Source organism: Pseudomonas sp. sp1636, from assembly GCF_030376615.1.
Classification (GTDB): domain Bacteria; phylum Pseudomonadota; class Gammaproteobacteria; order Pseudomonadales; family Pseudomonadaceae; genus Aquipseudomonas.
This window is the reverse complement of record NZ_JARRAB010000003.1, coordinates 222,902-279,885: the sequence shown is the minus strand read 5'-3', so window position 1 is coordinate 279,885 and position 56,984 is coordinate 222,902. Positions and strand designations below refer to the sequence as shown.

Below are 56,984 nucleotides of genomic sequence, written 5' to 3'. Positions count from 1 at the left end.
ATGGTCTCATACTTCATCAAGGCTTCAGCCATGGCATCGAGCTTGTCGCGATTCTCTTCCAGCAGACGCTTGGCCGTGCCGTAGCACTGATCGATGATGCTGCGCACCTCCTGATCGATCACCCTGGCCGTATCGGCCGAGACATTGGTGTGCTGGCTACCCATGCTGCGACCGAGAAAGACCTCGCCTTCCTCTTCGGCATACATCAGCGGACCGAGCTTCTCGGACAAGCCCCACTTGGTCACCATGTTGCGCGCCAACTGGGTGGCACGCATGATGTCGTTGGAAGCGCCAGTGGTCACGCCATCGAAGCCCAGGGTCATTTCTTCGGCGATACGGCCACCGAACAGCGAGCAGATCTGGCTGGTCAGGGCACGCTTGCTCAGGCTGTAGCGATCCTCCTCCGGCAGGAACATGGTCACGCCCAAGGCACGGCCGCGCGGAATGATCGACACCTTGTAAACCGGGTCATGCTCGGGCACCAGGCGCCCGACAATGGCATGACCGGCTTCATGGAACGCCGTGTTGAGCTTTTCCTTGTCCGACATGACCATGGATTTGCGCTCGGCGCCCATCATGATCTTGTCCTTGGCCAACTCGAACTCCTTCATCTCGACCAAGCGCTTACCGGCACGCGCGGCAAACAACGAAGCCTCGTTGACCAGGTTGGCCAGATCGGCACCCGAGAATCCCGGCGTGCCGCGAGCAATCACCGCAGCCTCGACATTCTCGCCCATCGGCACCTTGCGCATGTGCACCTTGAGAATCTGCTCGCGACCGCGAATGTCCGGCAGGCCAACCACTACCTGGCGATCGAAGCGGCCGGGACGCAACAGCGCCGGGTCGAGCACGTCCGGGCGGTTGGTGGCGGCAATGACGATGACGCCATCGTTCGCCTCGAAGCCGTCCATCTCCACCAGCAACTGGTTAAGGGTCTGTTCACGCTCGTCGTGACCGCCGCCCATGCCGGCACCGCGATGGCGGCCGACGGCGTCGATTTCGTCGATAAAGATGATGCACGGCGCGTGCTTCTTCGCTTGCTCGAACATATCGCGCACACGGGACGCACCGACACCGACGAACATCTCGACGAAGTCCGAACCGGAAATAGTGAAGAACGGCACCTTGGCCTCACCGGCAACCGCTTTGGCCAGCAAGGTTTTACCGGTACCCGGCGAACCGACCATCAGTACGCCGCGCGGAATGCGCCCACCGAGGCGCTGGAACTTGCCCGGATCGCGCAGGAATTCGACCAGCTCGCTGACCTCTTCCTTGGCCTCGTCGCAACCGGCGACGTCGGCGAAGGTGGTCTTGACCTGATCTTCCGAGAGCAGGCGCGCCTTGCTCTTGCCGAAGCTCATCGGCCCGCCCTTGCCCCCAGCGCCGCCCTGCATCTGGCGCATGAAGAACATGAACACCGCGATGATCACCAAGATCGGAAAGCTGGCCACCAGCAGCTGAGTCCAGATGCTCTGCTGCTCCGGCTGCTTGCCGACTATCTGCACGTTGTTGTCGATCAGATCCTTGATCAGGCCATTGTCCTGAATCGCCGGGCGCACGGTCTCGAACGACGAACCATCGCCGCGCACTCCACTGATAATGAAGCCGTCGACAGTCACCCGCTTAACGGAACCGTCCTGAACCTGCTGGATAAAGTCCGAGTAGTTGAGCTTGCTCGACTCACTCGGGCTGGAGAAATTATTCATCACCGTCACCAAAACGGCGGCGATGATCAGCCACAGAACCAGATTCTTTGCCATGTCGTTCAATTAGCTACCCTCTGCAGCAGGCCTCGTCTCGAAGCGTGCTTCGCATGACGACCAGTTATGTACTGATCTAACTTACTACACAACACCCCCACCTGGCAGGCGCCGTCTGTAACCCTATATTTAGCCAGCCGCAAACTGCGGCGCCGACATTACCTCAGACCGATGCGCCAGCTCTTGGTTGCATCCATCTAGTCACCACGAAAGCTGCGCCCGAGCATGTACTGCTCGCGCGAGCGATCGCGCGAAGACAAGGGCTTGCGCATCTGCACCTTATCGAACATCTCGCGCACCTGCTTGTGGTAAAGGTCGAAACCTTCACCCTGGAAAATCTTGATCAGGAAATCCCCTCCCGGACGCAGCACTCGCCCGGCCAAGTCCAGCGCCAACTCGCACAGGTACATGGCGCGCGCCTGATCGGCAGCCCTTACTCCACTCATATTGGGGGCCATATCGGAAATCACAAGGTCTACCGGGTTACCGCCAATCGCCTCGAGGATCTGCGCGAACACCGCATCGTCGGTAAAGTCGCCCTGAATGAAGGTGACATCGGGGATGCTGTCCATCTCCAGAATATCGGAGGCAATCAGAGTGCCCTTGTCGCCGATCAGTCGGCTGGTGACCTGCGACCAACCGCCAGGGGCCGCGCCCAGGTCGACCACCGTGATGCCCGGGCGCAGGATGCGATCCTTTTCCTGAATCTCCAGCAGCTTGTAGCTGGCGCGCGAGCGATAGCCATCCTTTTGCGCCATTTTGACGTAAGGGTCATCGAAATGTTCTTTCAGCCAACGCTGGCTGGTTTTGGAACGGGCCACGCAATACCTCGAATTGTGCAGAGCATGAATATCTGGGCGGCAACCAAGGCGCTCGGGTAAACTGAGCGCCGTTTTTTACCAGATTAAATGCAGGAATCAGATTATGCCGCTCACTCAAGAGCAGAAGAAACAATTCAAATCTATCGGCCACCACCTGAAACCCGTATTGATCGTGGCCGACAATGGTTTGACCGAAGGCGTGCTGGCCGAACTGGAGCGCGCCCTGAGCGACCATGAACTGATTAAAGTGCAATTGCGCATCGTCGAGCGCGACAGCCGCCTTACCGCCATTAACGAACTGTGCAAGGCCGGCAAAGCCGAACTGGTGCAGGTTATCGGCAAGATGGCGCTGGTTTACCGCAAGAACCCCAAGGTCAACAAGAACCTGTCCAACGTCCATCGCCATCACGGCTGATAGCGCCAAGCTGCACGCTTCTTGCCTTACGTGAAGCCTGCAGCTTAGCGCTTGCCGCTGCCCGGCACCGACTGCAACACCAGCAGCAAACCGCAAAACGCCATCGCCAGGTAGCTGAACATCAACCAGAGCCCGCCATTACCCCAGAAATGGCGCACGCCAAAGTAGCTGGCGGCCATCGCCAGCACCGTCAACAGCAGCTGCCCGCGGATATCGCGCCACAGGCTGGCCAACCGCTCGGCACGGATCAGCACCAACACCTGCAGCCCCGCACAAACCCCCGCCAGCCCCACCAACAGCGGGCGAACGGCGCTGGCGATCTCCTCGACCAGCAATGGCGCCAAGCCCAGCTTGGCCACCGCCGGCAACACCAGGAAATGCAACAACCACAGACCGCCGACCCAGAATGTCTGGGCCAGCAGCCAGCTTATCGCCCCAGCATTTCGCGTGCCGAGCCTAGATATGGCGAACCTCGACAATCTCGTACTCGAGGATGCCGCTGGGGGTCTTGACCGCCACCACCTCGCCCTCTTCCTTGCCGACCAGAGCGCGTGCGATAGGCGAACCCACCGAGAGCTTGCCGAGTTTGATATCGGCTTCGTCTTCGCCCACGATCTGGTAGGTCACGCTCTCGTCGGTCTCGACGTTGGCGATTTCCACCGTGGTGCCGAAAATCACCTTGCCGGTGTGCGCAATACTGGTGACATCGATGACCACCGCATTCTGCAGACGGCCTTCGATATCGCGGATGCGCGCCTCGACCATACCCTGCTGCTCGCGGGCGGCATGGTATTCGGCGTTTTCCTTGAGGTCGCCCAACTCGCGGGCAGTGCCGATGTCCTGGCTAAGCTTGGGCCGCACCACCTTGGTCAGGTGAGCCAACTCTTCTTCCAGGGCGCGCGCACCCTGGACGGTCATGGGGTATTTAGTCATGCCTTGATTCCTGCATGGAGATCCTGCAAACGACGCACGGTCTTCTCGGGACCGAACTTCAACGCCTCACAAATCGCCTCGCCAGCGGCCAAGGTGGTGGTGCAGCAGATTCGATGCTGCAGCGCATTACGCCGAATGGAATAGGAGTCGGCAATCGACTGACGACCCTCGGTGGTGTTGATGATCAAGGTGACTTCGTCGTTCTTGATCATATCGACCACGTGGGGGCGACCCTCGGTCACCTTGTTCACCCGCCGTACCGGCAAGCCGGCGGCCTCGATCACCCTGGCGGTTCCCGAGGTGGCCACCACGTCGAAACCCAGCTCGATCAGGTTGCGCGCCAACTCGGCCACCAGGGGCTTATCGTCGTCGCGCACGCTGATAAAGGCACAGCCGCTATTGGGCAGGATTTCACTGGCGCCCAACTGGGCTTTGGCAAACGCCTCACCGAAGGTGTCGCCGACGCCCATCACCTCACCGGTCGACTTCATTTCCGGGCCGAGGATCGGATCGACGCCAGGGAACTTGGCGAAGGGGAATACCGCCTCCTTGACGCTGTAGAAGTTGGGGATGATTTCGTCGGTGAAGCCGACTTCGGCCAGGCTCTTTCCGGCCATCACCCGGGCACCGAGCATCGCCAGGGAGATGCCGATGCACTTGGAGACGAACGGCACGGTGCGCGAGGCGCGCGGATTGACTTCGATGACGAAGATGTCCTCGCCCTGCACCGCCATCTGCACGTTCATCAGGCCGACCACGCCGAGTTCCAGGGCCATTTTCTTGACCTGATCACGGATCTCGTCCTGGATATGCGCCGGCAGCGAATACGGCGGCAACGAGCAGGCCGAGTCTCCGGAGTGCACGCCGGCCTGCTCGATGTGCTGCATGATGGCGCCGATCACCACGGTTTCGCCGTCGCAAATAGCATCGATATCGACTTCGATGGCGCAGTTGAGGAAGTGATCGAGCAGCACCGGGCTGTCGTTCGACACTTTCACCGCTTCGCGCATGTAGCGCTTGAGCTCTTCTTCCTGGTAGACGATTTCCATCGCCCGACCGCCCAGCACATAGGACGGACGCACCACCAGCGGATAACCGATGACTTTGGACGCCGCCAGGGCCTCGTCCTCGCTGCGCGCGGTGGCATTGGCCGGCTGGCGCAAGCCGAGACGCTGCACCATCTGCTGGAAACGCTCGCGGTCTTCGGCACGGTCGATGGCCTCGGGGCTGGTGCCGATAATCGGTACACCGGCCTCTTCCAGCGCGCGACAGATTTTCAGCGGGGTCTGCCCGCCATACTGCACGATCACGCCCTTGGGCTGCTCGACGCGGACGATTTCCAGCACGTCTTCCAGGGTGACCGGCTCGAAATACAGGCGGTCGGAGGTGTCGTAGTCGGTGGAGACGGTTTCCGGGTTGCAGTTGACCATGATGGTCTCGTAACCGTCTTCACGCAGCGCCAAGGCGGCGTGCACGCAGCAGTAGTCGAACTCGATGCCCTGGCCGATGCGGTTCGGCCCGCCACCCAGAATCATGATCTTGTCGCGGCTCGACGGCGCCGCCTCGCACTCTTCCTCGTAGGTCGAATACATGTAGGCGGTGTCGCTGGCGAACTCGGCGGCGCAGGTGTCGACGCGCTTGTACACCGGCAGCACTTTCAGTTTGTGCCGATGGCTGCGCAGGCTCTTCTCGGAGACGCCGAGCAGCTTGGCCAGACGAATGTCGGAGAAGCCCTTGCGCTTGAGCTTGTACATCAGGTCGCGGTCGATGCTGACCAGACCCAGGGTCTTGATCTTCTCCTCCTCCTTGACCAGATCTTCGATCTGCACCAGAAACCACTCGTCGATGCGGGTCAACTCGAACACTTCGGCCACCGTCTTGCCGGCGCGGAAGGCGTCCGCCAGGTACCAGATGCGGTCGGCACCCGGCACGGTCAGCTCGCGCTTGAGGGTGCTTTCTGCATCCGGATCATTCGGATCGAGCATCGGGTCGAAACCGGACACCCCCACTTCCAGACCGCGCAGGGCTTTCTGCATGGATTCCTGGAAGGTGCGACCGATGGCCATGACCTCACCGACGGACTTCATCTGGGTGGTCAGGCGGGCATCGGCCTTGGGGAATTTCTCGAAGGCGAAGCGCGGAATCTTGGTCACGACGTAGTCGATAGCCGGCTCGAAGGACGCCGGGGTACGCCCACCGGTGATGTCGTTGGACAGCTCGTCGAGGGTGTAACCCACCGCCAGCTTGGCGGCGATCTTGGCGATCGGGAAGCCGGTGGCCTTGGAGGCCAGCGCCGAGGAACGCGACACCCGCGGGTTCATCTCGATCACCACCATACGCCCGGTGTTCGGACAGATGCCGAACTGCACGTTGGAGCCGCCGGTTTCCACGCCGATCTCGCGCAGCACCGCCAGCGAGGCGTTACGCAGGATCTGGTATTCCTTGTCGGTCAGGGTTTGCGCCGGAGCCACGGTGATCGAGTCGCCGGTGTGCACGCCCATCGGATCGAAGTTCTCGATGGCGCAGACGATGATGCAGTTGTCCTTCTTGTCGCGGACCACCTCCATCTCGTATTCCTTCCAGCCGATCAACGACTCGTCGATCAGCAGCTCGTTGGTCGGCGACAGGTCGATACCACGGGCGCAGATTTCCTCGAACTCTTCCCGGTTGTAAGCGATGCCGCCGCCAGTGCCGCCCATGGTGAACGATGGACGAATGATGCAGGGAAAGCCGACCTTCTCGAGTACGGTGTAGGCTTCCTCCATGTTGTGCGCGATGCCCGACACCGGACAGGCCAGGCCGATGTCCTTCATCGCCTTGTCGAATCGCGAACGGTCTTCGGCCTTGTCGATGGTGTCGGCGTTGGCGCCGATCATCTCGACACCGAATTTTTCCAGAATGCCGTGCTTTTCCAGATCCAGCGCGCAGTTCAGTGCCGTCTGGCCGCCCATGGTCGGCAGCAGGGCGTCGGGGCGCTCCTTCTCGATGATCTTGGCCACGGTCGACCACTTGATCGGCTCGATGTAGGTGGCGTCGGCCATCGCCGGATCGGTCATGATGGTGGCGGGGTTGGAGTTGACCAGAATGACCCGGAAGCCCTCTTCTTTCAGGGCTTTACACGCCTGGGCACCGGAATAGTCGAACTCGCAGGCCTGGCCGATAACGATCGGGCCAGCACCGAGGATCAGGATGCTTTTAATGTCTGTACGTTTTGGCATAGCGGTTACTCGAATCCTTTGGTCAGTCGGCGGGGTTTAGCGGCGCTTGGCCATGGCTTCGATAAAACGGTCGAACAGTGGCGCCACATCGGCTGGGCCGGGGCTCGCCTCGGGGTGGCCCTGGAAGCTGAAGGCGTCCTTGTCGGTACGCTCGATGCCTTGCAGGGAACCGTCGAACAGCGATTTGTGAATCGCCCGCACGTTGCTCGGCAGGCTGGCCTCATCCACGGCAAAACCGTGGTTCTGGCTGGTGATCATCACCACGCCGCTGTCCAGATCCTGCACCGGGTGGTTGGCACCGTGGTGACCGTGGCCCATTTTCAGGGTCTTGGCACCGGAGGCCAAAGCCAGCAGCTGGTGGCCGAGGCAGATACCGAATAGCGGCGTATCGGTTTCCAGCACGTCCTTGATCGCCTGGATCGCGTAGTCGCAAGGCTCGGGGTCGCCCGGCCCGTTGGACAGGAACACGCCATCGGGATTCAGCGCCAGCACCTCGGCAGCGGGGGTCTGCGCCGGCACCACGGTCAGGCGGCAGCCGCGTTCGACCAGCATGCGCAGGATGTTCAGTTTGACCCCGTAGTCGTAGGCGACCACGTGGTAGGGCAACTCGCCGGCCGGGATTTGCGGGTGGCTGTCGCTCTTCAGGTTCCAGGTGCTTGCGCGCCACTCGTAGCGCTCGGTACAACTGACCACCTTGGCCAGATCCATGCCTTTGAGGCCGGGAAAACTGCGCGCCAATTCCAGCGCTTGCTCTTCGGTGGCGTCGTCGCCGACCAGGATGCAGCCGTTCTGCGAACCTTTTTCGCGCAAGATACGGGTCAGACGGCGAGTATCGATGCCGGCGATGGCCACGGTGCCGTTTTCCTTCAGGTACTCATCCAGCGGCTGCTTGTTGCGCCAGTTGCTGGAGGTCAGCGGCAGGTCGCGAATGATCAAACCGGCAGCCCAGACCCGGCTGGACTCGGCGTCTTCCGGGGTGGTACCGGTGTTGCCGATGTGCGGATAGGTCAGGGTAACGATTTGCTGGGCATAGGAAGGATCGGTAAGGATTTCCTGATAGCCGGTCATGGCGGTGTTGAAAACCACCTCTCCAATAGTTTGGCCATCGGCACCGATGGCCTCGCCGCGAAAAATGCTGCCATCAGCAAGGGCCAAAATGGCAGGTTTAAGGGCTGGCTTACTCAAGAAAACCTCCGAAAATCAACGCTTTGAAGCAAACGCAGATTGTAAAAAAGCGGGATGACGTATCGACCGTCACCCCGCTTTTTTATCTGATTCATTCTGCGCAACTTTTAGTGGACACACTAAAGCGGGAAGCCTACAGGAAAAGCCCAAAATCCGAAACCCATTGCCGCCAAAAAACCTCCCACCCAGCCCCGTGACCGCCAGCCACCCCAGCTCGCACCCGAGATCGCGCCGTTGACAAGCCTTCGAGCCCCCCTAGAATAGGTACCTACTACAGATTTCGCACGGGAAACACGGAATGAGTACCCGAACCAGCATCAAAGATGCCGCGAAAAAGCTGAGTGTCAGCGCCCAGTACGTCAGAACCCTGTGCCGCAAACAAGAGCTCAAAGCCGAGAAAATCGGCAGCACCTGGATCATAAACACAGCCAGCCTTGAAAATTACGGCCTTAAAACAGCGCATATGATTGCAAAAGACCACCCCGCGTACCAAGTGAAGCAAAAACCAAGCAATCAACAACCCATCGCCTTGAGCTTCTTCTCAGGCGCCATGGGCCTAGACCTGGGCATCGAAAATGCCGGCTTTGACATCAGGCTGGCCTGTGAATCTGACAAGTATTGTCGCCAGACTATCGCCCTCAACCGCCCTAACACGGCGCTGCTAGGCGATATCAATAGCTGCTCCGCGGAGCAGGTGCTGAAAGCGGCCCAGGTTGAGGGCGCAGAAGTCGACTTGATCATGGGGGGCCCCCCATGCCAGGCCTTTAGTACCGCAGGAAAACGCAAAGCCTTTAACGACGACCGCGGCAATGCCTTTCTCAAGTACATTGACCTTGCGCTCGAAATTCGCCCCAAATTCATCGTAATAGAGAATGTGCGCGGTTTGCTGTCGTGCCCAATGGATCATCGCCCCCATGACCAAAGGGGCCCAGAGTTTCCGGACTTATCTTTAGATGAAATGAAAGGCGGCGCCCTGAATTTTGTCCTGAGCAAACTAAAGATCGCGGGCTACACCTGCTCATTCAATCTTTATAACTCTGCAAATTTCGGCACCCCGCAGATCCGCGAACGAGTGATCATCGTCTGCTCGCGTGACGGCCATACCGCCCCCTTCCTCGCGCCAACCCATAGCGAAAACGGCGAATTTGATTTACCCAAATGGCGCACAATTAAGGACGCGCTAAGCAACCTGACCACTCACACGCATTTGAATTTTCCGGAAAAAAGACTGAAATATTATCGGATGCTCAGCGCGGGTCAGAACTGGCGCAACCTCTCGCCTGATCTGCAGCAAGAAGCCCTTGGTAAATCCTACTTTTCCGGCGGAGGCAAGACTGGCTTCTTAAGGCGTCTCAGCTGGGAAAAACCTTCGCCGACCCTGGTTACCCACCCCGCCATGCCCGCAACCGACTTGGCACACCCCGACGAAAATCGGCCGCTATCGATCCAGGAATACAAAAGAATTCAGGAATTCCCGGATGACTGGCAACTGGCCGGCCCGTTAATTCAACAATATAAGCAGGTTGGCAATGCGGTTCCTGTCAGCCTTGGCTACGCAGTAGGAAGGCTCATCAAGGACTTGCTGGAGGGGCGAACCAAGGAAACACCAGAAAACTTCAGATTCTCCCGATACCAGGCAACCTCTGACAGAGACTGGATTCAGGCTTTTGAGCAACAAAAACGGAAGCTTCAATTCGATCTAGCGCCCGCCTGAAAAATATCGGCATGGACTCACACCCCGACACCGATACCATCAGGCTGCCGAATTGAAATTAACCAGACGCTGCCACTCAATAGCGCCCTCTTCATTACAAAAATCGTTAGTAAACTCACGAGTAAATTTGTTGATCATCTGCCCATAAGCAACCAGAAATTCATCATTGCGCTCCCGGGCTTTGAATCCAAGCGGCTCAACCAATTCAACAAATAAATTCGCATCGCCCGAGATAAACTCCCAGAAACGCTGCCCACAATATTTATAATGCGTACCCTTGTCCGGGTTTTTATCACGCCCATAACAACAACCATTGACAGCCACGACGTGCATCTTCGACTGACTGGTGCGCAATGTCTTTTTTGCCGTAATAAAATTACTTTTCATTTGGCCAATTTGAGAGCTATTCCCCCAGTTCGGCCCTGACTTAATCGCCACAATGTAACGACAGCCCTCTCTATCAAATTCCAAATCAACACCAGGGATGCCTGACTTTCTTCCTCCATAGGTCTTGGCGTTGATAAAAATAGCCAGTCCCTCCAACCAATCACCAAAGAGCGTCTCTTCATTGGAGGAAATGTGCGCATCAACAATACCCTTAACTATCTGCTCGGCCGTTTGCATAAACTTGGCTTTGAACATGTATGGGTTCTTGCGCTTCAGCACATCTTTCAGCTTCAGCTTTCCCAGGCTATCAATCCGTTTTTGGTGAAACGCCCCAATATTTTCTTCTACATACTGAGCCACATCATCAAGATTTATAGCATCCACAAGGTCTAGCCTCCCTCTATACCCAAGAGCAAAAGCGGCCCCCGGCCGCTCACAAAGCATTTAAAGCCCCAGCACATCCTGCATGTCGTACAGCGCGGGCTCACGCCCCTCCAACCAGGACGCCGAGCGCACCGCACCCTTGGCGAAGGTCATGCGGCTTGAGGCCTTATGGGTAATTTCCACGCGCTCGCCATCGGCCGCGAACAGCACGGTGTGATCGCCGACCACATCGCCAGCCCTTACCGTGGCAAAACCGATGGTTTCGCGGGCGCGCGCGCCGGTTTGCCCCTCACGGCCGTAGACCGCAACTTTTTGCAGATCGCGCCCCAGGGCATTGGCCACCACCTCGCCCATGCGCAGCGCGGTGCCAGACGGTGCGTCGACCTTATGCCGGTGATGGGCTTCGATGATCTCGATGTCCACCTCGTCACCGAGCACCCGGGCGGCGGTATCCAACAATTTCAGGCACAGGTTGACACCCACGCTGAAATTGGCGGCAAAGACGATGGGGATCTGCTGGCCAGCATCGGCCAACAGCTGCTTTTCCTCGACACTGAAGCCAGTGGTGCCAATTACCATGGCCTTGCCAGCCTGGCGGCAAATTTCCAGGTTTTTCAGGGTCACGGAAGGGTGGGTGAAATCGATCAGCACATCGAACCGATCCAGCACCTCACCCAGACTGCCCGATAGCAGTACGCCGATCTTGCCCAACGCCGCCAACTCACCAGCATCGGCGCCAATCAGGCTGCTATCGGCACGGTCGATCGCCGCACTCAGGCTCACGCCATCGGCCTGCTGCACGGCCTCGATCAGGGTCTTGCCCATGCGCCCAGCGGCGCCCATCACTGCGATACGTTGCATGACACCAGCTCCAAGCTATAGACCTCAAGCCGCAAACCGGAGCACAAACCCTGTGGCAGCTTGTCGCTCACCGCTTGCGGCTGTTTTATTCACACATCGCCGAAGAAACGTTTCACGCCCTCGAACCAGCCGCTGGCCTTCGGCGAATGACGGGTATCGCCCTGCAGCGTCTTGCGGAATTCTTCGAGCAGCTCGCGCTGGCGCCGATCCAGACTGATTGGCGTTTCCACCGCCACCCGACACATCAGGTCGCCAGCACCGCCACCGCGCACCGGCGCCACGCCTTTGCCGCGCAAGCGGAACAGCTTGCCGGTCTGGGTGCCTTCCGGAATTTTCAGCTTGACCCGGCCATCCAGGGTCGGCACTTCCAGCTCACCACCCAGCGCCGCATCGGCGAAGCTGATCGGTACTTCGCAGTACAGGTGTTTGCCGTCGCGCTGAAAGATCGCGTGCTCGCGCACATTGACCACCACATACAGATCGCCCGCCGGACCGCCCATAGCGCCCGCCTCGCCTTCACCGGACAGGCGTATGCGATCACCGGTATCGACACCAGGCGGAACCTTCACCGACAGGGTCTTGTGCTCTTCCACCCGACCATGGCCATGGCAGGAACCGCACGGATCGGTAATCATCTTGCCGCTGCCATGACAGCGCGGACAGGTCTGCTGTACCGAGAAGAAGCCCTGCTGCATGCGCACCTGACCGATACCGCCACAGGTGGTACAGGTCACCGGAGAAGTGCCCTTCTTCGCCCCGGAGCCCGCGCAAACCTTGCAATTGACCAGGGTCGGCACCCGGATATTGACCGTGGTACCGCGCACGGCCTCTTCCAGATCCAACTCCAGGGTGTAGCGCAAATCGCTACCGCGCTGAGCGCCGCCACGCTGGCCGCCACGACCGCCAGCGCCACCAAAGAAATCGCTGAACACATCGCCGAAGATATCGGAAAAGTTTGCCCCGCCCGGGCCACCGCCGCCGCCCATCTGCGGATCGACACCGGCATGGCCGTACTGGTCGTAGGCCGCGCGCTTGCCGGCATCGGACAATACTTCGTAGGCCTCGTTGGCATCCTTGAACATGTCTTCCGACGCTTTATCGTCGGGATTGCGATCCGGGTGATGCTTCATCGCCAGGCGCCGGTAGGCTTTTTTCAGCTCCGCTTCGCTGGCGCCGCGCTCGACGCCGAGCACCTCGTAATAGTCACGTTTAGCCATAAGTCTTCAACACCTTTAAATCGTCTACTCCAGACACGCCAACGCGGGAGCAAGCTCCCGCGTGGCGGATCATGCCGGGCGCGACTCGCGTCATGCCCGGCCAGAGCGGCATAAGCTCGCGCTTATTTGTTTTCCTTGACCTCTTCAAACTCCGCGTCGACCACATCGTCGCCCGCGCCTTGAGTGTCATCTGCCTGCTGGGCATCCGCGCCAGGCTGTGGTTGCTCGGCATACATCTTCTGCGCCAGCGGGGTGGTGGCTTCGGACAGGGCATTGATCTTGGCTTCGATAGCGGCCTTGTCATCTCCCTTGATCGCCACTTCCAGCGCGCTTAGTGCGGTCTCGATGGCGGCTTTCTCGTCCGCAGTGGCCTTATCGCCTGCCTCGGTGAGCATCTTGCGCGAGGCGTGTACCAGTTGATCGCCCTGGTTACGGGCAGTGGCCAGCTCTTCGAACTTGCGGTCTTCCTCGGCGTTGGCCTCGGCATCACGCACCATTTGCTCGATTTCTTCCTCGGACAGACCGGAGTTGGCCTTGATCACGATGGACTGAGTCTTGCCGGTGGCCTTGTCTTTCGCGCCGACATGCAGAATGCCGTTGGCGTCGATATCGAAGGTCACTTCGATCTGCGGCACGCCACGCGGAGCCGGCGGAATCTCGGCCAGATCGAACTTGCCCAGGGACTTGTTCTGCGAAGCTTGCTTACGCTCGCCCTGCAGCACGTGAATGGTCACCGCGCCCTGGTTGTCGTCGGCAGTGGAGAACACCTGGGACTTCTTGGTCGGGATAGTGGTGTTCTTCTCGATCAGCGCGGTCATCACCCCACCCATGGTTTCGATACCCAGGGTCAGCGGCGAGACGTCGAGGAGCAGCACGTCCTTGACGTCGCCGGCCAGTACCGCGCCCTGGATGGCAGCGCCCATGGCGACGGCTTCGTCCGGGTTGACGTCCTTGCGCGCTTCCTTGCCGAAGAAATCGGTAACCAGCTTCTGCACCAGCGGCATGCGGGTCTGACCGCCGACCAGGATCACGTCGTTGATCTTGGCCACGTCGATACCGGCGTCTTTCAAGGCGATGCGGCACGGTTCGATGGTGCGCTGCACCAGGTCTTCAACCAGCGACTCCAGCTTGGCGCGCGAAATCTTCACGTTCAAGTGCTTGGGACCGGTGGCGTCGGCAGTGATGTACGGCAGGTTGACGTCGGTCTGTTGGCTGGACGACAGCTCGATCTTGGCTTTCTCCGCGGCTTCTTTCAGACGCTGCATGGCCAGCGGATCACCCTTGAGGTTCATCCCGCTTTCTTTCTTGAATTCGTCGACCAGGTAATCGATCAGACGGATGTCGAAGTCCTCGCCGCCGAGGAAGGTGTCGCCGTTGGTGGCCAACACTTCGAACTGGTGCTCGCCATCGACTTCGGCGATCTCGATCACGGAAACGTCGAAAGTACCGCCGCCCAGGTCATACACGATCACGGTGTGATCGCCCTTGGCCTTGTCCATGCCGTAGGCCAGGGCCGCGGCAGTCGGCTCGTTGATGATGCGCTTGACGTCCAGACCGGCGATCCGCCCGGCATCCTTGGTGGCCTGACGCTGGCTGTCGTTGAAATACGCAGGAACTGTGATCACCGCCTCGGTGACCGGCTCGCCGAGGTAATCTTCGGCGGTCTTCTTCATCTTCTTGAGGATTTCCGCCGAGATCTGTGGCGGCGCCATCTTCTGGCCGTTCACTTCGACCCAGGCGTCGCCGTTGTCGGCCTTGACGATCTTGTACGGCACCATCTGGATGTCTTTCTGCACGACGTCTTCTTCGAAACGACGACCGATCAGACGCTTCACCGCATACAGGGTGTGATGCGGGTTGGTCACCGCCTGGCGCTTGGCCGACTGACCGACGAGGATTTCACCGTCGTTGGCATAGGCGATGATCGACGGCGTGGTGCGAGTGCCCTCGGCGTTCTCGATAACTTTGACGTTGCCGTTTTCCAGAATGGAGACGCACGAGTTGGTGGTCCCCAGGTCGATACCGATAATTCTGCCCATCATCATTCTCCCTAAACTTGGATATTCCCGCCGCTGCGCTTTGTCAGCCGCGGTAGCACTAAAACGCTTGACTCATAAGTGGGGGCTATTCGCCGAATTTCAAGCTTGCTCGTCGATAGACGGCGGAGCTTCGGCCGGAGCCTTGCTGACCACCACCATCGCCGGGCGCAACAGTCGACCGTTGAGCAGGTAACCCTTCTGAAACACCTTGAGCACGCTGTTCGGCTCCACATTCGCGCTGTCCTGCATGGCCATGGCCTGGTGGTGCTCCGGATTGAAGGGCTCGCCCTGCGGGTCTACGGCTTCCAACTGATAGCGCTTGAAGGTGTCGTGAAACAGCTTGAGCGTCAGCTCCATGCCCTCGCGCACCGCCTGGATCGCCTGATCGTCCGGACTGGACAGCTCAAGACCGCGCTCCAGACTGTCGACGACCGGCAGCAGGTCACTGGCGAATTTTTCCAAGGCGAACTTGTGCGCCTTCTCTACATCCTGCTCGGCGCGACGACGCACATTCTGCAGATCCGCCGCCATGCGCAGCGCCTGATCCTGAGCGGCAGCCAACTCCTCTTCCAGCACCTGGATGCGGGCGTCCACCTGATCGCTCGAGCCCGTTTCGGCACCAGGGCCAACTTCTGGCAGCTGGATATCGTGAGTCTGTTCGTCAGCCATGGGTTTCTCCTCTAAAAATTCGACGCAAGTCTAAACTCGCGCGTCTGCCGCCTATATGGGGACAAATTCTGCAGCTTCAAGTGCGGCACAAGGATTGTCAGCCGAGAAATAAACACTGTATAAATATACACACAAAAGATCTGGAGGCCTCGCCATGCTGGTGCACCTGTCCGTACACAATTACGCCATCGTTGAACACCTCGACCTGGAGCTGGACAGCGGCATGAGCGTCATCAGCGGCGAAACCGGCGCCGGCAAATCGATCATGCTCGACGCCCTCGGCCTATGCCTGGGGGATCGCGCCGACAGCGGCGTGGTACGCCCCGGGGCCGACAAAGCGGATATTCTTGCCAGCTTCGACCTTGGCGATATCCCCGAAGCCCGCGCCTGGCTGGCTGAACGCGACCTTGAGCACGACGGCCCATGCATTCTGCGCCGGGTCATCACCGCCGAAGGCCGCTCGCGCGGCTACATCAATGGCTCGCCCTGCCCCCAGGGCGACCTCAAGGCTCTCGGCGAGCTGCTGATCGATATCCACAGCCAGCACGAACATCAATCCCTGCTCAAGACCGACACCCACCGCCGCCTGCTCGACGAATACGCCGGCAGCCAGGAACTGGCGCGCCAGGTGCAACTGGCCGCGCAGCGCTGGAAACAGACCAGGAGTGAGCTGCAGCGCCTGTCCAGCCTCGGCGACGAGCAACGCTCACGCCATCAACTGCTCAGCTACCAACTGGAAGAACTGGACAGCCTGGCCCTGGGTGAAAGCGAACTGGAACAGCTGGAGCAGGAGCACAAGAACCTGACCAATGCCGAAAGCCTGCTCAGCGCCTGCCGCCTGGTAATCGAGCAATGCAGCGAGAACGACGCCGGCAACGTGCTCTCGGCACTGACCGGCAGCCTCAACCGCCTGGGCGCCTTTCAGGGTCAACCGAGCGCCTTGAGCGAAGCGACCAACCTGCTGGCCAGCGCGCAAATCCAGGTGGAGGAAGCCGTTGGCGAGCTCAACCGTTTTCTCGACCACTTCGACGCCGATCCCGAGCGCCTGCAGCAGTTGGAAGAGCGCCTGGATGCGATCTATACCCTGGCGCGCAAGCACCGAATCCAGCCCGGCGAGCTGACCGCCATGCAACAGCAACTGTTCGAGGAACTGGAAGGCCTCAACGCCGACGACCAGGCCGCCGAACGCCTGAACGATGAACTGAGCGCCTTCGAACGCCACTACCAGGACAAGGCCGGCGAACTCAGCGCCCTGCGTCATCGCGCGGCCGGCGAACTGGCCGCGGCGGTAGAGCTGGAAATGCACAACCTGGGCATGCCCGGCGGGCGCTTCAGCATCACCCTGAGCGCTAATATCAACAGCGAACCACAGCCCAACGGCCTCGAACAGCTGGAATTCCTGGTCAGCGCCAACCCCGGCCAACCGCTCAAGACCCTGGCCAAAGTCGCCTCCGGCGGCGAACTGTCACGCATCAGCCTGGCCATCCAGGTGATCACCGCACAAACCTCGCGCGTGCCGACCCTGGTGTTCGACGAAGTCGATGTCGGCATTGGCGGCCCTACCGCCGAAGTGGTCGGGCAACTGCTGCGCCGACTCGGCGAACGCGGCCAGGTGCTGACCGTCACTCACCTGCCGCAAGTGGCCGCTCAGGGCCATCAGCACCTGTTCGTGCACAAGGTGCGCGGCAGCGATGCCACGCGCACAGCCGTGAGCAAGCTGGATAGCAATCAGCGGGTCGAGGAAATTGCCCGCATGCTGGGCGGCGTCGACCTGACCGAAGAATCCCTGGCCCACGCCCGGCAGATGGTCGGCAGCGCCCAAGCCTGACGGGGCGCTCAACGGATAAAGGCGATCCGAAGATCGCCTTTATCCTATCCGTGACCCGCTTGCGCGCTTACCTCTTCTTGCGCACGTAGAGCACCAGGTTGTGATCGACCATCTCGAAGCCGTGCTCTTGCACGATCTCCCTCTGACGCTTCTCGATTTCGGGATCGAAGAACTCGATCACCTCACCCGAATCGACACAGACCATGTGGTCGTGATGACCGCTGTCGGCCAACTCGAACACGGCATGACCGCCATCGAAGTTGTGCCGCACCACCAACCCCGCCGCCTCGAACTGGGTCAGTACGCGGTACACGGTGGCCAGACCGACGTCTTCGCCCGCTTCCATCAGGGCCTTGTAAACATCCTCTGCACTCATGTGGCGTTGCTCGGCGGAATCGAGCATCTGCAGAATCTTGACCCGCGGCAGGGTCACTTTCAGGCCAGCTTTGCGTAGTTCGCTATTTTCAACCATGGTCTGCTTTCTCGCGGAAGCGGCTTCGCAGCTTCCTTTATTGCGGGTATGATCGGGGTTTACGTTGCCCAGCCAAGATAGTGGAAGTCACCCTCCGATGCAAAAAACCAAGCTCCTGCAGACCAGCCTCACCCTCATGGGGCTCCTCGCGCTCGCCGGCTGTTCTTTCCCCGGGGTTTATAAAATCGACATCCAACAGGGCAATGTCGTCACCCAAGACATGATAGATCAGTTGCGCCCCGGAATGACCCGCAGCCAAGTGCGGTTCATCATGGGCAACCCGCTGCTGACCGACACCTTCCACGCCAACCGTTGGGACTACCTGTACAGCATTCAGCCAGGCGGCGGCAAACGCCTGCAAGAGCGCGTCAGCGTGGTCTTCAATGGCAATGAGCAACTGGCCGGCCTGTCAGGCGACTTCCTGCCCGGCGTCAGCCGCGACCAGGCCATTCTAGGTGAAGACGGCACCAGCGTGACGGCACCGCAAGCCACTCGGCAGCCGCAAACTGAAGAAAAGCCGGCCCCCGGCTCCCTGCTGGAACAAATTCAGCGCGAAGTGGATGACGTACAAACGGTTCCCGTACCAACCCCGGAACCGCTGGACAGCTCGCCGCAGTAACCCAGCCGGCACCACAGCCCGGAGAGTTCCGGGCTTTTTCATGTGCGACGACTTAACCGTCAGCCGTCTTCCTCGCCCGCCTTGGCCTGCGCCGCCTTGGCCGCACGCTGCTTGCGCACCTCTTTCGGGTCGGCGATCAACGGCCGATAGATTTCTACCCGCTCGCCATCCTCCAGCACTCGTTCTTGCGCCTTGGCAACCGCCTTGCCAAAGATCCCCAGCGGGCTGTTCGCCAGATCGAGACCGGGAAAGTGCGTCGCCATGCCAGACTGCTCGGCCGCCTGGCGCATCGTAGTACCGTACGGCAGGCTTAGGCGCAGCAGCTTCTGCTTATCCGCCAAGGCATAGACCACTTCGACCACGATCATCTTGCTATCCATAGGGTGGCTATCCATAGAGCTGCTTCGCCCTTTGACAGAAGGCGTCCACCAGGGTGTTCGCCGCCTGATTGAACAGCGGCCCAAGCGTGGCCCGCACCAGGGGGCCGGCATAATCGAAAGTTAGATCCAGACTGATCTTGCAAGCTTTGTCGCCCAGCGCCTTGAACAGCCACCGACCATGCAGCTGACTGAACGGGCCTTCCTCCAGATTCAGTTCGATCGACTCGCCCCAGACCAACGTGTTTCGGGTAATGAAACGCTGGCTCACCCCGCCCTTGGCCACTGCCAGACTGGCGCGCATATGGGTTGTACTGGCGTCCAGCACCTCGCTGGCCGAACACCAGGGCAGGAACTCCGGGTAACGCGCCACGTCATTAACCAGCTCGAAAAGAGCTGCCGCCGGGTACGGCAACAACGCCGACCGCTGAATATGAGTACTCATGAGCCCGCAACCCAATTCAATAGGGTGACTGTATTCATTTCATCAACTCTGCAACAAACACGATCAATATGCCCAGTGGCGCCACCACGCGGATCAGCCAATACAGCAGACCGAACAGCAGCGGATTGTTGATCGCCAACTCCTCGCGCACCGCTTCGCGCTTGAGCACCCAACCGGCAAATAGGACGAAGGCCAAGCCACCCAACGGCAAGAGAATGCGACTGGTCAGGTAATCGATGCTGTCGAAGAAATTTCGCCCGCCTTCGGCGCCCCACTGAAACAGCTGAAAACCGTCGGCCGTGAAGACGAAGAACTTGGCCTCGGCGCCAACATTGAAGGACAACACCGTGCCCATGCCAACCACCCAGCACAACAGCGCCAACACGCTGGTAACCTGCACCCGGCTGCGCCGGGTACGCTCGACCAGATACGCGACGGCCGGCTCCAGCATGGAGATCGACGAGGTCCAGGCCGCGACCAGCACCAGGATGAAAAACAGGGTACCCATGACCTGACCGAACGCGATGTTGCCGAAGGCCACCGGCAAGGTGACGAACATCAGCCCGGGCCCGGCGCCTGGCTCCATACCGGCGGCAAACACGATCGGAAACAGCGCCAATCCCGCAGTCAGGGCCACCAGGGTGTCGAGGATACCGACCGCCAATACCGTCGAGCCGATCGAGGCGCGCTTGGGCATATAGGCGCCGTAGACCATGATCGAGCCGACGCCCACGCTGAGAGTGAAGAAGGCATGCCCCATGGCAGCCAGCACGCCGTCGAGCAACTTGTCCGGTTGGAAGTCGAAGAGAAAATGAAAACCCTGCATGAAATGCCCGGTGGTCATGCTGTAACCCAGCAACACCAGGAGCAGGACGAACAACAGCGGCATCATGATGCGCAGGCTGCGCTCCAGGCCGGCCACGACACCACGGGCGATGACGACGCCAGTCAATAGCATGAACAGCGTGTGCCACAGGGTCAGCCGCCAGGGATCCGCCGTCAGCGTACCGAACGCAGCGCCCGCCCCCTCGGCACTGATGCCTTCGAATTGGCCGTCCCCCATAGCGATGATGTAGTCCAGCGACCAGCCGGCGATGACACTGTAAAAAGACAGGATCAACAACGCGGCAACCATCCCCATCAGCGCGGCCCACGACCATCTCGGCGAGGCTCCAGACTCTAGCGCCAGCGTTCGCAGCGCATTCACCGGACTCTGCCGGCCGCGGCGGCCGATCAGGGTTTCTGCCAGCATGATCGGCAAGCCGACCATGAAAATGCACACCAGGTACATGATGACGAAGGCTCCCCCGCCGTACATGCCGGTCATGTAGGGAAACTTCCAGATATTGCCGAGGCCTACGGCGGAACCGGTTGCCGCCAGGATAAACACCCAACGACTGGCCCAGGTACCGTGGATCGAAACCTTGTCGCTCACCATGAATACGTCCGATATGTGCAAAAGACGCGCATTGTCCGGGATTAACCCACCGCTCTCAAGATCAGGCTGTCGCCAGCAGGCCAACGACTCCTTATAATGCGCGCCCTATGGCTAAACAAAAGAAACACCCTCAAGGCACCATCGCCCAGAACAAGAAGGCGATGCACGACTACTTCGTCGAATCCAGATTCGAGGCGGGCCTGGTTCTGGCCGGCTGGGAAGTGAAAAGCCTGCGCGCCGGCAAGGCCCAGTTGGTCGACAGCTATGTATTGCTGAAAGACGACGAAGCCTGGCTGATGGGCTGCCACATCACCCCACTGAAGACCGCCAGCACCCACGTGATTGCCGACCCGATCCGCACGCGCAAGCTGCTGCTGAACAAGCGCGAGCTGGAGAAGCTGTTCGGCGCCGTGCAGCAGAAGGGTTACACCTGCGTGGCACTGTCGGTTTACTGGAAGGCGCATTTGATCAAATGCGAGATTGCCCTGGCCAAGGGCAAGAAGGATTTCGACAAGCGCCACAGCGAAAAAGAGCGTGACGCCGACCGCGAAGTGCAACGCGCCATGCGCAGCAAGGGCAAGGACGACTAGCAGGCCGTTGAAAATGCAGGCGAGGCAGCGGAGTTTACGAGCTGTAAATGAGCATTCCGAGCCTGTTTTTAACGCCGTATCGGCAACGCAGGTAGCTCCTCAACGGCCGGCTAAAGGCTGATGGAATGAGGGCACACCATTCTTCCCCCCACTTTCGTGTCAGTGGCCCTGGCGCCGCTGCGCCCGCGCCACGCGCTGCGCTTGCTGCTGCACTTCGGCGAGCACTTCCTGCACGTAGTCGATATGCCGATTGGACAACTGTCGCGCGTCTTCGGCCCGCCCCTCGATGATCGCCTCGTAAAGCGCACGATGCTGATCGATCAGCATGTCGCGAGTCTCGTCGCGCTGAGCGTACATGCCGCCGATATTGGTCAGCACGTTGCGTTTGAGCAGGTCGAACAACCCGCGAATGGTATGCAGCAACACGGCGTTATGACTGGCTTCGGCGATGGCCAGGTGAAAGTTCGCATCGGCCGCCCCCTCTTCGACGCGGGTCACTGTGCCGCTGCGGCTGTAACAGTCCTGCAGCGCGGTGAATGCCTCGTTCAGGCGTTGACGATCCAGTTCAGTGGCGCGCTGCGCCGCATAAAACGCGCAAGACCCTTCCAGGGTATGGCGAAACTCCAATAGATCGCGCTGGGCTTCCGGATTGTTCTCCAAAAGCTGCAACAACGGATCACTGAAAGTCGAGCCAAGCGATTCGGCAACAAAGTTGCCGCCGCCCTGACGGCTGACCAACAGCCCCTTGGCCACCAGCTTCTGAATCGCCTCACGCAGTGACGGACGCGACACACCGAACTGCTCGGCCAGCGCACGTTCGGCAGGCAGCCGCTCCCCCACCCGCAACGAGCCTTCCAAGATCATGGTTTCCAGCTGGATGACAATGTCATCCGACAAACGGCGCTGGCGCACCTGCCCTACCCCCATAGCCCAAACCTCACTGGTTTTACCACCTGTAACGCCCTCCTCAGGCTCTTGCCGAGCAAGCCTATAGCGGTGCTTCTAACCTTACAAGGCAAGCGCATGCGACCAAAGTAGTAAGCCTGCTAATTGACAGCTGCAAGCATCCACTTTTACTCTGGCCGCGCTGTCTTGTAAATTGGTATTACCAGTTTACTCGAATTTAAAACAATTCCAATAAGCTCACGAGGTGTCCCATGCCGGTCATAACCCAACCACTTGCCGCACCCTTGCCTCCGCATATACCCATGCGCATCGCGCGTCGCTAAGGAGAGACCGACATGTCAACTGGTCTTCTGGCTCTACTCGCTTTCTCTCCGATCCTGCTCGCGGCCATCCTGCTGGTCGGCCTACGCTGGCCAGCCAAGCACGCCATGCCGCTGGTCTACCTGGTAACCGCCGCCATTGGCCTGTTCGCCTGGGAGATGAGCGTCAACCGCGTACTCGCCTCGACCCTGCAAGGCCTGCTGATTACCCTGGGCCTGCTGTGGATCATCTTCGGCGCCATCTTGCTGCTTAACACCCTCAAACACTCCGGCGGCATCACCGCGATCCGTGCCGGCTTCGCCACCATCAGCCCGGATCGGCGTATCCAGGCCATCATCATCGCCTGGCTGTTCGGCTGCTTTATCGAAGGCGCCTCGGGCTTCGGCACGCCGGCGGCGATTGCCGCACCGCTGCTGGTGGCCATCGGTTTCCCGGCCATGGCTGCCGTGCTGATGGGCATGCTGGTACAGAGCACGCCGGTGTCCTTCGGTGCCGTGGGCACGCCGATCATCGTCGGGGTCAATACCGGCCTGGACTCGGCCACCATTGGCGCGCAACTGGTTGAGCAGGGCTCGTCCTGGGCCCAGTTCCTGCAGTTGATCACCAGTGAAGTGGCGATCATCCACGCCATCGTCGGCACCGTGATGCCGCTCATCATGGTACTGATGCTGACGCGTTTCTTCGGCACCCAAAAAAGCTGGAAAGCCGGCTTCGAAGTACTGCCGTTCGCAATCTTCGCCGGCCTGGCCTTCACCGTCCCCTACGCCCTCACCGGGGTGTTCCTCGGCCCGGAATTTCCGTCGTTGGCCGGCGGCCTGATCGGTTTGGCGATTGTCACCAGTGCCGCTCGCCTGGGCTTTTTGCTGCCGAAAACCACCTGGGACTTCGCCCCGGCGGACAAGTGGCCGAGCGAATGGCTGGGCACCGTAGAAATGAAGCTGGATCAACTGACCGCCAAGCCCATGAGCTCCCTGCGCGCCTGGCTGCCCTATGTGCTGGTCGGTGCCCTGCTGGTGATCAGCCGCGTAGTACCGCAAGTCGGCGCCGCACTGAAAGCGGTGGTGGTGAATTTCCCCGACCTGCTCGGCGAAACCGGGGTCAGCGCCAACTTCATGCCGCTTTATTTGCCGGGCGGCATCCTGGTTACGGTCGTCATCGCCACCTTCTTCTTCCACGGCATGAAGCTGCGCGACCTCGGCTCGGCGGTCAAGGAGTCCTCCGGAGTGTTGCTCAGCGCCGGTTTCGTCCTGCTGTTCACCGTGCCGATGGTGCGTATCCTGATCAACTCGGGCGTCAACAGTGCCGACCTGGCGAGCATGCCGATCCTGATGGCGCGCTGGGTGGCCGACAGCGTCGGTGGCATCTACCCGCTGCTGGCACCGAGCATTGGCGCCCTGGGGGCCTTTATCGCCGGTTCCAACACCGTCAGCAACATGATGTTCAGCCAGTTCCAGTTCGGCGTAGCCACTAACCTGGGCATCTCCGGCGCATTGGTTGTCGCGGTACAAGCGATTGGCGCCGCCGCCGGCAACATGGTCGCCATCCACAACGTGGTGGCGGCATCGGCCACGGTCGGCCTGCTGGGACGCGAGGGCAGCATCCTGCGCAAGACCATATGGCCTACGCTGTACTACGTGCTTTTTACCGGCTCGATCGCCCTGATCGCGATCTATGTATTGGGCGTTAGCGATCCACTGGTCGCTGGCTGACAAACGCTCTAAGCCGCGCCCCGGTGCAAACCGGGGCGCGTGCCATTCACGACCCCCGTATACCCAGAGCGACCGGCTCCCAAGTGCTTGGGGTCGGTCGCCTGACGAGAACAGCCTGCTCTTGGCACAAAGGTGAACCCGATGATCATTTCTGCCTCTACCGACTACCGCGCAGCGGCACAACGCAAACTTCCGCCGTTCCTATTCCACTACCTCGACGGTGGCGCCTATGCCGAACACACGCTGCGGCGCAACGTCGAGGATCTGGCCGACATCGCCCTGCGCCAGCGGGTTCTGCGCAACATGTCCGAGCTGAGCCTGGAAACCCGCCTGTTCAACGAAACCCTGGCGATGCCCGTGGCGCTGGCACCTGTCGGCCTGACCGGCATGTACGCGCGTCGCGGCGAAGTGCAGGCAGCCAAGGCCGCGGCAGACAAAGGCATCCCCTTCACCCTGTCCACGGTATCGGTCTGCCCGATCGAAGAGGTGGCGCCGGCCATCGACCGACCGATGTGGTTCCAGCTCTACGTGCTCAAAGATCGCGGTTTCATGAAGAATGCCCTGGAACGCGCCAAGGCCGCCGGCGTGACCACTCTGGTGTTCACCGTGGACATGCCGGTACCGGGCGCGCGCTACCGCGACGCCCACTCCGGCATGAGCGGGCCGAACGCGCCGCTGCGGCGCATCCTGCAGGCCATGACCCACCCAAGCTGGGCCTGGGACGTGGGCCTGCTGGGCAAGCCCCATGACCTGGGCAATATCTCCGCCTACCGCGGCAACCGCACCGGCCTGGCCGACTATATCGGCTGGCTTGGCGACAACTTCGACCCCTCGATCTCGTGGAAAGATCTGCAGTGGATCCGCGAGTTCTGGGACGGCCCGATGGTGATCAAGGGCATCCTCGACCCACAGGACGCGAAGGACGCGGTGAGTTTTGGCGCCGATGGCATCATCGTCTCCAACCACGGCGGCCGCCAACTCGATGGCGTTCTGTCGAGTGCCCGCGCACTGCCGGCCATCGCCGATGCGGTCAAGGGCGATCTGAAGATCCTCGCCGACTCGGGCATTCGTACCGGCCTGGACGTGGTGCGCATGATCGCCCTCGGCGCCGACACGGTACTGCTCGGGCGCGCCTTCATCTACGCGCTGGCCGTAGCCGGCGGCGCCGGGGTGAGCAACCTGCTCGACCTGATCGAGAAAGAGATGCGCGTGGCCATGGTGCTGACCGGCGCCAAGTCGATCAGCGAAATCAGCGCTGATTCGCTGGTGCGCGAACTGGGCCACTGAGCCGGCAGCATGCCAGTGCAGGAGCCGACTTGCTGGCGATACGCTCGTTTCGAGCCCGATCGCAGGCAAGCTGGCGGCTACAAACAAGTACAAAATAACTGACGACTTCCGGAGCGCCCATGAGCCTGTCCGCCGCCTTCCTCGCCGCCGTCGAGCGCCTGATCCCCCGTGAACGGCGCTTCGACGACCCGCTCTCGACCCTGGCCTTCGGCACCGATGCCAGCTTCTACCGGCTGATCCCCCTGCTGGTGATCCGGGTCGAATCCGAACAGGAAGTGGTCGACCTGCTCAAGCTGGCCAGCGCCGAACGAGTGCCAGTGACCTTCCGCGCCGCCGGCACCAGCCTGTCCGGCCAGGCCATCAGCGACTCGGTGCTGATCGTCTTGGGCGATAACTGGAACGGCCGGGAGGTTCGCAGCCAGGGCCGCCAGATCCGCCTGCAACCCGGAGTGATCGGCGCCCAGGCCAACGCCGTGCTGGCACCCTACCAGCGCAAGATCGGCCCCGACCCGGCCTCGATCAATGCCTGCAAGATCGGCGGCATAGTCGCCAACAATGCCAGCGGCATGTGCTGCGGCACCGCACACAACAGCTACCACTCCCTGGCCGGCATGCGCCTGGTACTGGCTGACGGCACCGTAGTGGACAGCGAAGACCCGCTGAGCGTGGCGCGCTTTAGCGCCAGCCACGCCGGCTTGCTCGAGCAACTGGCCGAACTGGGCCGGCAGACCCGCGCCAACGCCGCGCTGGCCGGCAAAATCCGGCATAAATACCGGCTGAAGAACACCACCGGCCTGTCACTCAACGCCCTGGTCGATTTCGACCAGCCGCTGGATATTCTCAGCCACCTGATGGTCGGCTCCGAAGGCACCCTGGGCTTTATCAGTGCGGTGACCTACGACACGGTGCATGACCATCCGCACAAGGCCAGCGCCCTGCTGGTATTCCCCGATGTGGAAAACTGCTGCCGCGCGGTGACCGTACTCAAGCAACAGCCGGTGTCCGCGGTGGAACTGCTGGATCGGCGCAGCCTGCGCTCGGTGGAGAACAAGCCAGGCATGCCGGACTGGGTCAAGGCGCTCTCGGGCAACGCCTGCGCATTGCTGATCGAATCGCGCGCCGCCAGCCAGAGCCTGCTGCACGAGCAGCTTGGGCAGGTGATGGCGTCGATCGGCGAGTTCCCGCTGGAAAAACAGGTCGACTTCAGCGAAGACCCCGCCATCTACAACCTGCTGTGGAAAATCCGCAAGGACACCTTCCCCGCCGTCGGCGCGGTACGCCAGACCGGCACCACGGTCATCATCGAGGACGTCACCTTCCCCGTGGAGGTACTGGCCGAGGGCGTCAATCGCCTGCTCGCGCTGTTTGACCAGCATCACTACGACGAGGCAATCATTTTCGGGCATGCCCTGGAAGGCAATCTGCACTTCGTCTTCACCCAGGGTTTCGACTCGCCCGAGCAGGTGGCACGCTACGAAGCCTTCATGCAGGACGTGGCGCAGTTGGTGGCGGTGGAGTTCGGTGGCTCGCTCAAGGCCGAGCACGGCACCGGACGCAACATGGCGCCCTTCGTCGAATTGGAATGGGGCACGGACGCCTACCAGCTGATGTGGCAGCTCAAGCGCCTGCTCGATCCGCAGGGCATCCTCAATCCGGACGCGGTGCTCAGCCAAGACCCGCAGATCCACCTCAAGCACCTCAAGCCGCTGCCGGCCGCCGACGAGATCGTCGACAAGTGCATCGAGTGCGGCTTCTGCGAGCCGGTGTGCCCCTCCAAGGGCCTGACCCTGAGCCCGCGCCAGCGCATCGTCATGTGGCGGGACATCCAGGCGAAAAAACGCGCAGGCCTGGACACCACGGCCCTGGAACGCGACTACCAGTACCAGGGCATCGACACCTGCGCCGCCACCGGCCTGTGTGCCCAGCGCTGCCCGGTGGGGATCAACACCGGCGACCTGGTGCGCAAGTTGCGCGCCCGCACCGCCAGCCATACCGCCAGCGCCACCTGGCTGGCCGAACACTACGCCACCGCCCTCAAAGGCACCCGCCTGAGCCTGATGGCCGTCAATACGGTGCGCAAGGTTTTCGGCGCACCCTTGCTGGCGAAAACCTCGGCGGGCCTGCGCAAGGTCTCCGGCGACCGCCTGCCGCAGTGGACGCCGGCCATGCCGCAAGCCGTAAAGCCGATCCGTTTCAGCCCGCCGGTCAGCGACGCGCGCCCGCGGGTGGTCTACCTGGCCGCCTGCGTGTCCCGTGCCATGGGTCCGGCATACGACGACGAGGAGCAGATGCCGCTGCTCGACAAGACCCGCGCGCTCTTGGAAAAAGGTGGCTTCCAGGTGATATTCCCGGACGGCCTGGACAACCTCTGCTGCGGCCAGCCCTTCGCCTCCAAGGGTTATGCCGCACAAGCCGAACACAAACGCCAGGAACTGATCGACGCCCTGCTCAAGGCCAGCCGCGGCGGCCTCGACCCGATCTACTGCGACACCAGCCCCTGCACCCTGCGCCTGTTGCAGGACGGCCTGGATCCGCGGCTGAAGCTGCATGACCCGGTGAAATTCATCCGCGAACAATTGATCGAACGCCTGGAATTCCAGCCGCAAGACAAGCCCGTGGCCGTGCATGTCACCTGCAGCACCCAGCACTTGGGCGAGGCGCAGGGGTTGGTCGATATCGTCCGCCGCTGTACCTCGCAGGTGGTGATCCCCGAAGGCATTCACTGCTGCGGCTTCGCTGGCGACAAAGGCTTCACCACCCCGGAACTCAACGCCCACTCGTTACGCAGCCTGCAATCGGCAGTGCAGCACTGCGACGAAGGCATCAGCACCAGCCGCACCTGCGAGATCGGCTTGAGCCAGCACGGCGGTATCGACTACCACGGCTTGGTCTACCTGGTGGACAGAGTGACCCGCGCCAAGCACTGATCACCTTGCCCCGCCCTGCGGGGCTTTGTTTATCTGGCTCTGTAGCCATTACCTGCGGCACGCAGGCGTACCTGGCTGACGAGGGAAAACAGACCAACGGCCAAAGGCTGCCAGCGGCGCTTTCTATACTGAGATTCCCAGCCGCTTAAAGGAGTATCACCATGCGCCGCCTAACCGCTTTCGTCATCACGGCACTGTTCAGTACTTCACTGTGGGCCATGCACTGCCCAGCAGATATGGCGAAAATCGACGCCATGCTGCAGAGCCATCCCCCTAGCGACGCGGCCGTGCTGGCGCAAGTGCAAAAGCTCCGCGCCGAAGGCGAAGAACTGCACAAGGCTGGCAATCACAGCAAGTCCGTTCAGGTGCTCGGCGAAGCCCTGCAACTGCTTGAGGCCAGCGAATAACCGCCCGTCAACGGCCTTGACCCAGCAGAGTCAGGGCCAAGCGGCGTACCTGAGCCAAGTCGATCGGCTTGGCCAGACATGCTTGCGCTCCGCGCCGACGCGCCTCGCTAAACACCGCTTCATCGGCTGTCGCACTGATCACCAACACGGGCACCGCGCGCAGGCGCGGATCGCGGCGCATGGCATCCAGCACCTGCAAACCGTCGCCGTCAGGTAAGTCCAGATCGAGCAACAGCAAGGTCGGCGTACAACCCTCCAGCTCGGCCAACGCCCACTGCACCGAACCAACCCCGCGCACATCGGCGAACTCGCGCAGCGCTTCCTGCACCACCTTCACGCATGCAGGGTGATCCTCGACACACAGCACTTCGGCTTTACGCTGTGGCTGCTCCGTTTCGACCAGCGGCGCAACCGCGGTCGCCGCCAGAGGAGCCGCAGCGCTGAGCAAGTCGATCCAGAAACGGCTGCCACTGCCGACCGTGCTGTGAAAACCCATTTCGCCGCCCATCAAGCTGGCCAACTCACGGCACAACACCAAGCCGATACCGGTACCAGGAATGCTCGAGTTTTCCCGCCCCAGGCGCTGGAATGGCTGGAACAACTGGGCCTGCTGCTCGCGAGTCAAGCCTGAACCGCTGTCTTCGACCCACAAACGGACGCAGTCCGAGCGCACCTCATAACCCAGGCTGATCAAGCCATGCGGGCTGTTGTACTTGATCGCATTGGACAGCAGGTTGAGCATCACCTGACGCAGGCGGCGCACATCGGCCTGCACATACAAACCTGCATCGACCTCCGCCAACACCTGCAACTGCAGGTGCCGCTGCTGTACTTCCGGCAGCACCAGTTCGGCACAGCCATTGAGCAACGCGCCGACCTCCACCGCCTGCAACTGCAACTGCTGGCGACGACTCTCGATACTCGACAAATCGAGAATATCATCGACCAGCGCGGTCAGATGGCGACTGGCATTCACGATTTCACGGGCATAATCCGCTTCCTGCTGGGCATCCAGCTTGTCTTGCGTCTCCATCTCGATCAACTGACCAAAGCCATAAATCGCATTCAGCGGCGTGCGTAATTCATGACTCATGCTCGACAGAAAACGGCTCTTGGCCTGGCTGGCGGACTGGGCCTCCAAGCTGGCTCGCCGCAACTCCTCCTGCACCTGCTTGAGCCGCGTGATGTCAACATGGGTGCCGGCGATGCGCAAGGCACCGCCGCTGCTGTCGCGCTCGAGTACCTTGCCGCGACTGAGCAGCCATATGTATTCACCGCTTGCATCGGCATAGCGGTACTCGGCCTCGAACCGATCCTCGCCACTGATCGCAAATAACTGGCGCAGATGGCGGACGCGCTCCAGGTCATCGGGATGCACACCCCGATTGAACTCACTGAAATGCATGCTCTCGACTCTCAGGCCGAAACGCTTGACGAAGTGCTCACTGAGCTTGATCGTCGCGCTCGGCACATCCACCTCCCACAGGCTCTCGGTGGTGCTTTCCAGCACCAGCTGCAGAATGCGCTGCGCCTCGTTCCGTTCGCTGTCGCTGGCCTGCAACTGCTCACCGGCCTGCTGCACAGCCTGCGCCATGCTGACCAACTCATCGATCTGGCTGGACGGCGCGCTGGGGTGATAATCACCCATGCCGAGTCGGCGCATCATGCCGACGATACCGGCAATCGGCTGAGCCAACTGATCGCTCAAACGCCGCGAGCGCAGCCACATCCAGGCAAAAAGCAGCAGATAGAACAGTGCCAGGCCGACGATCAACAGGTAGCCGATCTGCAAATAGCGTTCGGCCAGGCGGTTGGTCTCGCGGTAGATATTTTCCTCATCGACCACCAGCAGCAAACGCCAACCGGTTTGCGGAATCTCGCTCCAGGCGACCAACTGCTTGCGCCCACCGAGCATCACCTCCTGCACACGACCCTGACCGGATGCCATAGCCTGCAACAGCGGCTGCATATCGGTACGCGAGTTAAGGCTGAAATCCTCGGGTTTTAGCACCTCACGCCGCACCGCCTCGGCGTAGGAATACTCGGTCAGCTCGTGCAGAGCGAAGTCCTCCTCGCCGGCCTGCGGCAACGCCATGATGTTGTTCTCGCGGCTGACCAACATGGCATAGCCCTGCCAAGGCACGTCCAATTCACCGATCTCGCTGAGCATCTGGCCGACAGTAATATCCAGACCGACCACCCCCTCGAGAAAGTCATCGCGGTACACCGGCGCCACCGCCGACATCATCCAGCCCTGCCCGGCCGGATCGAGATAGACATCGGTCCACACCACCTCACGCGCCGGATTGTGCCGAGCGTCGGCCAGGTAATAGAAGTTGTAATTGGGTATCACCATGTCATGGGGATACTGCTCGGGGGTCATGAAGAATGGGTAAATGCGGTTGTAACTGTCCCAACTATTGAAATAAAGCGCACTGACCAACGGATTGGCGTCGCGAATCGCGCGCATTAGCGGGTCGACTTGCGACAAGCGCAGAGCCTTGACGTGATCCTGCTGCACCGCTGGCGTGCTGTTGGCATAGAACGACGCCGCGCGGCCATCATCGCTACGGCTATAAAACACCCCATTGCTGGTCGAAACATGCCGCCTGAGTTCCAGCGCATCGGGCTGGAAGCCGGTGTTTTGCAGCGCATGAGTCGCTGCATCACGGAAAATCCGCACCTGCGCCTCAACCGAGCGTAACCGACCGTCGATCACCTGCCCCTCGCGCGCCACCGCCGTGGACAAGTCCTCCAGAGCGCTCTGCTGCAGATGGCCGATTTGCGCATCGCGAATGGCCGCATTGCTCAGCAAATACACGGTGACCAACACCGTCTCCACCAGGATCAGCGGAATCAAGGCACTCTGCACAAAGGCGCGCCAAATCCACTGGCGCACGGGGTAACGCGATACTCGCGGCATAATCAGGTCTCTTCCCAAAGACATTGCACCCACTTCAAGCAGCAATCATAGCTGCACATGACTGGCAGCGTGCGCCTGAAGATTGCCCGGTCGACGCTACGGAACCTTTGCCGTACACTAGGCGTCCAACCTTCAAGTCACACAGCTTTGGGGCCGATTAGGATTCGACGCCGGTAGTGAAACTCTAGGTGCATGCCGACTTGGTAACAGAAGTCGTAAATCCACTGTTGCAACTTTTATAGTTGCCAATGACGAAAACTACGAGGGCTACGCTCTCGCTGCGTAAGCGGCGCGACTAGTCCTTCTGGTAGCTTCGGCTCCAGCGATCACTAGGGGATGCCTGTAAACCTGAAGTGATTGTCATGCAGAACAGGATCGCCGCGTAGTACGTTGTGGACGAAGCGGCTAAAACTTACACAACTCGTCCAAAGCACCCTGCCCGTCGGGCGGCTGCGGATTAACTCAATAGACACGGCTAAGCATGTAGTACCGAAAGTGGAACACTGGCGGACGGGGGTTCAAATCCCCCCGGCTCCACCATTTAGTCTTCCCAGGAAGACCCAGAAAAGCCGTAAAGCCTAGAGAAATAAAAGCTTTACGGCTTTTTTCTTGCCCGCGTCTTCCCACCTAATCCCAGGGCATCCCACGGTTGACGGGGGGCATATATGGGGGCATAAAACGCTCATCAGCTCGCTCGGAGAGGATGTGCCCCGACTTTTTCAACAGAATCGGTCGACTTCTGCCGGTCGTGACAGGTTTGAGTCGACCCGAAGCTGTTTGTCGTTTCAGACAGAAACGCACAGATTTATGCTTTCAGCGTGAAACCCTTGGCACGATACCAACCTGCATGCCGAATGGATTAAACACACTATTCAAGGTCTGAACGGTTGGGTTGCTTTCATCATGTTCTAGCTGCCGCAATGCACGCAGGGAAAGCTTGCACATCTGTGCGAACCTTACCTGCTGCAACCCAGTCACTTCCTTGCGTAACCGCCGAACTGCCACCCCGATAGTAATTTCTCCAGAAGCCAACTGCTCCTGTAACTCGTTGAGAATCCGGTTGCGCTCAAGGATGTCCATTAGATGAGCCCCCACTTATTGAACCGCTGAGGGAGATCCCGCAGCGCTACGCGAGGGTGGTTCATTGTCGCAGCGGGCAGCCCATCTGCACTCAACAAATCAGGCAAGGCCAGGAACATTTGAGCCGCAGCCCTGAGCCGCTGAAATAGCTCATCAGAGCTGATCCACTCCGCAGTCTCATCGCAGGCGGCCCTCCAGTCGACCTCACCCGCCAACTCAATGTGCTTCGGCCACTTAGTTGTGCGCGTGACACCTTCATCATCCATGACCATGGGGGCCAGATCATAGATTGGGGCCAGCCTCATGCCCTGCTCATTCCTAAGGATGGAAGTGTTTCGACCATGATTGTCTGAATTACCAAGAATCTGATTCAGCAGATCACGCTGCATGTACTCGAACACCAAATCACCAACCTGCTCAGCCTGCCCAACGCCTTGCCATAACGCGACCAGGTTTCGTAGCACCTCTGAATGCGACATATAGCTTCCAGCCTCAGCAACACCAGACAGAGAGTACATCGACTCAACGGCAGTTCGACCCACTCCTGCAACACTGACTTCGCGATCAAAGCGATGCATCCACAGGCTGGGCTTATTGCCCTCTTCCAAAGCCAGCCCTTCTGCGGCAACTGTATCGAGCCCCAACCGCCGAACCGCTCGATAGAAGCAATACTCGCTACGGAGAATTTCCTGATCCGTCCGACCCGCCTTGTTACGTGCAAATTTCACAAACCAGTGCTGTGCAGCATCTGCATCCGGCAATACAGCATCAGGGTGCAGGGCACCATGACGGTCTTCAGTTAACAGCAGCTTGGGAGCCTCACCGCCCGCCCCAGTAGCACCGCCAATGGCAGCCCCCTGCTCATAGGCATACTCTAGGAAGCGTGAGTCACGGCTGACCACTTCCTGACGTGTGAACCCCAACACAGGACTGCCCGCGATAGCGTCTGCGGACTCTTTGATGCGCAGATTTCCAATAGGTGCAGGCGTACAGCGCCCCAACAGGAACAGATCTAAGCTCAGACCCTCCGGACGTTCACCACTCAAGCGTTTCAGCAAAAAGCGTCTGGCCGCCCCTGCAGGCAAAATATCGTAAAGAAAAGCAGGGGCCCTCTTACTCCGCCAAGAGTCCCAGCCCAGAGGTACAGCTGCACTGACCGCGCAATCCAGGCGACTGCCGATAGCGTCGAGGGAGCTCACCAGATAGCTCTGCTCGTATCCATACGCACAAGGCCCATCCAGCCCTAGGTCAGGCTGTTCGAAGCCAACCCCCATGGCATCCTGCCATCTTCCACCTGCATAGATTTGTAGAGTCAGCTTGTGCATAGCGATTACCGGCAACTTAATGCCTAAAATCTTAGCCAAGCCATGGACAAAAGGCAATTAAATGCCTGAATTACTCTATTGGGCCCACAAAAAGGCATTTTAATACCCATAACTATCCTGTTTTAGACAGCCTCCTACAGCAACACCGTGCGAATTCAACTCCCCCCCCCGGCCCACCAAACATACAAACGAAGACGTCCACGGACGTCTTTTTTTGTGCCTGAAAACCAGTAAATACGGGACTCCCAGCGCTACCAGCATCCGCAGACGCCCATCCGCAACCAGAGCGCTTAAAAACAGCCTCGGGTTCACCAGAACGGTTACGACCAATTCGACCCAGGACGGCCGGAAAGGCTTTGCCATCAGAGAAGCGAATCGGTTTGGAGATAGAGAGCGATTTGAGAACGGGGTTTTGAGTGTAGTAACCAAACCAGTCCAGACTGGATGGATCGAAATACGCAACCAGAACCGCCGCCGGCAATGTTTCCTGCGCGTATTTCAGGCGGCAGGTCTGTATCTAACCCGGCTCACAGACAGCCAGGCACTGATCAGTGCCGATGGCTTTTCCCTACATGGGTGTGGCCATTATCTGGAAGCGCACTGACTCCACCAGCGGTGTTCAGTCGCTGAAGGATTCCACACTCATCTACGTCCCGCTCAGAGGCGCAGCGGTGTCGTAACTCGACCAACTGTTGTTGTAGCGCCAGCAAGCTGGTCACGCGTGTTTGCACATGCTTGATGTGCTCATCCACCAAGCTATTCACCCCCTCACAGTTTTCCTCTGGCCGATCCATCAGCGCGAGCAAGCTTCTGATCTCCTCCAGGGTCATGTCCAGTGTTCGGCAGTTACGGATAAACGTAAGCCTCTCAAGATGCTCGCTACTGTACAGGCGGTAATTACCCTCACTGCGGGCCGGGGCCGGCAGCAGCCCTTCGCGCTCGTAGTAGCGAACCGTTTCCACCTGGCAATCGGCAAGCTTGGCCAACTCTCCAATTTTCATAACTCACCTCTTCGACAAACGCTTGACCCTGTAGTGGCTTTAGGGTGTTCACTTTGCAGCATTGACCAATGAGGATACCTCCATGACTGGCTGCTGCGGTGACGAACACAAATCTGAAGCGGTTCTAAAGGATGTCTGCTGTGCCCCCAGCGAGACGATTAAGTGCTCCTCCGTTACGGCCACCGCGGCAGATGCCATGCCCAGCGCCAAGTTCAGCAGCTTTCGCATTGAGCAAATGGACTGCCCAACGGAAGAAAAACTGATCCGCGGCAAGCTGTCCTCACTACCCGGCATCAGTGGGCTGGAGTTCAACCTGCTTCAGCGCGTGCTGACGTTTCGCCACACAACGGATGCACTGCCAGCAGCATTGGACGCCATTCGCGACCTTGGTTTCACCCCAGTGGTTAAGGGTTCAGCGCCACTAAACGAAGACGGCCAAGGAGCCCCTCGCAAGAAGGCCTGGTGGCCCTTGGCGCTTTCGGGCGTGGCCGCCGTATCGGCTGAACTGCTGCACTTCGCCGAGCTTGCGCCAGAGTGGGTGGTGGCTGGCGTGGCGCTGCTCGCCATTCTGCTGTGCGGCCTGACGACCTATAAAAAAGGTTGGATTGCCCTGAAGAACCGTAACCTGAACATCAATGCGCTGATGAGTATCGCGGTGACCGGTGCGGTGCTGATTGGGCAATGGCCGGAAGCGGCCATGGTCATGTTCCTCTTCACTGTCGCCGAGCTAATCGAAGCGAAGTCGTTGGATCGGGCTCGCAATGCCATCCGTGGCTTGATGGAGCTGACCCCGGAACGCGCCACGGTGCAGCAGGCCAACGGCACATGGCTTGAAATCGAGGTTAAAACCATCGCAGTGGGCGCGCTGGTGAGGGTTCGCCCTGGCGAGCGAATCGGCCTCGATGGCGAGGTGACCGCTGGCAACTCCACCATCAACCAAGCGCCCATCACCGGGGAAAGCCTGCCTGTGGAGAAAACCCCCGGCGACCCGGTTTTTGCTGGAACTATCAATGAGGCCGGCTCACTGGAATACCGGGTCGTGGCCGCCGCCGCTAACACCACGCTGGCCCGCATCATCCATGCGGTTGAGGAAGCGCAAGGCTCTCGCGCCCCGACCCAACGCTTTGTTGATCAATTCGCCAAGGTGTACACCCCTGTCGTATTCCTATTCGCCCTGGCTATCGCCATTGTGCCGCCACTGTTTATGGCCGAGCCCTGGTACGACTGGATCTATCGCGCACTGGTACTGCTGGTTGTCGCCTGCCCTTGCGCCTTGGTCATCTCGACGCCGATCACCATTGTCAGTGGCCTGGCTGCGGCTGCGCGCAAAGGCATCCTGATCAAAGGCGGGGTCTACCTGGAAACTGGCGGCAAACTCGGCTTCCTGGCCCTCGACAAGACCGGAACCATTACCCATGGCAAGCCAGTGCAGACCGACTACATGCCGTTGCTTGAGCAGGACTCCGAGCGCTATCGCACACATGCCGCCAGCCTCGCCAGCCGGTCTGACCACCCTGTCTCGCAAGCGATAGCCAAGCATGCCACTGAGAATGGGCTGACATTTGCCACCGTTGAAGGATTCGAAGCCCTGCCGGGTCGAGGCGTACGAGGCACCATCGAGGCCACGGATTTGCACCTGGGCAACCATCGCCTGGTGGAAGAACTTGGCCTCTGTTCAGCGGAACTGGAAGCGACGCTGGAGCGCCTCGAACGCCAAGGCAAGACGGTGGTGGTGCTATGTGATCCGCAGCGTGCCATTGCCCTGTTCGCAGTTGCCGACACCGTCAAAGACTCCAGCCGCGAAGCAATCGAAGAACTTCACGCGCTCGGGGTGAAGACCACGATGCTGAGCGGCGATAACCCGCACACAGCAGAAGCCATCGCAAAGCAGGTAAGCATCGACGAGGCGCGCGGCAACCTCCTTCCGGTCGACAAGTTGCAAGCCATTGAAGCATTGCAGGCGCGCGGCTACGTCGTCGGGATGGTCGGCGATGGCATCAACGATGCTCCGGCGCTGGCGAAGTCTGAAATCGGTTTCGCCATGGCCGCCGCCGGCACGGACACGGCCATTGAGACAGCGGATGTAGCATTGATGGATGACGACCTGCGCAAGATCCCGGCCTTCATCCGCTTGTCCCAACAAACCGCAGCCATCCTCAAGCAGAACATCGTGCTGGCGTTGGGGATCAAGGCCCTGTTTCTCGCCATTACCCTCACGGGTCAGGCCACCATGTGGATGGCCGTCTTTGCCGACATGGGCGTCAGCCTGCTGGTGGTGTTCAACGGCCTGCGCCTTCTTAAAAAGTAGGAACGGAGGATTGGAGATGAAAGCAGCATTGCAACTCGCGATTGAACAAGCGTTTCAACAGGCCGAGCACGCCATGCGGGAAATGCGCAGTGCAGATGCCTTTCAATGGCTGGAGCGCACGCACATCCTGACCCAGCGCCAGCCCTTGCTGCATGCCAGATCACACTGGCTGATGCTCACGCTCGGCTGGCAGGTTGGCGATTATCGCGAGGTTGCGGGGCAAATACCTCGTATAGTCGCGGCCCTGCTGTTCTCCAAAATCTGGGTGCCCATCGGCAATACAGGCCGCTCCAAGGTCAGTGCTTTCACGCCCATGCCGGTTCCGGAAGAACTACAGGCCTTGCTTGCAAACGACGCCCCGAAGCCATCCGACCGGTGATCGCGCCCATGCAAATCGATCCCGCCACCCGGCTTCCTTGCTCACTTGCCGATGTGACCGTCATGATTCGCAGGGAAGGGCACGCTAAACAGGCTGTTTAGCGCACCTATCGTTTCTTGCTGTTAGGGAAACTCCGAGCAAGTCCCCTCCGAGCGGCTGAAAGAGCGCATCCGCTGAACCCGAGCACTGCCCCATGGCCTGATGAGTTTTCCGATGCCGAGCACGCCAGAAAACGTAACCAGACCCGGCGCGAACGCTTCCTCGTCGACACTTAGACGAGCATTTCAGGCCACCCAGGCTTCACAAAATTAGCGTTATAAACGCTGGCACTTAGCGGACGAAAACCTCCACGACTTTCGGTGTCAACACAGAGTCCGTCTATGATTAGCGGAGCAAGGAATGATCAGTGCCGGTCGACATGACTGTCACTCAACTGCTGAAGGAGGCCGGACAGCCTCTGACCTTGCAGATCGGCCCAGGTTATTGGTTCGACAGCAGCAGGAATGATCCGGATGACGGGGGTTTGCGCGCAGCATTCACCTTGTTACTCCCCAACATAGCCATACCTGTCTGGCATCAAAATCGACAGCAGGGCTGGACACTCGATCCAACGGCACTCACAGCGCGTCACTCTCGGTATCCATCACAACCATTGGCAAGGAGCGTCACCGATGAAAACAACGCACGTAATGCTCGGCGGTCTGCTGGCCGCCATGATGATGCTCGGCGGATGCGCCAGCAAAACCGTCAGCCAGTCGGAACACTCCGGTTTTCTTTCCAGCTATGACGGATTAACTAAAACCCAGACCGCCAGCGGCAATACCGTAATGCGCTGGGTCGACCCGAATTTCAATGTCGCCAATTACGATAAAGTCATTTTCCAGCCGGTAAGTTTCTACCCGACGCCCCTGCCTAGCGACCGCCTCAGCCAGGAGACGTTAAACGACCTGCTCAACTACACCAATACTCGTCTGAGCGGGGCACTCTCCAAGCGCCTGCAGCTCGCGAGCCCCAACTCTGGGGCGCGGACGCTGGTGTTCCGTGGCGCGATCACCGGCGTCGGTGCTGCCACCCAGGGACTCAAACCCTATGAAGTGATTCCGGTAGCCCTGCTGGTTGCCGGAGCAATGACTGCGGCGGGCAAGCGTGACCAGAACACCGAGCTGTATCTGGAAGGCGAGTTGGTCGACAGCGCCACCGGCCAGCCCGTTCTGCGGGTCGTACGCAAAGGCATGGGCAAGACACTCAGCAACGACAAACAGGCGGTGACCGCGGATGATCTGCGCTCGGTAATCGATGATTTGACCCAAGACGTGCTGAGCTTTAAATAATCAGGACGCTTCGACTCGGCGGTACTGGCCGCGCCGAACCTGAACCTGAACCTGAACCTGAACCTGAACCTGAACCTGGGGACTCATCCCCCTTCGCTTGGGCCAGGTGCAGTGAACCGCCCCGGTTTTTCCGGAGGCTCCAGCTCTTGAGAGGATGGAGCCCGGCAGCAACAGAAACATGCCGAGCATCAGGCCGATGCGCTTTCGTTCGGCGAGGCAAAGGCTGTATACGCGCGTCCTCGGCTTGGGAGGCTGGGCGTTCTAGCGATACAGCTCGCGGCGGAAGATCAGCGGCGCGGCGCCGCGGTAGACACCGAAACGGGCCAGCCCCCGGGCCGCCTGGCGACCGCTGCCGTGCCAGTCGTACAGCAACCAGCCAGGGGTGGCCGGCAGATAGCCCTGCACCGCGCCGTCGTTGCCCGCCCCCGGCGCGCTCAAACGGACAACACCCAGGCCGGCGCTGGGACCGAGCAGGCTCGGCGTGGTTTCGCCGTTGCTGAGGTTGCCGACAAAGCCCTGCAAGTCCGGCATCCCCAGCAGCGCGGCGCTGCAGCCGTCCTCTGCTTCGACCTGGAAACTGCCGCCGGCGATGGCCTGCCAGCTTTCCAGGCGCAGCGCCAGATCCAGCCCCTGCAGCTCCGAGCCGTGGGCATTGCCCAGACTCAGGCGGCCGAGGCGCAGCTGACTGCCGCCGAAGTCGAACGCATAGCCCTGGCAGGGCCCGCCTGCGCCATAGCAGGCGCCGTCCTGGTCGGTCAGGGCGCTGGCGGGAAAGCTCAGGCGGATGGCCGCCTCGAACGGCAATTCGTCGCCGGTGGGCAGCACGGCCGGCGCATAGCTCAGCTGCTCGCCGCTCCAGCGGAAGCTGCGCGCCCCGTCGCCGTCGTCCACGCCGCCGAGCGAAGCGCTGGCCGTTCCCGTGCGCAACAGCCGCCCGGCGGCGTCCAGCGCGGGCGTGCCGGTGACCGAGGCATAGTCGTCATCCGGATCGAGCACATCGTCCAGCCGCGGCGGCGTGTTCAGACGCCAGAACGGGGTCTGGTCGTAGTTCAGGGTGACCCCGCCGCCACGGTTGAAGCCGGTCACGCTGAGCTGCGGCTCCTGACCAATGGCGAAGTTGATCGGCTGGCCCTGATAGCTAAAGACGCCGCAACTGGGGGTCAGGCTGGCGCTACCGGCGGCGCCCAGATAGGCCGGGGCGAAGCGTCCGACCAGGCCGCTCTGGCCGCCACCGACCGTCTCGCCGAAATAGCCGTTGGCCGGCGGCGTGGCGCTCAGCTGGAACACGCCGACCTCCGAGAGACTCTGGCTGACGCTGGTCTGAGCGCCGAGGGCATGCGCGTAACTGGCTACCCCCAGCATGCCGTTGTTGCCGCCGGCCGGCGCCAGCACCTGGCTGCCCAGGACGATATTGTTCAAGCGGAAGTTCGGCGTGACCAAATTGTCCGCCAGCTCCGCCGCCGTCAACGGCTCGCCATCGGCCTGCCAGGCCACCGCCTGAAGCCGCAGGCTGAAGGGGTCGCCGGCGCGCACGCCCCCCGGATACAGCGGGCAATCGCTGCCGACACCGGCCTGGCTGCAGGTCGAGTCGGTCTGCAGCAACAGGCCGTAGGGCTTGCTGACGAACGGATCGGCCCCACTCATCACCAACCCGGCCTCCTCCCCGGCGATCGGTGCATAGCGCACATTCAGGGTCATCGAGCCGGCATCGGCGTAGTGCACGCGGATAGTCGTGCGTGCGCCCGCGGAAAAGTCCAGGTCGATATCGCTACCTGGCGCGCTGTCGGCGATTGGCGTGCCATTGACCCGCACCGTGCGCGTGCCGGTATTCGGGTCGCTGTAACCGAACCAGAACTGCAGGGTTCGCGTGCCGGATTCGAAAGCCGGCACGCAGGTCAAGGTGCTGTCGTCCTTACGCACCGCGAACAGCCCGACTGCGGCCGATTCGCGGTTGGCCAGCAAATTGGGCACATCGAAGATAAAACCGCTGTCGGCGAAGCTCACCGTGCAACTGCCAGCGAGCCCGCCAACCATACAACGCAACGGGTTGCTCGCCGCCGGCGTGGCGCTCAGGCCCAGGGGCACGCTGCCGGCGCTGGTCAGGCGGTAGTGCACGGCGGCGCTGCCGGTGAAGCTCAGCGGATTGGCCGACCAGTTGCCGGCCGGGGTCAGGCTGGCCGTGACCGGGTTGGCGTAGCTCGCGCTGCAGTCGCTGTTCTGGCAGGCGCGCAGGGTGACTGCCAGGGGGTTGCAGGTCAGCGCCTGATTGCTGGCGAACTCCAGGCGGTAATGATCCGGCGCCGGGTTGCACAGCGCCGGTCGTTCCTGGATCAGGGCGAGGATTTCGGCGTCGCTCAGGGCGCGGTCGTACACCCGCAGCTCGTCCAGCGCACCATCGAAATAGCGCCCGGCAAAGCCCTGATCCTGACCGACCTGGAAGGGGTCGTTGTTGAGCAGCGGGGTGCCGCTGAAGCTGGCGCTGCCGGCTGCCACGCCGTTGATGAAGATGCGCTGGGCGCCCGGACTGAAGCGGATCGCCACATGGCTCCAGGCATTCAACGGCAACGCGGCGGTGCTGTCGAACTCGCGGGTCGCCGAGGGGCCGGTGGTCTGCCACCACCAGTTGATCCGACCATTGGGCTTGAGATGGAACTCGTAGTTCTCGTCCTTGGACAGAATGCTCATCAGGCCACTGCTCGGCAGGCTGGCGGGTCTGACCCAGAGGCCGATGGTGAAGCTGCCGCCGAGGTCGAGCAGGCTGCTGTCGGCGATCTGCAGATAACGACTGTCGACTGAGCGGAATTCACCGTAGCGGCAGGTGCCATAGCCGTTGCTGTCTACGGCCAGCGCCGGCGTCGTGCCCGCAGTGCTGGCGCCGTTGTAGGCGCGCCCGTGCAGGCCATTGGCGGAGCTGTCGAGCACCTCGCCGGCGGCGCCGCTCCAGGCGCTTTCGTTCATCCGCCAGCTGAGCAGCGGCGGAGCCGCAGCGCCGCATAGGCCGCCGAAATCAGCCAGGTCAATGGCCGCGGCGTTGTAAGTGAGGCTAGTGTTGCCCCCCGGCGTGGAGGTGGCGCCGAGCGATGTGATCGCCCCGTTAAGGCTCAGGTTGTTGCCGAAACTGATCCCGCCGGTGGCATAGACATAGCCGGCGATGCGCACGTTGTTGCCCAACGACAGGCTGCCGTTGACCACCAGGATCAGGTTCTGCGGGTTACCGCCGGCATTCAGTTGACTGTTGTTGCTGAGCGTCAGGCTGCCGTTGACCAATACCCGCGTGCTCGCCCCGCCACTGGCCGTGAGCGTCCAGCCGTTGCCGGTGCTACCAGCGCCGAAGTAATGGTTGCCGGCCCCCAGGTTACGGTCACTCGCCCCCAACGCCGGCGAGCTTTGCCACGTCAGCGCGCTCAGGTCGAGCTGACTGCTGCTGGTGCCGGTGATGCTGGCGGGGAATACCGAGGGGCAACTGGCCGCCAGCAGCGCCGGGCTGCACAGCGCACCAATCAGCATCAGCACGATTGCGGCAAGTCTCATGCTCTAGCGCTCCACAACGGCGGTCAGACGGCGAAAAGCATAGTCCGGGCGGCTGCCGGGCACGCCGTTCTGTGCCTCGGCGGTGAGGCGGAAGATCTGCACGGCGGAGCCGTCGACATCGATGTAGTCGTCGCGGCGGCAGTCCACGCTGAGACTGAACTCGCCCAGAGTGCTGCCCGTCAGGCTGGGCGTGGCAGCCGCGCAGCTGCCGGCATTGATAGCCTGGCTGATGCCCCACTCCAGGCCGGCCCGCGCCGCCTGGTAAGCCCGTGCCTGCTGGATCGACAGGCTGTTGCTGCCGTGTTGGGTCGCGGACAGGCGCGCCATGGCGAGCACCACCAGGCTGATGACGATCATCAGAAACAGCGCCGCGACCAGGCCGAAGCCGCGGGCCGGGTTGGGCCAAGACCGATCAGGGCGCATTGTCGACATGCACCTGTTGCAGCAGTTGCAGGGTTTCGCCGGCCTGGCTGATGCCCAGGTTCAGGCTCAGCAGGCCGGCGCGCTGGCTGCTGCCGGGCTGGTAGGCGAAGTCGCAACTGCCGACGCTCAGCGCCACCGGCTGCGGGTTGGAGCCGGCCGGTGGGCTGACGGGCAGCGCCGCGAGCAACTGGTTGTAGCTGTAGCGCAGCAGTTGGCCGCCGCTGCAGCGGTAGCCCACCACCGCACTGGCCAGGTACAGGCGGCGCTGCGGCGAGGCGAAAGCGAAGCGGAAACCGCCGGCCGGCAGGTTGCCCAGGGCGATATGGCTCTCATTGGCCGGCGCCCCGGCGAGTGCCGTGAATCTGGTGCCGGTCGGGGTGATCACCCCCGGGTTGCCCGCCGCCCAGACGTTGCTGCCGGCAACCGGATTACCGCCGGACTCGGCGCCGATGTTGTACAGCACCAGCCAGCGTGCGCCTGCCGGGTCGAAGCCGGGATCCAGCACCTGCACGCTGTCGCAGCGCCCGCCAAGGGTGGTGCTGGCACAACTGCCGGCAAGATCGTTGGAGAAGCGCAGGCCCTCGCCGTCGTTGCGGTTGGGCCGATAACGCGCCGCGTCGTGGATCAGCAGCAGCTCCAGGGCACGGCCATCGGCCGACACCCGCAGCGAGTTGGGCACCGCCAGGCGCACCTCGCGGCTCATCCGCTGCAAGGCGCCGGCGGCCTGATCGACCAGCTCGCCACGCCGGCTCTGGGCAACAAAACCTTCCAGGGGGCGCGACAAAGCGCTGGAGATCATCACCGCGACCACCCCGGCCAGGGCGATCACCATGACCAGCTCGACCAGGGTAAAGCCAGGCTCTCGGCTTATGGACATTGCTCGACCCCGGCGCTGTCGCGCTCGCCATAACAAGTGCGAAAACCGCTGAGCGACAGCTGCCGATTGGCCGGGTCGGTCACCGTTACATCCACCCGCAGGGCCGGCACTCCGTTCCAGTTGGCCAGTTGCTGAATGGCCACCTGCACCCGGTAATTGGCCAGGGCGGCGGGCGCTACGCCGTTGAGGTCACGCGCCCCGGCATCGTCGAGGCCACGGTAATCGCAGGCATCGTTGAATTGCCCACGGCTGCCTGGAATGGCCTGGCAGGCCGACAGCGTAGCGGGGTCGAGATAGGGCAGCAGGAGGATTTCCTCCAGGTAGGCCTCGGCGATGGCCAGGCTCTGCTGGCGCAGCAGCGGGTCGGCCGAGCGCCCGGTGATGGCGGCCATGGCGCTGTACAGCGCGGCCGCGGCGATGCCGATGATGACGATGCTGATCACCAGCTCGACCAGAGTCATGCCGGTTTGGCGCCTCATTGCACCAGGCCCGTAACAGGCGTCACGTTGATGCTGAAGCTGCCAATGGTGGCGCTCGCCGCCACTGAAGGCTGGCCCTGCGAGGCGAACACCACGGGGAAAGTCGTGGCCGTCACGCTAACCCCGGAGGGCAGCGCAGCGGCAAAAGGGGTCTGGCCATCAGGCCCCTGCACATCGTTGTAAGTACCACTGGTGCAGGAGGCGGCCTGGCGCACGCGGTAGCCGCCGGCATCCAGGCTGACCTGGGTCAGGCAACCGCTGGCCACGGCCAGCTTCTGCGCGTAACGCACGGCACTCAGGCTTTCCTCGAAAAACAGGCGCTCGTCGAACACCTGTCTGTCGAAGAAACGCGGCCCGACCACGGCCGCGAGGATGCCGGTGATGACGATCACCATCAGCAACTCGACCAGGGTAAAGCCGCGCGCCGCCATATCAGCAATCAGCAGCCAGCCGTGGTAGCAGCCGTGGGTGCAGTTATCACCGGAGCAGCACCTGCCGCCGCAGCCTCGTAGGTGAAGGAGCAGGTTGCCGGGGTGGGCGCGCTGGCCACGCGGATCACCAGCGGGTTGGCGCCGCCACCGGTGGTGGTGAAGTCAGCGGGTGCCAGTTGCGCCGCCGCGACTATGCCACCGGCGTTCGCGCGCGGATAGAGGTTGGTCATCAGGATATTCACCCCTTCCATATTGACCGCAGCGTTGGCCGTATTGCCACGTGCCAACGCGACGGAGTGGGCCACCGCCGCCGCCGAACGGACGGACGCCAAAGCACCGTTCAAGGTAGCAATGCGGGCATCCTGCCCCAGGTTGGCAAACCGCGGCAGGGCAAAGGCCGCCAGAATCCCCAAGATCACAATAACCATGATCAGTTCGATCAGGGTGAAACCGCTCTGTTGTTTTTTCATTTTGCTACTTCCTTGGTTGGGTCAATTGAAGCTGTAGGTCACGTCGCCGTTCGCGGCGTCGTAGACGATGGCGTCGTCGGCGCCATCGAGCTGATAGCTAAAGGTGCATTGCTGGCCGGCCTGGGTCGCCCGGTAATCGCTACCAACCGCGCCGGCCACGCTGGGCGCCGTGCCTTGCAGGATATTCTGCCAGAGGTCGATGCAGTCCTGGACGGAGGCGATGGCGCTGCCGCCGTCGATGCCCACCGGCCAGCCGCCGGTGTTGACGTCGACATTGGCGGCGCCGAAACCGCCGACATTGATCTGGCAGGCGGCGCCCGCACAAGCGCCGCCCTGGCTGCCGCCGTTGCGATTGAGCTCGTACTGCACACGCACCAGCGCCACCGCCGAGGCCAGGGCGCCGGCGGCGCCCCTGAACGCCGCCTGGTGGGCATCCTTGGTGGCATTGATAAAGCGCGGCAGGGCCACGGCGGCGAGGATGCCGAGGATGGCGATCACCACCACCAGTTCGATCAGGGTGAAACCCTTGCTGTGTTTCATGCGTATCCCTCAGTCACTTAGCCGACCCAGCGCAGTCAGTTGCGCCGCCGGTACCGCTTGCAGTTCCAGGGCGAAGGCCGCATTTGCCCCCACAGGCATTCCAGCAGGAAGTGCCTGCAAGCGCCAGGCCTGCACTTCGCCCCGTTCATCTATCCATCCGCTGGCGAACCGGGCCCGGTACAACACCCAGGCCCGCGCCGGCAGCCAATACCAGCAACCGCGCCGCGCCGGTTCGTCCGCGGCCAGTTCGCCGCAGTAATTGTCCTGCTGCCAGCGTAGCAGCACGAACGGGTTGCTCGTCCGCCAGGCCGGCTCCAGCACCTGGCCCCTGGCCCCTGGCCACGCCTTCGGCCACCAAGCCATTGAGGCTGGCGACCAGGTGCTCGCGGGTGGCCTCCAGTGCGCGCCGCTCGCTCACCTCGGCGATCTTCCAGGCCAGGGCCAGCAGCACCCCGAGCAGGATCGGCGCGCTCAGGCTCCAGCCCAACCGGCGTAGCCGGCGCACGTCATCGCGTGCCCCATAGTCCGCCCTCACCGCCCCCCCTTGGCCGCCGAGGCCAGCTCCCACATGGGCAGGAACACCCCCAGCGCCAACACCAGTACCATCGCGCCCATGGCCACGATCAGAATCGGCTCGATGGCGTCGGCCAGCTGCTTGAGGTCGTAGTCCACCTCCTGCTCGTAGAAGTCCGCCACCTCGACGAACAGGTCGTCCAGCGCACCGGTTTCCTCGCCGACCGCCATCATCTGCAGCACCAGCGGGGTGAACAGGCCACTGGCCGAAGCCGTGCGGGTCAGCGCCTCGCCCCGCTCGACGCCCTCGCGCATGCTGAGGATGGCCTGGCCGATATAGCGGTTGCCGACGCTGGCGCTGTTGATCGACAGGGTCTGCAGCAGCGGCACCCCGGCGCGGTACATCATGGCGAAGGTGCGGGTAAAGCGGGCCAGGGCGATGCGTTCGAAGACCCCGCCGACGATCGGCAAGCGCAGTTTGATCCGATCCCACTGCAGCGCCCCGGCCGGCGTCTCGCTCCACTTGATGAAGCCGTAGATCGCCCCGCCGCTCAGCAGCGCCAGCAACCACCAGAACTCCTGGAAGAATTGCGAAGTGCCGATCAGGATCTGGGTCGGCAGCGGCAGCTCGGCCTTGAACTGGGCAAACACCTTGGCGAAGGCCGGAATCACGAACATGTTGATCACCACCAGCCCCACCGCCATGGCGCTGAGCACGAACAGCGGGTAACGGGTGGCCTGCTTGATCCGCTTGCGCGTTTCGCGCTCCAGCTCCAGGTAGCTGGACAGCTGACGGAACGCCTGGTCGAGCTGGCCGGTGTTCTCGCCGACGCTGATCATGCTGATGAACAGGGTGGTGAACACCTTAGGATGGGCGTTGAGGGCCACGGCCATGCTCATGCCGCCCTCCAGGTCGGCGCGCACCGCCTGCAGCACCTCGCGGAAATAGGGGTTGCGGTGCGACTCGGCCAAGCCGCCGATGGCGCGGATGATCGGCACTCCGGCCTTGCTCAGGCTGTACATCTGCCGGCAGAAGATGATCTGTTCGTCGAGGTCGACACGTTTACGCTTGAGGCGCTCGGCGAGCTGCGCCCAGGCATCGCTGCCGCCGCGTTCGGCCTGCGCCTCGATGGTCAAGGGCGTGATCTGCTGGGCCAGCAGCTCGCCGGCGAGGGCCTCGGCCGAAGCGCTCTGGCGACTGCCGCTGACTTTGCTGCCCTGAGCGTCACGCCCGGTAAAGCGGAACTGGCTCATGGCGACAGCCCCTCCGGGCTACGGGCACGCGACAGCATCAGCCCAGCGCCTCGTCGGTGAGGGTGGCGCATACCTTCAGCACCTCATCCACGCTGGTTGCCCCGGCCAGCGCGTAATCCAGCGCACAGGCCGCCAGCGGGCGGTAGTGGGCGCTGGCCTGGGCCGCCTCGGCAAAGCCTTGCGGATCGTTGCGGCGCAGGGCGGCAACCATCGGCTCGTTGATTTCCAGTAGCTCGAAGACCCCCAGCCGCCCGGCGTAACCGGTGTTGTGGCACTGGTGGCAGCCGACGCCGCGCTTGAACCGACGCCCGCTCAGCGAGGCGCCGTACAGCGCCTCCAGCCAGACCAATTGGCGCGGTTCTGGCGCGTGCTCCTCCATGCAGTTCTCGCACACCCGGCGCACCAGACGCTGGGCCAGTACGGCATTCAGCGCGGTGGCGACGAGGAACGGCTCGGCGCCCATATCGACCAGGCGCATGGCCGAGGTCAGCGCATCGTTGGTGTGCAGGGTGGACAGCACCAGGTGGCCGGTCAGCGCCGCGCGCAGGCCGATCTCGGCGGTTTCCTGGTCGCGCATCTCGCCAACCAGGACGATATCCGGATCCTGGCGCAGGGCGGCGCGCAGCACGCGGGCGAAACTCAGGTCGATCTTGGCGTTGACCTGCACCTGATTGATTCGCGGCAGGCGGTATTCCACCGGGTCTTCCACGGTGATGATCTTCTTCTCCGGGCTGTTCAGCTCGGAGAGCCCGGCGTATAGCGTGGTGGTTTTGCCCGAACCGGTCGGACCGGTAACCAGTACCAGGCCGAAGGGGCGCTGCAACAGACGGCGGAAACGCACCAGCATATCCGCCGGCATGCCACTGGCATCGAGCGTGGATACGCCGGAGGTCTGGTCAAGCAACCGCATCACCACCGACTCGCCGTACTGCACCGGCATGGTCGACACGCGCACGTCGATGTTGTGGTTCTTCACCCGAATATTGAAACGACCGTCCTGCGGCAAGCGTTTTTCCGAGATATCCAGGCCGGACATGATCTTCAGGCGCATGACCAGCGCCGAGGCGACCCGCGCCTCTTTCATCACCTGCTCGTTAAGCACCCCGTCGATGCGCTGGCGAATCCGCACCACGCCCTCGTCCGGCTCGATATGGATGTCCGAGGCCTTCATCTGCACCGCATCCTCGAACAGCGTCTGCAGCAGGCGCACCACCGGCGCATCGGAGTTGTTGTCGGCGCCCAGCTTGGCCAGGTCGAAGTCGCTGTCCTTGAGCTCGCCTTCCAGTTCGCCGGCAATCGAGGCGATCTCGCTGCTGCGCCGGTACAGGGTGTCGAGGGCGGCCAGCAATTCGGCCTCGCGTACCACCGCGGGCGCCAGACGCAGCTTGAGAATACGCTCCATCTCGTCGAGGGCGAACAGGTCGAGGGGGTCGGACATGCCGACCAACAGGCCGCCGCCCTCGCGCGACAGGAGGATCACGCGGAAACGCCGGGCCACGGCCTCCGGCAGGCTCTGCACCAACTGCGGATCGAGCTTGAAATGCTTGAGGTCGATAAACGGAATGCGCAACTGCTCGGACAGTGCGGTGAGCAAGCGCACCTCGTCGACAAAGCCCAGGTCGACCACGGTGCGACCGAGTTTGGAACCGGTGCGTTTCTGCTCCTGCAGCGCCCGCTGCAACTGCGCATCGTTGAGCAAACCGGCCTCGATCAACAGATCGCCCAGGCGCACCTTGCGTTGGCGTACGTCTTCCTGCGTCATCGTTGTCCTCCGAGCGCCGCGGCGCGTTCGCCGACGAAGCGCCGCGCGCTGTCGTCCAGGCCCTGCCCTTGCAGCGCCAGACGATAGTGGTTGGCGGCCTCGCCCGGCCGATCCAGTTGTTCCAGAGCTATCGCCAGACCCAGCTGCCAGGTCGCCTGGCTCGGGCGCAGCTCGATCATCTGGCGGTAGAGCGCGGCACTCTGCTGCCATTGCCCGGTTTGTTGGTAGCTGGCGGCCAGCAAAGCGTAGTAATTCGCTTCCTGCACCAGCGGCGGCGCGTACTGCTCGAGGGTCGCCACAGCGCCCTTGGCGTCAGCGGCCTGTAACTGGCTGCGCGCGAGCAGCACGCGCAGCTCGCTGTCCTGCGGCAACCGTTGCAGCTGCGCCGGCAACCAACTCAGCAGGCGCTGCTGCTGGCCGTCGGCCAAGTAGGCGCGCGCCAGCCAGCGCAACACCTCGGCATCGTCGCCTCGCTGGCGTTGCAGCTCCTCCAGCAGGCGGATCGCGCGCGGATGATCCGCGTCGAGCAGGGCCTGGCGCGCCAGGGTCAGCGCATCCGGCTGGTAGGGCGCGATCTTCACCTCGGCTCGACTGGCGCGGCGCTCCGCCATGGCCTCTGCATCAGCCTCTGCTTCAGCCTCTGCTTTTGCGTTGGCCGCAACGGCCGCGGCGGCGGGCTTGCGCGGCGCCTCGGCGGCCGCTCCCAGCGGCGCGGCGACCCAGGCCGGCAGTGGCGCTTCTTGGCCTGCGCTGGCCGGCTCGGCGAGCGGCAGATCGTCCATCTCCGGCGCGGCAGCGGCCTGCACCAGCGGCGCATTCAAGGGCACCTCGATCCACAGCAGCCAGCGGTCGCCAGCCGGCTCCAGACGGTCGCGCACCTCCAACTGGTCGCCCAGGCCGACCAGCAACACCTGCACCGCATCGCCCTTCGCCTCGACATCCCAGGACAAACTGCGGCCGTCGCGCTGTATGCGCCCGTGCTGCGCCTCGCCAGACCATTGCACGCCAGTCAGGCTCAAACTGACCGCGCCACTTTCCTCGGTGCGCCGGTAAGGCACCGAGCGGCTCAGCGGCAATTGCAGCACCAGGCCGCGGCTATCGTGCTGCGGCAGCACGTCCAGCAGTTGCGCGGCGGCGGGCTCGGTGACAACCGGGGCGGGCGCTACGGGGGCCAGCGGCGCTGCCGCGCCGAGTTGACGGCCGAGCAGCACCGCCAACAGCCCGAGCAGCACCAATGCCGCCAGGCACCACAGGCCGCGAAGCAGCCAGGCGAGGTGCACGCGGCGCGCCGCGCCAGTCTCGTCCACCGCGTGCAAGCCATCGAGCCGCAAGCGCTCGCCCGGCGCAGCGCGGCGCTGTTCCAGGTCGCGCAGCATATCGTTGACCAGGCTCATCGCAGCCACTCCTGCCAATCCGCCAGCCAGGGCCAGGCGCCGACCAGCAGCGCCAGCACTCCCGCCGTCAATCCCCAGCCCAGCCATGCCGGCCTGCGCCGCAGGAAAGGCCGAGCACCCTCGGTGTCCAACTGGGCGCGCCGCACATGGTTGGCCGAAACCTGCCGTCGGCCTTCGCCGTAGGCGGCCATCAGCGCCTTGTGCGCCAGGATGTTGAGCAACCGTGGGATGCCGCCGCTACCGCGTACCAGGCGGCGTACTGCGGCGGCGGCGAACAGCGGCTCGCCGCGGTAGCCGGCAACGGCCAGGCGCTCGCTCAGGTAGCGCTGCACGTCCCGCACGTCCAGCGGGCGCAGGCGGTAGGAAAAGGTGATGCGTTGGCGCAGCTGGCGGAACTCGTTGCGCGCCAGGGTTGCGTCCAACTCCGGCTGACCGAACAACACCACCTGCAACAGCTTGGCCCGCTCGGTCTCCAGGTTGGTCAGCAAGCGCAACGCCTCCAGAGTCGCCGGCGGCAGCACCTGGGCTTCGTCGATCAGCAGCACGCAGCTCTTGCCGGCGCCGGCCAGCTCGATCAGGCGCCGATGCAGGGCCTCCAACACGTCATGCGTGTCCAGCCCGTCGATGCCGTCGATGTGCAGTTCCCGGGCCAGCGCCCGCCGCAACCCCTGCGCGCTCATCCCCGGGTTGGGCAGATAGGCCAGTTGGTAGTGCTCGCCGTCCAACCGATTGAGCAGCGCGCGGCACAGCAGGGTCTTGCCGGTGCCGACCTCGCCGGTGACCTTGATAAACCCCTCGCCCTCGCCAAGGGCCACGCGCAGCAGATTGAGACAGGCCTGGTACGGCGCCAGCTGCACCAGGAAGTCGGTGTTGGGGGTGAGCGCGAAGGGCTTCTCGCGCAGGCCGAAGAAGGCTTGGTACATGGCCCTATCTCAGCTCACTGAAGGTGGCCGCGCTCCTGCGCAGCTCATCCAGCCACACCTCGTCGCTGACCACCTGCGGACGCATCAGAATGACCAGCTCGCTCTTCTGCAGGGCTTTGCGCTGCTGTTTGAACAGGTTGCCGAGCACGGGCAGGGTGCTGGCCCAGGGCACATTCGCGTCGGTGTTTTCGTTGTTGTTTTGCAACAGGCCGCCGATCACCACCACCTGGCCGCTGCGGGCACGGACGATGGAGTCGGACTGGCGGGTGGTGGACAACGCCAGCGGCAGGTTGAACACGTTGTCCTCGCCCAGGACGATGAGCTTGTTCTGATCGCGCACCCGGCTCACGGTCGGCCGGACATGCAGGGTGACGGTGTCGTTCTGGTCGATCTGCGGCGTCACGTCCAGGGAAATACCGGAGAAGAATGGCGTCAGGGTGATGTCCTGGGTCGGCTCGGTGACTCCGGCGGCGTTGGTGGTGCTGCTGCTCGACGACACCTCGGTGACGAAGAACTCGTCGGTGCCGACCTTGATCACCGCCTTTTGATTATTCAACGTGGAGATTCGCGGGCTGGACAGCACACGCACCTCGCCCTGGGTCTCGAGCAACTGGATCAACCCGGTGAAGTCGCCGACGGTGAGCAAACCGCTGAATACCCCGCCGACCCCGATCGGGCCGTTCAGCGCCTCCCCCGCCAGGCTGGTGCTGAGATCGCCGCCCAATTGGTCCCAACTGATCCCGGCCTGGAAGCCGTCGGACAACTGCACTTCGAGAATCTTGGTTTCGAGAATCACCTGACGCTGCAGGTTTTGCTGTGCCTGCTCGAGAAAGCGCGCCACGCTCTCCTGGTCGGCACTGTTGGCGCGCACCACCAGCAGGCTGGCCTGCGGGTTGATCACCACGCTGTTGCCGGGCTCAGTGCCGACGATCATCGTCACCACTTCGCGCATTTCCCGCCACAAATCGACGTCGCTGGAGGTGGTGACCTGGCTGGCATTCAGGGTGGTCACCGAATGCTCGCTGCTGCCGCTGCTGCTGCCATTGCCGTTGCTGCTGCTGTCGCTGCTGACCACCTGGCCCGAGCTGACCCGGGTGTCGGACTGGCCGAGGCGCTGCAGATTCAGGTAATTGAGGTCGTAGCTGCGGGTGATCGCGCGATTGGGCAGGATCTGGTAGCCATAACTGGTGCGGCGGAAGTCGTAGCCATAGCTGTCGCGCACCGCCGCCAGCACCTCTTCCAGGCTCACCCGGCGCAAGCTGAAAGTGATGGTGCCGGTGACCTCCGGGTGCACCACCAGGTTTTGCCCGGCCCCGTCCATCAAGCTGAGAAAGAAGTCGCGGGCCGGCATGTCCTTGGCCGCCACGTCGAACCGCGGGCTTCGTCCCGGACTGGCGGCGCTACTCAGCGGCGGAATCAGCGCGGCTTGCACGGCGAGCGGCGGCGCCACCTTACTCTGTGCCTGGGCCTGCCTCAGGCTCTCATCGAGCAGCCTGCCGCTCTGTTCGTAGAGCTGCCGGTCGCCATCCTGAAAGGTTTGGCAGGCGCTCAGCAGGCAGGCCAGGCTCAGCAAACCGAGGCGCGGCAGGCCAAGGCTAGACAACATTGAAGTCATGGGCATCATCGGCTCGGTTGCATAACGGGTTCGACCAGGCGTAACAGCTGGCGCTGGCCCTGGCGTTCGATCAGTACGGATTGCGGGTGAATGGCCAGGACACGGGCACCGGCATGCTCGTCGCCGACGCGTAACAGCGCGCCGCCGATCATCGCCTGGCTACCTTGGGCGCCACGCAAGACCCCCTGCAGTACCGGCGCGACGGCGGACTGAGCCGAGTCAGCGGGCACCAAGAGCAGATTGGCCGGCGGTTGCGTGGGGTCGAGACCGACCGCCTTGACCAGGCCGCTGGCCAGCAGCAGGCCGAACAACATGGCTCTAGACACCGACCCACCCCGCTTGGCGACTCAGCGTATAGAGCTTCAGGCTGATCTGCGCCCGGCCTGGACCGGCTTCGCCGACCCGGTAGTCGAGGCTGTCCCAGTTGAGCTTCCAGCCGCTGTCCTGAATGGCTTGCAGGTAGGTCAGAAGGTCGAAGTAGCCGCCTTGCAACTGCAGGCGCAAACCGTGCCGGTAGAGGGTCACCGGTGCCACTGCAGGCGCCTCCCCGGTTGCTTGCGGCGCATTGCCCACAGCGGGCAGCCGAACCGGGTCGCTGAAGCTTTCCAGGCCGACCAGGCGCAAGCGCGGCTGGGATCGCAGCAAGTCCTCCAGCACCGCCTGCATCTTCTCCGGGGTCACCAATTCGGCGGTGCCCTCATCGATCCGCCGGATCAATTCCTCGCGACTGGCCGAAGCCGCCAGCAACGCACTGCGGTAGGCGATGTCCGGGGCGGAGGCGAGCTTGCGCTGTAACTCGGCGAGGCCGGCTTCGGCCTCCAGGCGACGCGCATCGGCCAGCTGGTAGCTCGACTCCTGCTTGGCCAGCCGAGCCGCGAGCGGATCGCCGATCAGCAGTAGATAGAGCATGCCGCACAACACCAGGCCGACCGCGAAAGCCAGCCACTGCTCGCGCGCAGCCATGCCCCGCCAACGTTGCAGCCACTTATTCATCGGCCTTCTCCTGATCCTTGGCGCGCGAAGACAGGTCGAAGCGCAACAGCTGATCGCCCTCGCGCTGGATATCGAATCGAGCGAACTCGCGCCCCTGGAATACGCTGTTCTGGCCGAGGCGCTGCAAGTACTGCGGCAGCAGTTCCTGATCCTGGCTGCAGCCTTGCAGGCGAATCTGCTGGCCACCGTCGCTCAGGCTGATCGCCTCCAACCACAGGCCGCTCTGTGGGTGCTGCTGGGCGAGGGCCTGCAGCGGCGCGACGAAACCGTTGTTGCGCTGGCTGGCCAGCACTTGCAAGTGACCGATCAGCCGCTGCAACTGCTGGTTGTCGATTTCCCGCGCCGTCAGCTCGCCCGCTAGGCGGCTGTCCAGTTGCGGCTCGACGAAATTCGAACTGGCCGCGGCCAGGCGGGCTTCCTGCTCCTGTGCGGCCACCTCCGCCAGCTCCAGGCGCGCCGCGCCCTGGCGCAACTGCCAGCCCTGCCAGGCAGCATGCACGACGCAGAGCAGCGCCAACACGCCAAGAGCGGCGAACATCTGCAGCCGCTGCGGGCCGCTGCGGCGCTTGCGGACCACTTGGTACAGATTGAGGTTTTGCATCAGCCGGCCTCCTGGCGCAGCGCAGCGCCCACTGCGGCCGTGCAGTAAGCCTGCTGCAACTCGTCCAGCTCGGCAGCCGCCTGGGCGGGGAACAGCTCGCGCAGGTCGAGCGCCTGCAGCTTCACCGCCAGCCCGCTGGCCAACGCCTGCAGCGTGGCCGCGCCGTCGCGCTTCATCGGCAGCAGCAGCAGGCGGTTGATATAGCCCTTGCCCAACTGGCTCTCGAAGTAGTCGAGGGAGCGCTGGATATCCAGGGTGATCGCCGTGGCATCTTCGCCGGCCTGGTTCAGACCCTTCTCGATGCGCCGCGCCATATAGAGATCGGCGCCATGTTGCACGGCGATCAGGCCTTCGCTGGCGCGCAAGCGCAGCAGGGCCAGATTCATGCCCTCGGCGCCGGCCAGAATGCCGAGGTTGCGAAATGCCATTTCGGTGACATCGAACGACTGCGGCCTGAGCCCGGCCTGACGCAACAAGTCGGCCCAAGCCTGCATGCGGGCCTTGCCCAATACGGCGCAATAGGCCATCCGCGAACGGCCGCGGTAGGCATCGCCCGGCAGGCTCAAGGTGTCCAGCACAACCTGATCGAGCGGTTCGGCGATTAGATCCTTGACCCGCCAGCGCATGGCATCGCGCAGCTCTTCGGCGGGCACCTCGGGGCTGTCGAGCAGGAGCATCTGATAGGTGGCAGGGTGCAGCACCAGATTGACCGGCATGCCGCCGAGCCCCAACTCCTCGACCAGGCGGGCCAACACGGCCGGCTGCTCAGCCGGCGCGGCCGGGCGGAATTGGCAGTCGAGCAGCCGCGGCGTCTCTCCAGAAGGACGCGCCACCCGGGCGACGGCGATACCCTCAGGACCGGTTTCGATACCCAGTAATCCGTCCGCTATTGTTTTCTTTTTCGCGAACCAGCGCACCTACAAGCTCCCCTAATGTAACCGTTAGCCACAGCCTGCTAGGCTACTCACAGAGCAACCGTCGGCCCTGACCGGATGCCCCTAAACCCTGAAAGCAAAATGCTATCAACCGGGCGCGAACTCTAGCATACAAACCGCTGGCGGCAGGATATTGGCAGACGCCGCGAATCGCGACCAGTGCCAGTTTGCCCCCCGACTACGCCTGCTCGCTGAACCGCAATAACCGGGCTGGAAACGCTCTCGCTACGGCGCTCGCTATTTTCACAAGCTCTGAGCAAACCCCATCCGCGACTGTCTTCTATCCTGTAGTAGCCCACAACGGAATACCCAACCATGCCCAGCAACACCGCTCTCCTGATCCGCGCCCTGCTCTACAGCCTGCTGCTCAGCCTGGCGGCGTGCAGCAGCCTGGGCCAACGCGACCCGTTGCGCATCGACCTGGTTGGCCTCGAGCCACTCGCCGGCGAAGGCCTGGAGATGCGCTTCGCGGTGAAACTGCGGGTACTCAACCCCAATGACGCCGCCATCGACTACAACGGCGTGGCCCTGGATCTGGAGGTCAACGGCCAGCCGCTGGCCAGCGGGGTGAGCGACCAGCGCGGCCAGGTGCCGCGCTTCGGCGAGGCGCTGATCAGCGTGCCGGTGAGCATTTCCGCGTTCTCGGCCGTGCGCCAGGCCTGGGGCGCGGCCGGTTACACGCCTGGGCAAGGCCTGCCCTATCAGCTGCACGGCAAGCTGGCCGGCGGACTGTTCAGCACCTCGCGCTTTACCGACAGCGGCACCCTGAATTGGCCGGAGCCCGCGAGCGCGCCGTAATCGGCCGTTGCCGCCGCGGGCTGACGGCCGCAGTAGGTCGGAGCTTGTTTCACCGCCTCTCAGGCCTGCATCAAACTTTTCAGCCAGTCCCGTGGCGATAAGCCGCAGCTGCGACTGAACACCCGCGACAGCGCTTCCGGGCTGGCATAGCCGACCGCCGGTGCGACCA

The 56,984-nt window shown here is 62.2% G+C and carries 51 protein-coding genes and 1 other RNA gene (2 of these 52 running past the window's edge); 14 read left to right on the top strand and 38 right to left on the bottom strand.

What is annotated here, in order from left to right; all coding sequences use genetic code 11:
* Both ftsH and rlmE read right to left on the bottom strand, forming a co-directional pair.
* Positions 1-1,760 carry the 5' portion of an ATP-dependent zinc metalloprotease FtsH gene (gene ftsH / locus P8H27_RS04805; RefSeq protein WP_289635509.1) on the bottom strand. 157 nt of this gene lie to the left of the window's left edge, so the window shows 1,760 of its 1,917 coding nt (coding positions 1-1,760); the start codon lies at positions 1,758-1,760; the stop codon falls past the left edge of the window.
* A 197-nt stretch (positions 1,761-1,957) separates the two neighbouring features.
* Positions 1,958-2,581 carry a 23S rRNA (uridine(2552)-2'-O)-methyltransferase RlmE gene (gene rlmE, locus P8H27_RS04800; protein WP_289635508.1) on the bottom strand — a complete coding sequence of 208 codons (624 nt, stop codon included), beginning with the start codon at positions 2,579-2,581 and terminating at the stop codon, positions 1,958-1,960.
* Positions 2,582-2,684: 103 nt separating this feature from the next.
* On the opposite strand from rlmE, the gene P8H27_RS04795 reads away from it, so the two are divergent.
* A complete protein-coding gene (locus P8H27_RS04795) occupies positions 2,685-2,996 on the top strand; it encodes a YhbY family RNA-binding protein (RefSeq protein ID WP_289635507.1) in 312 nt (103 codons plus the stop codon).
* Positions 2,997-3,040: 44 nt separating this feature from the next.
* Here P8H27_RS04795 and P8H27_RS04790 read toward each other — a convergent pair whose 3' ends face one another.
* The 4 genes from P8H27_RS04790 to carA are packed head-to-tail and all read right to left on the bottom strand — an operon-like array spanning position 3,041 to position 8,332.
* Positions 3,041-3,475, bottom strand: a complete 435-nt coding sequence (locus tag P8H27_RS04790) for a DUF4149 domain-containing protein (protein WP_289635506.1) — start codon at positions 3,473-3,475, stop codon at positions 3,041-3,043.
* Positions 3,453-3,929, bottom strand: a complete 477-nt coding sequence (gene greA / locus P8H27_RS04785) for a transcription elongation factor GreA (RefSeq protein WP_289635505.1) — start codon at positions 3,927-3,929, stop codon at positions 3,453-3,455. Before greA ends, P8H27_RS04790 begins: the two co-directional genes overlap by 23 nt.
* The gene (gene carB, locus P8H27_RS04780) at positions 3,926-7,147 is read right to left on the bottom strand and encodes a carbamoyl-phosphate synthase large subunit (protein ID WP_289635504.1); all 3,222 of its coding nucleotides are present in this window, start codon (positions 7,145-7,147) and stop codon (positions 3,926-3,928) included. Before carB ends, greA begins: the two co-directional genes overlap by 4 nt.
* A gap of 36 nt (positions 7,148-7,183) precedes the next feature.
* Positions 7,184-8,332 (bottom strand): glutamine-hydrolyzing carbamoyl-phosphate synthase small subunit, encoded by a 1,149-nt coding sequence (gene carA / locus P8H27_RS04775; RefSeq protein WP_289635503.1) that lies wholly within the window; start codon positions 8,330-8,332, stop codon positions 7,184-7,186.
* A 298-nt stretch (positions 8,333-8,630) separates the two neighbouring features.
* Here carA and P8H27_RS04770 point away from each other — a divergent pair, with 298 nt between their 5' ends.
* The gene (locus P8H27_RS04770; RefSeq protein WP_289635502.1) at positions 8,631-10,046 is read left to right on the top strand and encodes a DNA cytosine methyltransferase; all 1,416 of its coding nucleotides are present in this window, start codon (positions 8,631-8,633) and stop codon (positions 10,044-10,046) included.
* 39 nt (positions 10,047-10,085) lie between these two features.
* Here P8H27_RS04770 and P8H27_RS04765 read toward each other — a convergent pair whose 3' ends face one another.
* The 5 genes from P8H27_RS04765 to grpE all read right to left on the bottom strand — a co-directional run bounded on the left by P8H27_RS04765 (position 10,086) and on the right by grpE (position 15,603).
* Entirely contained in the window at positions 10,086-10,817 is a 732-nt protein-coding gene (locus P8H27_RS04765) for a PmeII family type II restriction endonuclease (RefSeq protein WP_289635501.1), read from the bottom strand.
* Positions 10,818-10,877: 60 nt separating this feature from the next.
* Positions 10,878-11,678 (bottom strand): 4-hydroxy-tetrahydrodipicolinate reductase, encoded by an 801-nt coding sequence (gene dapB, locus P8H27_RS04760; RefSeq protein WP_289635500.1) that lies wholly within the window; start codon positions 11,676-11,678, stop codon positions 10,878-10,880.
* Between the two features lie 89 nt (positions 11,679-11,767).
* Positions 11,768-12,895 carry a molecular chaperone DnaJ gene (gene dnaJ, locus P8H27_RS04755; protein WP_289635499.1) on the bottom strand — a complete coding sequence of 376 codons (1,128 nt, stop codon included), beginning with the start codon at positions 12,893-12,895 and terminating at the stop codon, positions 11,768-11,770.
* Between the two features lie 122 nt (positions 12,896-13,017).
* Entirely contained in the window at positions 13,018-14,934 is a 1,917-nt protein-coding gene (gene dnaK, locus P8H27_RS04750) for a molecular chaperone DnaK (protein WP_289635498.1), read from the bottom strand.
* A 99-nt stretch (positions 14,935-15,033) separates the two neighbouring features.
* Positions 15,034-15,603: a nucleotide exchange factor GrpE gene (gene grpE, locus P8H27_RS04745; RefSeq protein WP_289635497.1), complete on the bottom strand. Its 570-nt coding sequence runs from the start codon at positions 15,601-15,603 to the stop codon at positions 15,034-15,036.
* A 154-nt stretch (positions 15,604-15,757) separates the two neighbouring features.
* Here grpE and recN point away from each other — a divergent pair, with 154 nt between their 5' ends.
* Positions 15,758-17,431, top strand: a complete 1,674-nt coding sequence (gene recN / locus P8H27_RS04740) for a DNA repair protein RecN (RefSeq protein WP_289635496.1) — start codon at positions 15,758-15,760, stop codon at positions 17,429-17,431.
* Between the two features lie 67 nt (positions 17,432-17,498).
* Here the strand turns inward: recN and fur are convergent, their stop codons facing one another.
* Positions 17,499-17,903: a ferric iron uptake transcriptional regulator gene (gene fur, locus P8H27_RS04735; protein WP_289635495.1), complete on the bottom strand. Its 405-nt coding sequence runs from the start codon at positions 17,901-17,903 to the stop codon at positions 17,499-17,501.
* Positions 17,904-18,000: 97 nt separating this feature from the next.
* Here fur and P8H27_RS04730 point away from each other — a divergent pair, with 97 nt between their 5' ends.
* Positions 18,001-18,522, top strand: coding sequence for an outer membrane protein assembly factor BamE (locus tag P8H27_RS04730; protein ID WP_289635494.1), 522 nt, complete (start codon positions 18,001-18,003; stop codon positions 18,520-18,522).
* A 59-nt stretch (positions 18,523-18,581) separates the two neighbouring features.
* On the opposite strand, the gene P8H27_RS04725 is transcribed toward P8H27_RS04730, so the two are convergent.
* From P8H27_RS04725 to P8H27_RS04715, 3 genes are read right to left on the bottom strand one after another with little or no spacing between them, the layout of a single operon-like run.
* Positions 18,582-18,902, bottom strand: a complete 321-nt coding sequence (locus P8H27_RS04725) for an RnfH family protein (RefSeq protein WP_289635493.1) — start codon at positions 18,900-18,902, stop codon at positions 18,582-18,584.
* A gap of 7 nt (positions 18,903-18,909) precedes the next feature.
* Positions 18,910-19,344 carry a type II toxin-antitoxin system RatA family toxin gene (locus P8H27_RS04720; RefSeq protein ID WP_289635492.1) on the bottom strand — a complete coding sequence of 145 codons (435 nt, stop codon included), beginning with the start codon at positions 19,342-19,344 and terminating at the stop codon, positions 18,910-18,912.
* Between the two features lie 34 nt (positions 19,345-19,378).
* Complete coding sequence (locus P8H27_RS04715) at positions 19,379-20,782, bottom strand: sodium-dependent transporter (RefSeq protein ID WP_289635601.1); 1,404 nt, start codon at positions 20,780-20,782, stop codon at positions 19,379-19,381.
* A 107-nt stretch (positions 20,783-20,889) separates the two neighbouring features.
* Between P8H27_RS04715 and smpB the strand changes: the two genes are divergently transcribed.
* Positions 20,890-21,372: an SsrA-binding protein SmpB gene (gene smpB / locus P8H27_RS04710; protein ID WP_090505897.1), complete on the top strand. Its 483-nt coding sequence runs from the start codon at positions 20,890-20,892 to the stop codon at positions 21,370-21,372.
* A gap of 159 nt (positions 21,373-21,531) precedes the next feature.
* Here the strand turns inward: smpB and P8H27_RS04705 are convergent, their stop codons facing one another.
* Positions 21,532-22,299, bottom strand: coding sequence for an FCD domain-containing protein (locus P8H27_RS04705; RefSeq protein ID WP_289635491.1), 768 nt, complete (start codon positions 22,297-22,299; stop codon positions 21,532-21,534).
* A 314-nt stretch (positions 22,300-22,613) separates the two neighbouring features.
* On the opposite strand from P8H27_RS04705, the gene P8H27_RS04700 reads away from it, so the two are divergent.
* From P8H27_RS04700 to P8H27_RS04685, 4 genes are all read left to right on the top strand, one after another.
* Complete coding sequence (locus tag P8H27_RS04700; RefSeq protein ID WP_289635490.1) at positions 22,614-24,308, top strand: L-lactate permease; 1,695 nt, start codon at positions 22,614-22,616, stop codon at positions 24,306-24,308.
* Between the two features lie 141 nt (positions 24,309-24,449).
* On the top strand, positions 24,450-25,595 hold the full coding sequence (lldD, locus tag P8H27_RS04695; protein ID WP_289635489.1) for an FMN-dependent L-lactate dehydrogenase LldD: 1,146 nt from the start codon (positions 24,450-24,452) through the stop codon (positions 25,593-25,595).
* Between the two features lie 119 nt (positions 25,596-25,714).
* Positions 25,715-28,522 (top strand): FAD-binding and (Fe-S)-binding domain-containing protein, encoded by a 2,808-nt coding sequence (locus tag P8H27_RS04690; RefSeq protein ID WP_289635488.1) that lies wholly within the window; start codon positions 25,715-25,717, stop codon positions 28,520-28,522.
* 161 nt (positions 28,523-28,683) lie between these two features.
* Complete coding sequence (locus P8H27_RS04685; protein WP_289635487.1) at positions 28,684-28,929, top strand: hypothetical protein; 246 nt, start codon at positions 28,684-28,686, stop codon at positions 28,927-28,929.
* A 7-nt stretch (positions 28,930-28,936) separates the two neighbouring features.
* On the opposite strand, the gene P8H27_RS04680 is transcribed toward P8H27_RS04685, so the two are convergent.
* On the bottom strand, positions 28,937-31,852 hold the full coding sequence (locus P8H27_RS04680) for an ATP-binding protein (RefSeq protein ID WP_289635486.1): 2,916 nt from the start codon (positions 31,850-31,852) through the stop codon (positions 28,937-28,939).
* 149 nt (positions 31,853-32,001) lie between these two features.
* Here P8H27_RS04680 and ssrA point away from each other — a divergent pair.
* Positions 32,002-32,392: a transfer-messenger RNA gene (gene ssrA / locus P8H27_RS04675) on the top strand.
* Positions 32,393-32,665: 273 nt separating this feature from the next.
* Here ssrA and P8H27_RS04670 read toward each other — a convergent pair.
* From P8H27_RS04670 to cadR, 3 genes are all read right to left on the bottom strand, one after another.
* Positions 32,666-32,932: a helix-turn-helix transcriptional regulator gene (locus P8H27_RS04670; RefSeq protein ID WP_289635485.1), complete on the bottom strand. Its 267-nt coding sequence runs from the start codon at positions 32,930-32,932 to the stop codon at positions 32,666-32,668.
* Positions 32,932-34,257, bottom strand: a complete 1,326-nt coding sequence (locus P8H27_RS04665) for a type II toxin-antitoxin system HipA family toxin (protein ID WP_289635484.1) — start codon at positions 34,255-34,257, stop codon at positions 32,932-32,934. Before P8H27_RS04665 ends, P8H27_RS04670 begins: the two co-directional genes overlap by 1 nt.
* A 548-nt stretch (positions 34,258-34,805) precedes the next feature.
* Positions 34,806-35,258, bottom strand: a complete 453-nt coding sequence (gene cadR, locus P8H27_RS04660) for a Cd(II)/Pb(II)-responsive transcriptional regulator (protein WP_289635483.1) — start codon at positions 35,256-35,258, stop codon at positions 34,806-34,808.
* A 196-nt stretch (positions 35,259-35,454) separates the two neighbouring features.
* On the opposite strand from cadR, the gene P8H27_RS04655 reads away from it, so the two are divergent.
* The 3 genes from P8H27_RS04655 (at position 35,455) to P8H27_RS04645 (ending at position 39,276) form a co-directional block, all read left to right on the top strand.
* Positions 35,455-37,566 (top strand): heavy metal translocating P-type ATPase, encoded by a 2,112-nt coding sequence (locus P8H27_RS04655; protein WP_289635600.1) that lies wholly within the window; start codon positions 35,455-35,457, stop codon positions 37,564-37,566.
* A 16-nt stretch (positions 37,567-37,582) separates the two neighbouring features.
* Positions 37,583-37,945 carry a DUF3703 domain-containing protein gene (locus P8H27_RS04650; RefSeq protein ID WP_289635482.1) on the top strand — a complete coding sequence of 121 codons (363 nt, stop codon included), beginning with the start codon at positions 37,583-37,585 and terminating at the stop codon, positions 37,943-37,945.
* A gap of 671 nt (positions 37,946-38,616) precedes the next feature.
* Positions 38,617-39,276 (top strand): DUF3313 domain-containing protein, encoded by a 660-nt coding sequence (locus P8H27_RS04645; RefSeq protein WP_289635481.1) that lies wholly within the window; start codon positions 38,617-38,619, stop codon positions 39,274-39,276.
* A 261-nt stretch (positions 39,277-39,537) separates the two neighbouring features.
* On the opposite strand, the gene P8H27_RS04640 is transcribed toward P8H27_RS04645, so the two are convergent.
* The 17 genes from P8H27_RS04640 to P8H27_RS04560 form a co-directional block, all read right to left on the bottom strand.
* A complete protein-coding gene (locus P8H27_RS04640) occupies positions 39,538-42,807 on the bottom strand; it encodes a LamG domain-containing protein (RefSeq protein WP_289635480.1) in 3,270 nt (1,089 codons plus the stop codon).
* A 3-nt stretch (positions 42,808-42,810) separates the two neighbouring features.
* Positions 42,811-43,239, bottom strand: a complete 429-nt coding sequence (locus P8H27_RS04635) for a hypothetical protein (protein ID WP_289635479.1) — start codon at positions 43,237-43,239, stop codon at positions 42,811-42,813.
* Positions 43,220-44,107 carry a type II secretion system protein J gene (locus P8H27_RS04630; RefSeq protein ID WP_289635478.1) on the bottom strand — a complete coding sequence of 296 codons (888 nt, stop codon included), beginning with the start codon at positions 44,105-44,107 and terminating at the stop codon, positions 43,220-43,222. Before P8H27_RS04630 ends, P8H27_RS04635 begins: the two co-directional genes overlap by 20 nt.
* Positions 44,098-44,568 carry a prepilin-type N-terminal cleavage/methylation domain-containing protein gene (locus tag P8H27_RS04625; RefSeq protein WP_289635477.1) on the bottom strand — a complete coding sequence of 157 codons (471 nt, stop codon included), beginning with the start codon at positions 44,566-44,568 and terminating at the stop codon, positions 44,098-44,100. Before P8H27_RS04625 ends, P8H27_RS04630 begins: the two co-directional genes overlap by 10 nt.
* A gap of 14 nt (positions 44,569-44,582) precedes the next feature.
* On the bottom strand, positions 44,583-45,017 hold the full coding sequence (locus P8H27_RS04620; protein ID WP_289635476.1) for a Tfp pilus assembly protein FimT/FimU: 435 nt from the start codon (positions 45,015-45,017) through the stop codon (positions 44,583-44,585).
* A gap of 8 nt (positions 45,018-45,025) precedes the next feature.
* Positions 45,026-45,487 (bottom strand): type II secretion system protein, encoded by a 462-nt coding sequence (locus P8H27_RS04615; RefSeq protein WP_289635475.1) that lies wholly within the window; start codon positions 45,485-45,487, stop codon positions 45,026-45,028.
* Between the two features lie 21 nt (positions 45,488-45,508).
* Entirely contained in the window at positions 45,509-46,027 is a 519-nt protein-coding gene (locus P8H27_RS04610; RefSeq protein ID WP_289635474.1) for a type II secretion system protein, read from the bottom strand.
* A 145-nt stretch (positions 46,028-46,172) separates the two neighbouring features.
* The gene (locus tag P8H27_RS04605) at positions 46,173-46,562 is read right to left on the bottom strand and encodes a hypothetical protein (protein WP_289635473.1); all 390 of its coding nucleotides are present in this window, start codon (positions 46,560-46,562) and stop codon (positions 46,173-46,175) included.
* Complete coding sequence (locus tag P8H27_RS04600) at positions 46,559-47,794, bottom strand: type II secretion system F family protein (RefSeq protein WP_289635472.1); 1,236 nt, start codon at positions 47,792-47,794, stop codon at positions 46,559-46,561. Before P8H27_RS04600 ends, P8H27_RS04605 begins: the two co-directional genes overlap by 4 nt.
* A gap of 37 nt (positions 47,795-47,831) precedes the next feature.
* A complete protein-coding gene (locus P8H27_RS04595) occupies positions 47,832-49,556 on the bottom strand; it encodes a GspE/PulE family protein (RefSeq protein ID WP_289635471.1) in 1,725 nt (574 codons plus the stop codon).
* Positions 49,553-50,950: a lipopolysaccharide assembly protein LapB gene (locus P8H27_RS04590; protein WP_289635470.1), complete on the bottom strand. Its 1,398-nt coding sequence runs from the start codon at positions 50,948-50,950 to the stop codon at positions 49,553-49,555. Before P8H27_RS04590 ends, P8H27_RS04595 begins: the two co-directional genes overlap by 4 nt.
* Positions 50,947-51,873, bottom strand: coding sequence for an ExeA family protein (locus P8H27_RS04585; RefSeq protein ID WP_289635469.1), 927 nt, complete (start codon positions 51,871-51,873; stop codon positions 50,947-50,949). The genes P8H27_RS04590 and P8H27_RS04585 overlap by 4 nt, the downstream gene beginning before the upstream one ends.
* Positions 51,874-51,877: 4 nt before the next feature.
* A complete protein-coding gene (locus P8H27_RS04580; RefSeq protein ID WP_289635468.1) occupies positions 51,878-53,488 on the bottom strand; it encodes a pilus (MSHA type) biogenesis protein MshL in 1,611 nt (536 codons plus the stop codon).
* A gap of 5 nt (positions 53,489-53,493) precedes the next feature.
* Positions 53,494-53,814, bottom strand: coding sequence for a Type II secretory pathway component (locus tag P8H27_RS04575; RefSeq protein WP_289635467.1), 321 nt, complete (start codon positions 53,812-53,814; stop codon positions 53,494-53,496).
* Complete coding sequence (gspM, locus tag P8H27_RS04570; protein ID WP_289635466.1) at positions 53,807-54,481, bottom strand: type II secretion system protein GspM; 675 nt, start codon at positions 54,479-54,481, stop codon at positions 53,807-53,809. The genes P8H27_RS04575 and gspM overlap by 8 nt, the downstream gene beginning before the upstream one ends.
* Positions 54,474-55,082: a PilN domain-containing protein gene (locus P8H27_RS04565; RefSeq protein ID WP_289635465.1), complete on the bottom strand. Its 609-nt coding sequence runs from the start codon at positions 55,080-55,082 to the stop codon at positions 54,474-54,476. Before P8H27_RS04565 ends, gspM begins: the two co-directional genes overlap by 8 nt.
* Entirely contained in the window at positions 55,082-55,999 is a 918-nt protein-coding gene (locus P8H27_RS04560) for an MSHA biogenesis protein MshI (protein WP_289635464.1), read from the bottom strand. The genes P8H27_RS04565 and P8H27_RS04560 overlap by 1 nt, the downstream gene beginning before the upstream one ends.
* A gap of 333 nt (positions 56,000-56,332) precedes the next feature.
* On the opposite strand from P8H27_RS04560, the gene P8H27_RS04555 reads away from it, so the two are divergent.
* The gene (locus tag P8H27_RS04555) at positions 56,333-56,815 is read left to right on the top strand and encodes an LEA type 2 family protein (RefSeq protein ID WP_289635463.1); all 483 of its coding nucleotides are present in this window, start codon (positions 56,333-56,335) and stop codon (positions 56,813-56,815) included.
* A 59-nt stretch (positions 56,816-56,874) separates the two neighbouring features.
* Here the strand turns inward: P8H27_RS04555 and P8H27_RS04550 are convergent, their stop codons facing one another.
* Positions 56,875-56,984, bottom strand: the 3' portion of a protein-coding gene (locus P8H27_RS04550; protein ID WP_289635462.1) for an AraC family transcriptional regulator. It continues 718 nt past the right edge of the window; the window shows 110 of its 828 coding nt (coding positions 719-828); its start codon lies beyond the right edge, outside the window — the gene reads right to left on this strand; it ends in the stop codon at positions 56,875-56,877.

Bases quoted from the DNA above. Each gene is read 5' to 3' on its own strand.
- P8H27_RS04795 (WP_289635507.1), top strand. From the start codon at position 2,685: ATGCCGCTCACTCAAGAGCAGAAGAAACAATTCAAATCTATCGGCCAC.
- greA (WP_289635505.1), bottom strand. From the start codon at position 3,929: ATGACTAAATACCCCATGACCGTCCAGGGTGCGCGCGCCCTGGAAGAA.
- carB (WP_289635504.1), bottom strand. From the start codon at position 7,147: ATGCCAAAACGTACAGACATTAAAAGCATCCTGATCCTCGGTGCTGGC.
- P8H27_RS04770 (WP_289635502.1), top strand. From the start codon at position 8,631: ATGAGTACCCGAACCAGCATCAAAGATGCCGCGAAAAAGCTGAGTGTC.
- dapB (WP_289635500.1), bottom strand. From the start codon at position 11,678: ATGCAACGTATCGCAGTGATGGGCGCCGCTGGGCGCATGGGCAAGACC.
- dnaJ (WP_289635499.1), bottom strand. From the start codon at position 12,895: ATGGCTAAACGTGACTATTACGAGGTGCTCGGCGTCGAGCGCGGCGCC.
- dnaK (WP_289635498.1), bottom strand. From the start codon at position 14,934: ATGGGCAGAATTATCGGTATCGACCTGGGGACCACCAACTCGTGCGTC.
- grpE (WP_289635497.1), bottom strand. From the start codon at position 15,603: ATGGCTGACGAACAGACTCACGATATCCAGCTGCCAGAAGTTGGCCCT.
- recN (WP_289635496.1), top strand. From the start codon at position 15,758: ATGCTGGTGCACCTGTCCGTACACAATTACGCCATCGTTGAACACCTC.
- fur (WP_289635495.1), bottom strand. From the start codon at position 17,903: ATGGTTGAAAATAGCGAACTACGCAAAGCTGGCCTGAAAGTGACCCTG.
- P8H27_RS04730 (WP_289635494.1), top strand. From the start codon at position 18,001: ATGCAAAAAACCAAGCTCCTGCAGACCAGCCTCACCCTCATGGGGCTC.
- P8H27_RS04725 (WP_289635493.1), bottom strand. From the start codon at position 18,902: ATGGATAGCAAGATGATCGTGGTCGAAGTGGTCTATGCCTTGGCGGAT.
- P8H27_RS04720 (WP_289635492.1), bottom strand. From the start codon at position 19,344: ATGAGTACTCATATTCAGCGGTCGGCGTTGTTGCCGTACCCGGCGGCA.
- P8H27_RS04715 (WP_289635601.1), bottom strand. From the start codon at position 20,782: ATGGTGAGCGACAAGGTTTCGATCCACGGTACCTGGGCCAGTCGTTGG.
- smpB (WP_090505897.1), top strand. From the start codon at position 20,890: ATGGCTAAACAAAAGAAACACCCTCAAGGCACCATCGCCCAGAACAAG.
- P8H27_RS04705 (WP_289635491.1), bottom strand. From the start codon at position 22,299: ATGGGGGTAGGGCAGGTGCGCCAGCGCCGTTTGTCGGATGACATTGTC.
- P8H27_RS04700 (WP_289635490.1), top strand. From the start codon at position 22,614: ATGTCAACTGGTCTTCTGGCTCTACTCGCTTTCTCTCCGATCCTGCTC.
- lldD (WP_289635489.1), top strand. From the start codon at position 24,450: ATGATCATTTCTGCCTCTACCGACTACCGCGCAGCGGCACAACGCAAA.
- P8H27_RS04690 (WP_289635488.1), top strand. From the start codon at position 25,715: ATGAGCCTGTCCGCCGCCTTCCTCGCCGCCGTCGAGCGCCTGATCCCC.
- P8H27_RS04685 (WP_289635487.1), top strand. From the start codon at position 28,684: ATGCGCCGCCTAACCGCTTTCGTCATCACGGCACTGTTCAGTACTTCA.
- P8H27_RS04680 (WP_289635486.1), bottom strand. From the start codon at position 31,852: ATGCCGCGAGTATCGCGTTACCCCGTGCGCCAGTGGATTTGGCGCGCC.
- P8H27_RS04670 (WP_289635485.1), bottom strand. From the start codon at position 32,932: ATGGACATCCTTGAGCGCAACCGGATTCTCAACGAGTTACAGGAGCAG.
- P8H27_RS04665 (WP_289635484.1), bottom strand. From the start codon at position 34,257: ATGCACAAGCTGACTCTACAAATCTATGCAGGTGGAAGATGGCAGGAT.
- cadR (WP_289635483.1), bottom strand. From the start codon at position 35,258: ATGAAAATTGGAGAGTTGGCCAAGCTTGCCGATTGCCAGGTGGAAACG.
- P8H27_RS04655 (WP_289635600.1), top strand. From the start codon at position 35,455: ATGCCCAGCGCCAAGTTCAGCAGCTTTCGCATTGAGCAAATGGACTGC.
- P8H27_RS04650 (WP_289635482.1), top strand. From the start codon at position 37,583: ATGAAAGCAGCATTGCAACTCGCGATTGAACAAGCGTTTCAACAGGCC.
- P8H27_RS04645 (WP_289635481.1), top strand. From the start codon at position 38,617: ATGAAAACAACGCACGTAATGCTCGGCGGTCTGCTGGCCGCCATGATG.
- P8H27_RS04640 (WP_289635480.1), bottom strand. From the start codon at position 42,807: ATGAGACTTGCCGCAATCGTGCTGATGCTGATTGGTGCGCTGTGCAGC.
- P8H27_RS04635 (WP_289635479.1), bottom strand. From the start codon at position 43,239: ATGTCGACAATGCGCCCTGATCGGTCTTGGCCCAACCCGGCCCGCGGC.
- P8H27_RS04630 (WP_289635478.1), bottom strand. From the start codon at position 44,107: ATGTCCATAAGCCGAGAGCCTGGCTTTACCCTGGTCGAGCTGGTCATG.
- P8H27_RS04625 (WP_289635477.1), bottom strand. From the start codon at position 44,568: ATGACTCTGGTCGAGCTGGTGATCAGCATCGTCATCATCGGCATCGCC.
- P8H27_RS04620 (WP_289635476.1), bottom strand. From the start codon at position 45,017: ATGGCGGCGCGCGGCTTTACCCTGGTCGAGTTGCTGATGGTGATCGTC.
- P8H27_RS04615 (WP_289635475.1), bottom strand. From the start codon at position 45,487: ATGAAAAAACAACAGAGCGGTTTCACCCTGATCGAACTGATCATGGTT.
- P8H27_RS04610 (WP_289635474.1), bottom strand. From the start codon at position 46,027: ATGAAACACAGCAAGGGTTTCACCCTGATCGAACTGGTGGTGGTGATC.
- P8H27_RS04600 (WP_289635472.1), bottom strand. From the start codon at position 47,794: ATGAGCCAGTTCCGCTTTACCGGGCGTGACGCTCAGGGCAGCAAAGTC.
- P8H27_RS04595 (WP_289635471.1), bottom strand. From the start codon at position 49,556: ATGACGCAGGAAGACGTACGCCAACGCAAGGTGCGCCTGGGCGATCTG.
- P8H27_RS04590 (WP_289635470.1), bottom strand. From the start codon at position 50,950: ATGAGCCTGGTCAACGATATGCTGCGCGACCTGGAACAGCGCCGCGCT.
- P8H27_RS04585 (WP_289635469.1), bottom strand. From the start codon at position 51,873: ATGTACCAAGCCTTCTTCGGCCTGCGCGAGAAGCCCTTCGCGCTCACC.
- P8H27_RS04580 (WP_289635468.1), bottom strand. From the start codon at position 53,488: ATGACTTCAATGTTGTCTAGCCTTGGCCTGCCGCGCCTCGGTTTGCTG.
- gspM (WP_289635466.1), bottom strand. From the start codon at position 54,481: ATGAATAAGTGGCTGCAACGTTGGCGGGGCATGGCTGCGCGCGAGCAG.
- P8H27_RS04565 (WP_289635465.1), bottom strand. From the start codon at position 55,082: ATGCAAAACCTCAATCTGTACCAAGTGGTCCGCAAGCGCCGCAGCGGC.
- P8H27_RS04555 (WP_289635463.1), top strand. From the start codon at position 56,333: ATGCCCAGCAACACCGCTCTCCTGATCCGCGCCCTGCTCTACAGCCTG.